The 57,671-nt window shown below is 49.2% G+C and carries 50 protein-coding genes and 2 pseudogenes (2 of these 52 running past the window's edge); 19 read left to right on the forward strand and 33 right to left on the reverse strand.

The window, feature by feature from the left end; all coding sequences use genetic code 11:
* Positions 1-778, forward strand: the 3' portion of a protein-coding gene (locus OCU49_RS23305) for an HvfC/BufC N-terminal domain-containing protein (protein ID WP_261842906.1). Its footprint begins 14 nt before the window's first position; only the last 778 of its 792 coding nucleotides appear in the window; its start codon lies beyond the left edge, outside the window; the stop codon is at positions 776-778.
* Positions 779-785: 7 nt separating this feature from the next.
* On the opposite strand, the gene OCU49_RS23310 is transcribed toward OCU49_RS23305, so the two are convergent.
* From OCU49_RS23310 to OCU49_RS23330, 5 genes are all read right to left on the reverse strand, one after another.
* Entirely contained in the window at positions 786-1,616 is an 831-nt protein-coding gene (locus OCU49_RS23310; RefSeq protein WP_261842907.1) for a nitrilase-related carbon-nitrogen hydrolase, read from the reverse strand.
* A gap of 81 nt (positions 1,617-1,697) precedes the next feature.
* Complete coding sequence (locus tag OCU49_RS23315; RefSeq protein WP_512699313.1) at positions 1,698-2,579, reverse strand: glycine betaine ABC transporter substrate-binding protein; 882 nt, start codon at positions 2,577-2,579, stop codon at positions 1,698-1,700.
* Positions 2,580-2,665: 86 nt separating this feature from the next.
* Complete coding sequence (locus OCU49_RS23320; protein WP_261842909.1) at positions 2,666-3,400, reverse strand: ABC transporter permease; 735 nt, start codon at positions 3,398-3,400, stop codon at positions 2,666-2,668.
* Positions 3,387-4,541, reverse strand: a complete 1,155-nt coding sequence (locus OCU49_RS23325; RefSeq protein ID WP_261842910.1) for an ABC transporter ATP-binding protein — start codon at positions 4,539-4,541, stop codon at positions 3,387-3,389. Before OCU49_RS23325 ends, OCU49_RS23320 begins: the two co-directional genes overlap by 14 nt.
* A 99-nt stretch (positions 4,542-4,640) precedes the next feature.
* On the reverse strand, positions 4,641-5,243 hold the full coding sequence (locus tag OCU49_RS23330) for an ABC transporter permease (RefSeq protein WP_336605394.1): 603 nt from the start codon (positions 5,241-5,243) through the stop codon (positions 4,641-4,643).
* A 463-nt stretch (positions 5,244-5,706) separates the two neighbouring features.
* Between OCU49_RS23330 and OCU49_RS23335 the strand changes: the two genes are divergently transcribed.
* The gene (locus OCU49_RS23335) at positions 5,707-6,621 is read left to right on the forward strand and encodes a LysR substrate-binding domain-containing protein (protein ID WP_261842912.1); all 915 of its coding nucleotides are present in this window, start codon (positions 5,707-5,709) and stop codon (positions 6,619-6,621) included.
* A gap of 107 nt (positions 6,622-6,728) precedes the next feature.
* On the opposite strand, the gene OCU49_RS23340 is transcribed toward OCU49_RS23335, so the two are convergent.
* The 3 genes from OCU49_RS23340 to OCU49_RS23350 form a co-directional block, all read right to left on the reverse strand.
* Positions 6,729-7,490 (reverse strand): amino acid ABC transporter ATP-binding protein, encoded by a 762-nt coding sequence (locus OCU49_RS23340; protein WP_272885304.1) that lies wholly within the window; start codon positions 7,488-7,490, stop codon positions 6,729-6,731.
* 3 nt (positions 7,491-7,493) lie between these two features.
* Complete coding sequence (locus tag OCU49_RS23345; RefSeq protein WP_261842913.1) at positions 7,494-8,456, reverse strand: amino acid ABC transporter permease; 963 nt, start codon at positions 8,454-8,456, stop codon at positions 7,494-7,496.
* 345 nt (positions 8,457-8,801) lie between these two features.
* The gene (locus OCU49_RS23350) at positions 8,802-9,629 is read right to left on the reverse strand and encodes a transporter substrate-binding domain-containing protein (RefSeq protein ID WP_261842914.1); all 828 of its coding nucleotides are present in this window, start codon (positions 9,627-9,629) and stop codon (positions 8,802-8,804) included.
* 305 nt (positions 9,630-9,934) lie between these two features.
* Between OCU49_RS23350 and OCU49_RS23355 the strand changes: the two genes are divergently transcribed.
* Together OCU49_RS23355 and OCU49_RS23360 are read left to right on the forward strand one after the other, a co-directional pair.
* Positions 9,935-10,930, forward strand: coding sequence for a GlxA family transcriptional regulator (locus OCU49_RS23355; protein ID WP_261842915.1), 996 nt, complete (start codon positions 9,935-9,937; stop codon positions 10,928-10,930).
* 194 nt (positions 10,931-11,124) lie between these two features.
* Entirely contained in the window at positions 11,125-12,492 is a 1,368-nt protein-coding gene (locus OCU49_RS23360; protein ID WP_261842916.1) for an MmgE/PrpD family protein, read from the forward strand.
* Here the strand turns inward: OCU49_RS23360 and OCU49_RS23365 are convergent.
* Positions 12,476-13,366: a LysR substrate-binding domain-containing protein gene (locus OCU49_RS23365; protein ID WP_261842917.1), complete on the reverse strand. Its 891-nt coding sequence runs from the start codon at positions 13,364-13,366 to the stop codon at positions 12,476-12,478. The genes OCU49_RS23360 and OCU49_RS23365 overlap by 17 nt on opposite strands.
* A 277-nt stretch (positions 13,367-13,643) precedes the next feature.
* Between OCU49_RS23365 and OCU49_RS23370 the strand changes: the two genes are divergently transcribed.
* Genes OCU49_RS23370 through OCU49_RS23380 form a run of 3 tightly spaced genes read left to right on the forward strand, consistent with a single transcriptional unit; the run spans position 13,644 to position 16,904 of the window.
* Complete coding sequence (locus OCU49_RS23370) at positions 13,644-14,339, forward strand: hypothetical protein (RefSeq protein WP_261842918.1); 696 nt, start codon at positions 13,644-13,646, stop codon at positions 14,337-14,339.
* A 14-nt stretch (positions 14,340-14,353) separates the two neighbouring features.
* Positions 14,354-15,430, forward strand: a complete 1,077-nt coding sequence (gene ltaE, locus OCU49_RS23375; protein WP_336605358.1) for a low-specificity L-threonine aldolase — start codon at positions 14,354-14,356, stop codon at positions 15,428-15,430.
* Positions 15,431-15,464: 34 nt separating this feature from the next.
* Positions 15,465-16,904: an aldehyde dehydrogenase family protein gene (locus OCU49_RS23380; protein WP_261842919.1), complete on the forward strand. Its 1,440-nt coding sequence runs from the start codon at positions 15,465-15,467 to the stop codon at positions 16,902-16,904.
* Positions 16,905-16,931: 27 nt separating this feature from the next.
* Here OCU49_RS23380 and OCU49_RS23385 read toward each other — a convergent pair whose 3' ends face one another.
* Positions 16,932-17,882, reverse strand: a complete 951-nt coding sequence (locus OCU49_RS23385) for a GlxA family transcriptional regulator (RefSeq protein ID WP_261842920.1) — start codon at positions 17,880-17,882, stop codon at positions 16,932-16,934.
* A 274-nt stretch (positions 17,883-18,156) separates the two neighbouring features.
* On the opposite strand from OCU49_RS23385, the gene OCU49_RS23390 reads away from it, so the two are divergent.
* Entirely contained in the window at positions 18,157-19,713 is a 1,557-nt protein-coding gene (locus OCU49_RS23390; protein WP_261842921.1) for a trimethylamine methyltransferase family protein, read from the forward strand.
* A gap of 135 nt (positions 19,714-19,848) precedes the next feature.
* Here the strand turns inward: OCU49_RS23390 and OCU49_RS23395 are convergent, their stop codons facing one another.
* From OCU49_RS23395 to OCU49_RS23405, 3 genes are all read right to left on the reverse strand, one after another.
* Complete coding sequence (locus tag OCU49_RS23395; RefSeq protein WP_261842922.1) at positions 19,849-21,921, reverse strand: oxidoreductase; 2,073 nt, start codon at positions 21,919-21,921, stop codon at positions 19,849-19,851.
* A gap of 223 nt (positions 21,922-22,144) precedes the next feature.
* Positions 22,145-23,527 carry an MmgE/PrpD family protein gene (locus OCU49_RS23400; protein WP_261842923.1) on the reverse strand — a complete coding sequence of 461 codons (1,383 nt, stop codon included), beginning with the start codon at positions 23,525-23,527 and terminating at the stop codon, positions 22,145-22,147.
* Between the two features lie 164 nt (positions 23,528-23,691).
* Positions 23,692-24,672 (reverse strand): LysR family transcriptional regulator, encoded by a 981-nt coding sequence (locus OCU49_RS23405; RefSeq protein WP_261842924.1) that lies wholly within the window; start codon positions 24,670-24,672, stop codon positions 23,692-23,694.
* Positions 24,673-24,779: 107 nt separating this feature from the next.
* Here OCU49_RS23405 and OCU49_RS23410 point away from each other — a divergent pair, with 107 nt between their 5' ends.
* Positions 24,780-25,274: a GNAT family N-acetyltransferase gene (locus OCU49_RS23410; RefSeq protein ID WP_261842925.1), complete on the forward strand. Its 495-nt coding sequence runs from the start codon at positions 24,780-24,782 to the stop codon at positions 25,272-25,274.
* Positions 25,275-25,375: 101 nt separating this feature from the next.
* The gene (locus OCU49_RS23415) at positions 25,376-26,293 is read left to right on the forward strand and encodes a YiiX/YebB-like N1pC/P60 family cysteine hydrolase (RefSeq protein WP_261842926.1); all 918 of its coding nucleotides are present in this window, start codon (positions 25,376-25,378) and stop codon (positions 26,291-26,293) included.
* Here the strand turns inward: OCU49_RS23415 and OCU49_RS23420 are convergent.
* Positions 26,290-27,216 carry a DMT family transporter gene (locus tag OCU49_RS23420; protein WP_261842927.1) on the reverse strand — a complete coding sequence of 309 codons (927 nt, stop codon included), beginning with the start codon at positions 27,214-27,216 and terminating at the stop codon, positions 26,290-26,292. The genes OCU49_RS23415 and OCU49_RS23420 overlap by 4 nt on opposite strands.
* A gap of 354 nt (positions 27,217-27,570) precedes the next feature.
* On the opposite strand from OCU49_RS23420, the gene OCU49_RS23425 reads away from it, so the two are divergent.
* From OCU49_RS23425 to OCU49_RS23435, 3 genes are all read left to right on the forward strand, one after another.
* The gene (locus tag OCU49_RS23425; protein WP_261842928.1) at positions 27,571-29,280 is read left to right on the forward strand and encodes a hypothetical protein; all 1,710 of its coding nucleotides are present in this window, start codon (positions 27,571-27,573) and stop codon (positions 29,278-29,280) included.
* 23 nt (positions 29,281-29,303) lie between these two features.
* Entirely contained in the window at positions 29,304-30,050 is a 747-nt protein-coding gene (locus tag OCU49_RS23430) for a DUF3726 domain-containing protein (protein ID WP_261842929.1), read from the forward strand.
* 255 nt (positions 30,051-30,305) lie between these two features.
* On the forward strand, positions 30,306-31,250 hold the full coding sequence (locus OCU49_RS23435) for a LysR family transcriptional regulator (protein WP_261842930.1): 945 nt from the start codon (positions 30,306-30,308) through the stop codon (positions 31,248-31,250).
* A 554-nt stretch (positions 31,251-31,804) separates the two neighbouring features.
* On the opposite strand, the gene OCU49_RS23440 is transcribed toward OCU49_RS23435, so the two are convergent.
* The 8 genes and pseudogenes from OCU49_RS23440 to OCU49_RS23475 form a co-directional block, all read right to left on the reverse strand.
* Positions 31,805-33,148, reverse strand: coding sequence for an NAD(P)/FAD-dependent oxidoreductase (locus OCU49_RS23440; RefSeq protein WP_261842931.1), 1,344 nt, complete (start codon positions 33,146-33,148; stop codon positions 31,805-31,807).
* Positions 33,149-33,279: 131 nt separating this feature from the next.
* Positions 33,280-33,993 (reverse strand): aminomethyltransferase family protein, encoded by a 714-nt coding sequence (locus OCU49_RS23445; protein WP_261842932.1) that lies wholly within the window; start codon positions 33,991-33,993, stop codon positions 33,280-33,282.
* Between the two features lie 21 nt (positions 33,994-34,014).
* Positions 34,015-35,733, reverse strand: a complete 1,719-nt coding sequence (locus tag OCU49_RS23450) for a glycine cleavage T C-terminal barrel domain-containing protein (RefSeq protein ID WP_376787899.1) — start codon at positions 35,731-35,733, stop codon at positions 34,015-34,017.
* Positions 35,734-35,745: 12 nt separating this feature from the next.
* Positions 35,746-36,408, reverse strand: a pseudogene (locus OCU49_RS23455) (NAD(P)/FAD-dependent oxidoreductase); the annotation flags it as partial.
* Between the two features lie 249 nt (positions 36,409-36,657).
* Positions 36,658-36,945 (reverse strand): annotated as a pseudogene (locus OCU49_RS23460) (2Fe-2S iron-sulfur cluster-binding protein); the annotation flags it as partial.
* 2 nt (positions 36,946-36,947) lie between these two features.
* A complete protein-coding gene (locus OCU49_RS23465; RefSeq protein WP_261842933.1) occupies positions 36,948-37,241 on the reverse strand; it encodes a sarcosine oxidase subunit delta in 294 nt (97 codons plus the stop codon).
* Between the two features lie 13 nt (positions 37,242-37,254).
* Positions 37,255-38,499, reverse strand: coding sequence for an FAD-dependent oxidoreductase (locus tag OCU49_RS23470; RefSeq protein ID WP_261842934.1), 1,245 nt, complete (start codon positions 38,497-38,499; stop codon positions 37,255-37,257).
* Between the two features lie 394 nt (positions 38,500-38,893).
* Entirely contained in the window at positions 38,894-40,153 is a 1,260-nt protein-coding gene (locus OCU49_RS23475; protein ID WP_261842935.1) for a DEAD/DEAH box helicase, read from the reverse strand.
* 251 nt (positions 40,154-40,404) lie between these two features.
* Here OCU49_RS23475 and OCU49_RS23480 point away from each other — a divergent pair, with 251 nt between their 5' ends.
* The 6 genes from OCU49_RS23480 to OCU49_RS23505 all read left to right on the forward strand — a co-directional run bounded on the left by OCU49_RS23480 (position 40,405) and on the right by OCU49_RS23505 (position 49,288).
* Positions 40,405-41,661 (forward strand): OmpP1/FadL family transporter, encoded by a 1,257-nt coding sequence (locus OCU49_RS23480; RefSeq protein WP_261842936.1) that lies wholly within the window; start codon positions 40,405-40,407, stop codon positions 41,659-41,661.
* A gap of 271 nt (positions 41,662-41,932) precedes the next feature.
* Positions 41,933-43,561: a long-chain-fatty-acid--CoA ligase gene (locus tag OCU49_RS23485; protein ID WP_261842937.1), complete on the forward strand. Its 1,629-nt coding sequence runs from the start codon at positions 41,933-41,935 to the stop codon at positions 43,559-43,561.
* A gap of 3 nt (positions 43,562-43,564) precedes the next feature.
* Positions 43,565-43,975 (forward strand): MerR family transcriptional regulator, encoded by a 411-nt coding sequence (locus OCU49_RS23490; RefSeq protein ID WP_261842938.1) that lies wholly within the window; start codon positions 43,565-43,567, stop codon positions 43,973-43,975.
* Positions 43,976-44,023: 48 nt separating this feature from the next.
* Positions 44,024-45,148 carry a thiolase family protein gene (locus OCU49_RS23495; protein ID WP_261842939.1) on the forward strand — a complete coding sequence of 375 codons (1,125 nt, stop codon included), beginning with the start codon at positions 44,024-44,026 and terminating at the stop codon, positions 45,146-45,148.
* Positions 45,148-47,496 carry a 3-hydroxyacyl-CoA dehydrogenase/enoyl-CoA hydratase family protein gene (locus tag OCU49_RS23500; protein ID WP_261842940.1) on the forward strand — a complete coding sequence of 783 codons (2,349 nt, stop codon included), beginning with the start codon at positions 45,148-45,150 and terminating at the stop codon, positions 47,494-47,496. Before OCU49_RS23495 ends, OCU49_RS23500 begins: the two co-directional genes overlap by 1 nt.
* A gap of 16 nt (positions 47,497-47,512) precedes the next feature.
* Complete coding sequence (locus OCU49_RS23505; protein ID WP_261842941.1) at positions 47,513-49,288, forward strand: acyl-CoA dehydrogenase C-terminal domain-containing protein; 1,776 nt, start codon at positions 47,513-47,515, stop codon at positions 49,286-49,288.
* Between the two features lie 6 nt (positions 49,289-49,294).
* On the opposite strand, the gene OCU49_RS23510 is transcribed toward OCU49_RS23505, so the two are convergent.
* The 11 genes from OCU49_RS23510 to atpB form a co-directional block, all read right to left on the reverse strand.
* Positions 49,295-49,825, reverse strand: coding sequence for a VF530 family protein (locus tag OCU49_RS23510; RefSeq protein WP_261842942.1), 531 nt, complete (start codon positions 49,823-49,825; stop codon positions 49,295-49,297).
* A 174-nt stretch (positions 49,826-49,999) separates the two neighbouring features.
* On the reverse strand, positions 50,000-51,052 hold the full coding sequence (locus tag OCU49_RS23515; RefSeq protein ID WP_261842943.1) for a methyltransferase domain-containing protein: 1,053 nt from the start codon (positions 51,050-51,052) through the stop codon (positions 50,000-50,002).
* A gap of 78 nt (positions 51,053-51,130) precedes the next feature.
* Positions 51,131-51,526 carry a hypothetical protein gene (locus OCU49_RS23520; RefSeq protein WP_261842944.1) on the reverse strand — a complete coding sequence of 132 codons (396 nt, stop codon included), beginning with the start codon at positions 51,524-51,526 and terminating at the stop codon, positions 51,131-51,133.
* A 330-nt stretch (positions 51,527-51,856) separates the two neighbouring features.
* Complete coding sequence (locus tag OCU49_RS23525; RefSeq protein WP_261842945.1) at positions 51,857-52,282, reverse strand: F0F1 ATP synthase subunit epsilon; 426 nt, start codon at positions 52,280-52,282, stop codon at positions 51,857-51,859.
* 57 nt (positions 52,283-52,339) lie between these two features.
* Entirely contained in the window at positions 52,340-53,716 is a 1,377-nt protein-coding gene (atpD, locus tag OCU49_RS23530; RefSeq protein WP_261842946.1) for a F0F1 ATP synthase subunit beta, read from the reverse strand.
* Positions 53,717-53,754: 38 nt separating this feature from the next.
* Positions 53,755-54,618: a F0F1 ATP synthase subunit gamma gene (atpG, locus tag OCU49_RS23535; protein ID WP_261842947.1), complete on the reverse strand. Its 864-nt coding sequence runs from the start codon at positions 54,616-54,618 to the stop codon at positions 53,755-53,757.
* A gap of 69 nt (positions 54,619-54,687) precedes the next feature.
* Positions 54,688-56,232, reverse strand: coding sequence for a F0F1 ATP synthase subunit alpha (gene atpA / locus OCU49_RS23540; protein ID WP_261842948.1), 1,545 nt, complete (start codon positions 56,230-56,232; stop codon positions 54,688-54,690).
* Between the two features lie 15 nt (positions 56,233-56,247).
* Positions 56,248-56,784: a F0F1 ATP synthase subunit delta gene (locus tag OCU49_RS23545; RefSeq protein ID WP_261845286.1), complete on the reverse strand. Its 537-nt coding sequence runs from the start codon at positions 56,782-56,784 to the stop codon at positions 56,248-56,250.
* Positions 56,785-56,796: 12 nt separating this feature from the next.
* Entirely contained in the window at positions 56,797-57,267 is a 471-nt protein-coding gene (locus OCU49_RS23550; protein ID WP_261842949.1) for a F0F1 ATP synthase subunit B, read from the reverse strand.
* A 63-nt stretch (positions 57,268-57,330) separates the two neighbouring features.
* Complete coding sequence (atpE, locus tag OCU49_RS23555; protein ID WP_261842950.1) at positions 57,331-57,567, reverse strand: F0F1 ATP synthase subunit C; 237 nt, start codon at positions 57,565-57,567, stop codon at positions 57,331-57,333.
* 81 nt (positions 57,568-57,648) lie between these two features.
* Positions 57,649-57,671, reverse strand: the final stretch of a protein-coding gene (gene atpB / locus OCU49_RS23560; RefSeq protein ID WP_261842951.1) for a F0F1 ATP synthase subunit A. Its footprint extends 799 nt past the window's final position; 23 of the gene's 822 nt are visible here — the last part of the coding sequence; its start codon lies beyond the right edge, outside the window; its stop codon occupies positions 57,649-57,651.

Raw genomic sequence — 57,671 nt, forward strand, 5'->3', positions numbered from 1 at the left:
TCAGCGCCAGCAACAGCTGCTCGACTACATTATGGGCAAGCCGTCTGACATTCAGGAACATATCCAGGACCGCGGTAAAGTCAGCGTAGACATTCAGCTGCATATTTATCGCAACGCCTATCAGGTCAGCTTCTGGGAAACGCTGAATACCGATCATGAGATCCTGGGTAAGTACCTGGGTGACGACATGTTTAACGCCATGGTACGGGACTACATTGCAGAATATCCGTCGACTTTCCGTTCTTTACGGGATTTTGGCGACCGTTTACCTACATTTCTTACCGAAAACAAAGCTTTCAGTCAGCATCCACAAATTGCTGAACTGGCCCGTTTCGAACGGGATCTACTGATCGCCTTTGATGCCATGGATGCCAATATGTGCAGCCGTGAAGATCTGACCCGTATTGCGCCTGAGCAATGGGCAGAACTGACAATTGAATTTCACCCCAGCGTACGCGCGTTTATCACCGGATATAATGTTGTCGATATCTGGCAGCATCTTAAGGCCGACCGCAGCCCACCGGACGCACTTGCCCGTAATGAATATTGGATTCTGTGGCGTAATCGTGACCGGCTGACTGAGTTTGCCAGTCTGGACGGCTTTGAACAGGCCATGTATGAAACCTTCAGCAAAGGTTACACCCTCGAACAGGCGGCGGAATTTCTCATTGAGATCAGTCACTCGGACCCAACCGAAAAACTCCTGACCACGCTGTTTACCTGGCTCGACAAAGGTTGGATTACCAAACTAAAAGCCGGACTTAACGCTGTCGATTAACAGCAGACTACTTTATATCTGCAATTAACTGGCTGATTAATTGTGGATTAGCATCCCGCAGTGTCGGTAAATCGAACCGCGCTGCGGATATAGATACCCGTTCAATATCAGCCACCAGTAACACTTCTTCACCACTGGCCTGGGCCAGCACTTCACCTCTTGCGCCTAAAATCTGGCTCCCTCCCCAGAAGGAGGCATCCAACTCAGTATCACAGCGATTCGCCATAACCACCGGCGTACCGTAGGTCATTGCCATATAGCTCAGATTAGTTTGCCAGTTTTGTGGATTTGAAAACTCATCACTGACCACACCTTCAGCAGAGTTTATCGGCGTAATCAGCACGTCCGGCTTTTGTAGCATCCCGGCAAACACCAATCCCGGATTCCACATATCAGCACAGATCAGCGACAATGCCGACCAATTTTCTTTGACGGCCTGAGTTCTTAGCTGTTTACCCGGCGTATATAACTTACCTTCTTCCAGGCTGCCATAAGTGGGCAGATTTAACTTCCTATGGACTGCCGTTACTGCACCGTCCTGTAACCAGGCTGCTGCATTGTAATATTCCCCCGGGCTGACCTCTTCAACGAAGCCGCACACCACCTGAATACCCTGACACTGCTCGGCCAGTGCCAGTAAACGGGGATCACTCACAGCCATAGCCAGGTCCGGTACTGTTCGCTCCAGCTGGTAGCCGGTCAGTGACAGCTCCGGAAACACTAGCACCTCAACGCCCTGTCCCCGGGCAGCGGCAATATACTCCTCATGCTTACACAGATTTGCAGCGAGATCTCCCAGTGTGATCGCCACCTGCGCAACACCTACCCGTAAACTCATACTTAACACCTCTACACTTACTTATAGCCGTAAACTAAAACGCCCGGCTAAGCCGGGCGTCAGGCTGATATTAAGTTAAGCTTAAATCAGACCCTGTTCCATCAGGAAGCCTTTAGCTACGTTTTCGATGGTTTCTTTGCTGACATCAACCTTGGCATTCAGCTCAGCCATATTGGTATCGTTCAGACGTGAAGACAAATCATTCATCATGCCTTCAAGAGCCGGATTAGCGGCCAGCGCTTCAGCACGAATAACTGGCGTCAAAGCGTATACCGGGAAGTAGTTCTTATCGTCTTTCAGTACGACAAAATCGAATGCCGGAATACGACCGTCAGTTGCAAATACCAGAGAGATATTTACCTGACCTTCTTTCAGTGCCAAGTACGTCAGACCAGTATCCATACGCTTCACTTGTGAACGGTCAAACTTAAAGCCATAAGCTTTCTGCAAAGGCTTCAAACCGTCAGCACGGGCAGCAAATTCAGCATTACAGGCAAACAGCAGCTCATCACCATTATTAACTGCTTTACTCAGTTCACTCAGGCTTGAAATGCCTTTTTCGGCCGCTTCAGTCCGACGCATTGCCAACGCATAAGTGTTGTTTACTTTTGAAGGCGTCAACCAGACCAGACCACGTTCAGCATCCAGCTCTTTAACTTTGTTATAGCCGTCTTCCATGCTCATCGGCTCTTTAATCTTGTTAAAGTTGATCAGCGCAGTACCGGTATATTCCCAGTACAGGTCGATCTGACCATTCACCTGTGCTTTACGCAGCACGGCCGTGCCCATACCCGCCCGGGTATCAACATCAATGTCCTTCGCCGCTAAGTACTGACTGGTGATAGACGTCAGTAATTGCTGTTCTGTAAAGTTCTTGCCGCCTACTACCAGTGCTTCAGCATTTGCCTGCACTGCGCCGGTCAGAAACATGCCTGCAGCCAGAGTTTTCAGGAGCTTTGTTATTTTCATTGCCTGGTCCTTTATCTTGTCGTGTTTATCGTTGTTTTTAGCTTTGTGTTTAAGTTTCCGACCGTTATCAGCCGATAAACTTATGTATTCATGCGCAGCGGATTAACCCCTTTAGGGACGATGAAAAATGCCAGTACACCCACGCTGATATCGACCATCACCGCCAGCAGCGATGTTGGGATTGCACCAGCTAACAGCATCGGCATTTCATCCAGATCTATGCCAGTGAAAATCAGCTCACCAAGGCCGCCGCCACCTATCAGAAATGCCAGCGGCACAGTGCCCACATTTATCGTCAATGCGGTACGGATACCTGCAAAAATCACATAAAGTGCATTCGGAATTTCAACTCGCAGTAAAATCTGGCCAGGCGTCATCCCCATACCATTTGCGGCTTCTTTTAGATGCTCAGGCACGGCTAACAAGCCCACATAAGTATTCCGTACAATTGGCAGTAAAGTAGCAATGCAAAGTGCGAACACCGCAGGGGTTGAACCAATGCCCAAAACACTCATGGAAAGCGCCAGAATCGCCAGAGTCGGCACAGTGGTACCAATATTCAGCACCTGCATTACAGGCTCAGCAATGCGCTGACAGGCTGGCCGGCTAAGCCATATACCCAGAGGGACAGCGAGTAAAATTGCCGCGCTGCCGGACATCGCAGACAACTGCATATGCTGAACACTGAGATAGGCTATGTCTTCCCAGTAATAGAAGAAGTCATCTATCAGTCCGCTGCTCTGGCTGACCACACCCAGAGAAAACATCCCCAGCATGGCCACCAGCCAAAACAGAACTCTTTTAGACTTCACCATGCTGAACACCCGTATTCAGAGCTTCACGGCTGCGGTACGTCGCCCCCAGATAATGAGTCACACCCCGCTGGGAAATCTCACCCCGGAAGATCCCCTCATCATCCACGCAAGGCATCCAGGTTGTGTCTTTGCTAAACATTGCAGAAGCTACACTGCGCAGATCATCATCCACCTTGGCAATGGCCCGTAAGCCATAGAAGTGATCACCACAACGACCACGCTTTGAGGTGGCTAAATCACGGTTAATACTGCCAATTGGCCGGCCCTTGGCATCCACCATTGTTACTGCGACATAATCATTGTTCTGCATGATTTCAAGCGCTTTCTGCAGGTCATCATCAGGATAAACTGGGGTTGGTGCCGGCGTCATAACATCCGCTACTTTCGCCAGACGTAAGCGCTTCAGTGTACGGTCTGTCCCCACAAAATTTTCAACAAACTTGTTGCAGGGATGCGCCAGCAAGGCATCCGGTGAATCAAACTGAATCAGTTTACCGGCATCAAAGATGGCGATCTTATCCGCCATTTTGACCGCTTCATCAATATCATGGCTAACAAACAAAATGGTTTTCTGCAGCTCTTCCTGCATCTTTAGAAATTCATCCTGAATAACCTCACGGTTAATCGGATCAATCGCACCGAAAGGCTCATCCATCAGCATTACCGGTGGATCTGCCGCCAGTGCACGAATCACCCCAACACGCTGTTGCTGACCACCGGAAAGCTCCCGGGGATAACGCTGCATGAAAGTCTTAGGCTCCAGCGCCACCATTGCCAGCAGCTCTTCAGCCCGGGCCTGATAACGTTTTTTATCCCAGCCCAATAGTTTAGGCACGACAGAAATGTTTTCGGCGATGGTCATATTCGGGAATAAACCAATCTGCTGAATTACATAACCAATGTTGCGGCGTAAGCTGATGGTATCCAGCGTACTGGTGTCTTCACCGTTAATCAGAACCCGGCCAGACGTTGGCGGAATAATCCGGTTAAGCATTTTCAGCGTGGTGGTTTTACCGCAACCTGATGGCCCAAGTAACACACAAATCTCGCCTTTCGGCACTGTCATGTTAATGTTGTCTGCAGCGGTAACAACGCCTTCCGGTGTCTCGAATAATTTGGTCAGGTTTTCTAATTGAATCACGGGACACTCTCTTAAAAGTTCTTAGCTTTATTATTCTTAGTTTTATTATTCTTAGTTTTATTGCTTTTCACTCTGTAATCACTACAGGCTGGACCAGCGCTATACGCCCTTTGGCGTTAATCGTCGCTGGCAGTAAAGCAGTGCGTAATCAGCAATGATGGCTAACAAGCTTACCGCCAATGCACCGGCTATCAGTTGTCGTGGATCAGTCTGTGTGATGCCACGGCTGATAAGCGTGCCCAAACCACCTGCACCGATATACGCAGCGATTGCCATAACACCAATATTCATCACTACGGCGGTACGGATACCCGCCATAATGACCGGTATAGCCAGGGGTACTTCGACCAGTTTCAAACGTTGTATCGGCGTCATCCCCAAACCACGTGCGGCCTCTCGCAGCGCCGGATCAACATTGTTAATCGCCGCATAGGTATTGCGAATAATCGGCAGTTGGGAATACAGCAGAACAGCTATCACCGCCGGCAGATAACCAATGCCCTGACCAAACAGCGACAGCACAGGAATCATCAGGCCAAACAGGGCAATAGACGGTATCGTGATAATGACAGATGCGGCATACAGCACCACCGCCGCAACCGACTCGTTCTGAGTGATCGCAATACCAATAGGCACGCCAGTCAGAATTGCCAGCCCGACAGCCACGCCAACCAGGGATATGTGCTCAAGAGTCAGGCTCATGATCAGCGACCAACTCTCGGCAATAAATGCCAGTGTTTCCAAATTCACACCTCTGTATTTATTCTTATTTGGGGGTAGCTTTGCAGTTACCTGGCAGAGAAAAACCACGATAATGATTAAAAACCGACCAATGGAATAATATTGCGACAAATTCTATATAAATCCCGACAATAAACGCTGACAGCTAGTTAAAAATACGTTTAACCAATCGAAATTTAAAATAAGCAGGCTATTAGCACTCAGTGCTTTTCCCCTACTTTTAGTGGGGATGTGTTTTTACATGAGTTATTGCAAAAAAACGATAAATTTATCGAATATTTGCCTTACTGCGACTTGTTACGGCGAGTTTCAATTAAAAAAGTAGCTCTATATCCGGTGCAAAGGCCCTGCTCTCTACTGGTCAGCAGCCCTTTCCGGCTGCTAGGATTGCAGCAACTCCACTGCTTTCCGGTATCAGCTGAATATGCGTCGTGACTTACCTCCATTTGCCGCTCTGCGAGCCTTTGAAACAGCAGCTCGCCATGAAAGCTTTCGGGCTGCGGCCAAAGAGGCCTGCCAAACACCGTCCGCGGTCAGCCACCAGATACGAACTTTGGAAGCATTCCTCCAGGTTAAACTCTTCGATCGCCACGGCGGAAAATCTGCTCTGACAGCCGCCGGTAATGAATATTTAAAAACCGTCGTGGATATTTTTGAGCAGCTCGAGCGGGCTGGCAATCGCCTGGCCCGTCATGACGATCCATATACCTTACGCATTAACTTATCTCATACTTTATCCGCCTGCTGGCTATTACCAATGCTGCCAAGGTTCCAGGCTCGTTATCCAGAAATAGACATTAAATTGATCAATTCCGATGAGCCACTCGATCTCGCCGTCTCCAACATTGATTTAGGCATTCGTTGCGGCAATGGTCAGTGGGCCGGTCTTAAGTCTGACTTTTTAATGCATGAAGAGTTATTTATCGTGTGCCGTCCAGACCAGTTAGATAGATTACCGCCTGTAGAACGCTTAAATGAGCTGGCGGATAGCTTTACGCTGATTCATTACAGCCTGAATGAAAACGAATGGCGCAACTGGATTCAGGAAGCAGGCTTTAATCCGCCAAAGATTAAACACCGAATTGATCTCGATAGCCGGCAACTGGTATTGCAGGCAGTAGTCAACGGTCTGGGACTAGGTATCGGACGAGCGTCCTACGCCGCTGAGTACATAAACAGCGGGCGCTTAGTTATCGCTTATCCAATGCGGAAAGCTACTGACAATGGTTATTATCTGGTTTCACCAAAGCAAAGCCAGCGCATAAGTAAAACAGAAAACTTTAAAGACTGGTTACTCACAGAAACGCATCATAGCAGTGTTCATCCAAACCAAAACTGAGACTTAGTAGCTATCAGGTGTAAGTACATAACAACGAACTGCAGGGAAAATAAGGCCAGGAAAGTTGCCTGGCCTTATGCGAAAACAGCGATCGCTAAACAAAGATTTTACAGAATCTGACTAAGAAACTGCTGGGTGCGTTCTTCTCTTGGATTATCAAAGAACTCTTTCGGCGTATTTTGCTCAACAATTTCGCCATCCGCCATAAAAATTACCCGGTCAGCCACTTCACGGGCAAAACCCATTTCGTGGGTAACACACAGCATCGTCATGCCTTCTTTCGCCAGATCAATCATAGTATCCAACACGCCAGAAACCATTTCCGGATCCAGTGCCGAAGTCGGCTCATCAAATAACATCAGCTTGGGCTTCATACACAAGCTACGGGCAATCGCCACCCGCTGTTGCTGACCACCGGATAACTGTCCTGGGTATTTATCTGCCTGCTCAGGAATACGTACCTGTTCCAGATACTTCATCGCCAGACGACGAGCTTCTTCCTTAGGTACACCCTGCACCCACATAGGCCCGGCCATACAGTTTTCAGCTATCGTCATATGTGGGAACAGATTAAAACTCTGGAACACCATACCCACTTCAGAGCGGACTTTATCGATATTTTGCATGTGCTCGTGAAGCACAACATTATCAACAACTATCTCGCCGGACTGATGCGCTTCTAAACGGTTAATACAGCGAATCATCGTCGACTTGCCTGAGCCAGAAGGTCCGCAGATAACAATCCGCTCACCGGGCGTTACTTCCAGATTAATATCTTTCAGACAATGAAAATCGTCGTACCATTTATTAACATCTTTCAGTTCAACGATAGGCTTAACAGCCACGTCAGGATTTTGAATTGAAGTCATGGCTTACCCCTTACGATAACGGCGTTCAATGTGGGACTGGGCAAATTCCAGCACCATCGACAATATCCAATACAGCATCGCAGCAGTAATCAGCATTTCCATATGTTTAAAGTCTTTCTGGCCTAAAGTACGGGCCAGGAACATCAGCTCCCAAACACCAATGACTGAAACCAGAGATGAATCTTTCAGCATGGCAATAAACTGGTTGCCTGTCGGCGGAATAATCAGCGGAATCGCCTGCGGCAGAATAATCCGGCGCATCGTCAGACCAAACTTAAAACCAATTGAACGGGCGGCTTCCCACTGACCTTTCGGGATACTCTCAATACCGGCACGGAAAATTTCCGTCATGTAAGCACCGTAACACAGCGACAAAGCCAGAATACCTGCCGGCACTGCATCAATCACGAAGCCAAGCTGCGGTAAACCTAAATAAATCAAATACACCTGCATCAGCAACGGCAGGCCACGGAAGAACGAGGTATAGAAACTCGCCAGACCATTGGCAAAACCATTCGACGACAGTTTCGCCACCGCTCCTATAATCGCCAGCACTGAAGCAATAGAGATAGAAATGACCGAGATATACAGGGTCGTCAAAATACCCTGTGACACCATGAACCAGATCTTACTCTGGATAAAATCAAAGCTCAGATCAAAGCTGGTAAAGAACAGCATGAACAAGCCAGCCATGATCAGCCAGACGGTAACACGCTGTGCATTAAACTTAAGTTTCCCAATCAGCCAAATACCGAGTGTGATAATTGCAGATAGCGTAATGCTGGTCACAAAGCGCGCATATACGCCGCCTTCGCTGTCACTGCCAATCGCCGGAGCCAACAGTTCGGCAAACCCCGAACCGGATAGATCAAAAAGAAAAAGTAAAACAAAAAAACATGCATACAAGGCCACCACGAATGGCGTTTTGCTCAGTAGTCTGGCCTCTTGTACGGTATCCTGATACATAATTTACACCGCTAAACAGATCACTTGAGATCTTTACATGAAAGCACTGGCAAAGGCCGGACAACGAAAGAATGAGCAAGAACTACAGTTAGAAATCAACTGACATTTTTGGTCTCATTTTACGCGGCCGGGCCAAATTCAGCTTTCGTGTAAAGATCACCACTTCTCAAAGGGACACAAGTGTCTTCGCAGACCAGACTTAACTGGCGGACGCCGACGCTCAAAGAGCCCGAAAGTATACGAATACGTGTTGCAGATTTCAGCTTAGCCCAGTTCGGCTATGACAAGAGAAATACTGTGGTACGCAAAAGATAAGGCCGTTTTACAACGGCCTCAGGGAGCAGCTTACTTAGTGCTGGTGTAATCGTAGCTATACCATTTCTGGGACAGCTCAGACAAAGTACCGTCGGCGCGCATTTCAGATACGATAGCGGCCAGTTTATCGTTAAATTCCTGATCACCTTTATCGATAGCCAATGCCAGTGGTTCAAAGAATACCGGCTCACCTAAAGGTTTGATTGGATAATTATTCTTCATCGCTTCATTAATAGTCGGTACGCTGGTTAAAGCACCATCCAGACGGGAACCGTTACCCAGACGCAGATCATCCAGGACAACATTAGAAGACTGATAAGACTTAATGAAATCAGTATCAACTTCATACTCAAAATTCGGTACACCTTCAGCGTCGATTGTCAGATCTTTCTGCAAATAACGCTCATGTACGCTGGCAGTTGTCACACCCACTTTCTTACCATTCAGATCAGATACCTGCTGAGCGTCAGAATCTTTATGCACCACGAAAGAAGCGGGAGTGTAGTAATACACGGCAGGGAACGTCAGCACTTTGGCACGTTCTGTCGTCGGCGTCATAGAACCAATAGACAGATCCCAACGACCGCTCCAGCGACCAGCAGTAATAATGTCCCAGGCTGGAGTTACAAATTCAATCTGTACACCCAGGCGTTTGGCTACTTCCTGCGCAACATTAACATCGAAGCCGTCCATTTCATTGTTGTCATTCAGAAACGACTGAGGGGCCCAGTTAGCATCGGTGGCTACCTTAAGCAATTTTTTATCCATTACCCGATCTAGAGCTTCACCGGCCATAACCGAGGCAAACGGCAAAGCACTCATGAGAGTTGTCGCAAGAATTTTAGTAATTATTTTCATTATTAACTCCTGGTTAGAAACTGTATTTAGCATCTCTAATTTAGGTTTACAGGCGAACTGCGAAGAAGGGTTATATAACGCTCTCACTGGCTTTCCTTAGTTCTAGCTAAGCAGCATAGAAAGCCTTCGCATACAGATATAAACGCATTAATGCTGGCTACAGTTTTAGAGAATGTATTACAAGCAGACAACTGAATATTTTTCGCCACTGTTGAATTTTTTTTGTCATCCAAAACGGCTGTCGAATTCCGTTTGTATTTGTAATTATGGCAACCTATTTGTTCGTCGTTTTATAAGGTGTGTTTATGTCCGAAAACACAACAACAGGCATCACCTCCGTTGGATTTCTGCTGCTCCCAGGTTTTTCAATGATGTCTTTATCGGCATTACTGGAACCTTTGCGTATGGCAAATAAAATTAGCCAGCAGCCACTTTATCGCTGGCAAATATTTAGTATTAACAACCAGTCTGTTAGCGCCAATAATGGCCTCTTGTTACCGCCCTCTGACGATATAGACTCTGACGGTGAATGGTTACAGTGTTTAGATGATCTGGTTCTGGTAGCTGGAGACAACATTCATCAGCATTATACCCCTTCTCTACGCAGTCTCTTACGCCGTTGCTATCAGCGCCGTATTCGACTGGGAGCAACATCAACGGCTAGCTTTCTACTCGCTTACGCCGACCTCATTGGCCAGCGCCCTTGCACCGTTCACTGGGAATATCTGGATGCATTCCGTGATGAGTTCCCGCAACTACAACTTACCCGTAGTCTGTTCGAAATAACGCCTATGATAATGACCTGCTCCGGTGGTCTTGCTGGTCTGGATATGTTCCTGGCAATTATTGCAGAACAACAAGGCGAAGCATTAAGTAACAGTATCGCCGATCAATATATGCACAGCCAGATCCGCCGTGGTGACTGCGCACAACGGAACACTTTAATTCAACGATATCAAATACATAATAAAAAAGTTCTTCTTGCGGTTACGGCTATGGAAGAACATCTCGAAGTACCTCTGAACTTATCAGACATTGTGCGCCTGGCGAATATTTCAGCGCGACAGTTACAACGTTTATTCCAGCAGCAATTCAGCTGTAGCGTGATGGATTTTTATTTGCAGCTGCGCTTACAGCGGGCCAGAAGTCTGTTACTGGAAACAGATATAAGCATAGCGAACATAGCCTTAATCTGCGGCTTTGGTACTTCAGCATATTTCACCCGACGCTATCGTGAGTTATTTACCCTCACTCCAAGAGACAGCCGTCGCTTAAGCCACTCCCGGTCGGGCGTCGTTTAATCAATCTGGGCTATGCGAAAAATGCAACAAGTGACCAATTTTTCAGAACACCTCTGAACCTAATTTCTGTCACTGTCCCTATTCGGACTGTATTTGTCCTTATCCTTATATTTTTGTCAGTGCCACCACGCCAATAATAGTTTTAAGCAGGCAACTCCTGCTCTCTCCCACTTAACATTATCCGGGCATATTCCATGGCGCTTATTTCTACAAACCCAGTCTATGAGTTTCTGCAACAACTTAGCTTTGAACAGATTCCTGATACAGTCATCCAGCAAGCCAAGGTATGCCTGGCAGATTTGCTTGCAACACTGGCAGCCGGGAGTCAGACACCATTAACCAGCATCATGCGGCAGCTTTGTGAACAACAATTCGCTGCCGGTGAAAATGCCCCACAAGCCCTGGCACTGAGCGGTGCCGGACGGCTGAGCCCTACCGGTGCAGCGTTACTCGACGGTATGGTTATTGATTCAATGGATGCACACGACGGTCACGCCCTGACAAAAGGCCATGTTGGCTGTGCTGTTCTCGCGGCAATCAACAGCTATATCAGTAGTACCAGACGACCAGTGAGTGGCCGGGATTTACTCAAATACCTTGTTGCCGGTTATGAAATTGGCACCCGAAGTGGCATTGTTTTACACGCCAGCTGTGATGACTATCACTCCTCGGGTGCCTGGAATGCAGTGACTTGTGCGGCCCTAAGCGCAGACTTACTGCAACTGAACCGCGAGCAGTTTGAACACGCATTAGGCATTGCCGAATATCACGGGCCACGCAGCCAGCTAATGCGTGACGTTGACCACCCTACAATGATCAAAGATGGCTCAGGCTGGGGTGCAATGACAGGTGTATCCGCCGCCTATATGGCACAGCTTAAATTTACCGGAGCACCTGCCATTACCGTATTAGCAGAATCAGTACAGAGTTACTGGCAAGACTTAGGTGAACGCTGGTATCAACTGGAGCAGTACATCAAGCCTTATCCGGTATGCCGCTGGGCACACCCGGCTATCGACGCGGTTATTGCTCTGCGCCAACAACATACATTTCATCCGGATGACGTTCTCAATGTACAAATCCATACCTTTCATAACGCTGCCCGGCTAGCTCAGAAAATTCCGCACAGTACTGACCAGGCACAATACGCTATTACTTTTCCGGTAGCCGTTGCGCTCTGTTATGCACAAGTATTACCTAAGCACATACTTGAAGCTGGCTTGCAAGATCAGGCAGTCAGGGAGATGTTCGGCCGCATAGATATTATTGAAGACCCGCACCTAAGTGCCCGTTTTCCGGCAGAGCGTTTAGCCCGGGTTAGCATTCAGCTTAAACAAGGTGAAAGTTATCATTCAGAACCATTTATAGCCCGTGGAGATCCACAGAACCCACTGACAACACAGCAAACTAAAGAGAAGTTCTATTCCCTAACCAGACCGGTATGGGGTCAGCAGACCGCTGCCGATATAGACCAGCTGATCGAACAACTCGACCAGCCCGACAGCGACGCTAAAACACTGCTCAGCATGGTTCGTCAGGCCAGCCTTAATGGAGCTCCTTAACTCGCTGTAAAAACCAGCTGCGGAAAGACTCAATCTTCGAAATACCCACCTTATGTAACGGGGTTAAAAGATAGTATGCCGAACGGGGGCAGGCAATGTGACTGTGTGCCGGTACCAGCTTGCCCTCTTTCAATTCACGCTGAATTAATACCTGCGGCATCAGACCAATACCGTGGCCAGCTACCATTGCCTCAATAATCAGTTCGTACTGTGAGTAACGCAGGCTACTACCCTCTTCCGGCAGAATAGCACCTAAATCATTGAACCAAATCTTCCAGGATTCTGGCCGGGTCGTATGATGCAGAATTCGCTGTGACATCAGCTGAGCCGGGTCATTCACAGGTTCCGGCAACAACTTAGGTGAAGCAACTGGAGCCAAATATTCAGGCATCAGATAATCGACCCGCATCCCAGGCCAGGGTGGATCACCCTGCACAATTCCCACATCGATTACCGCCGGATCAAACTGACTGTTATCCAGATAAGTGATGGTATTCAGATTTATATCCGACTGGACGTTCTGAAAATCCAACAGATACGGTAATAACCAGCGCGCACCGAATGTTGGGTAAGTCCCAACGTTGATACCGCCACTGATATCCTGAAACGACAACATTTTCAGCGTGGCTGCTTCCAGATCATCAATCATTGGTGTGATTGCAGCCAGATAAGATTGCCCTGCAGGGCTTAGCTTTACCCGTTGGCGGCTGCGCAGAAACAATGGCTGTCCTACAAGCTCTTCAAGCAGCTTAATTTGTCTGCTCAGAGCACTCTGAGTCATGTTCAGAGTGTTTGCCGCCTGAGTAAAGTTTTCCAGCCGCGCAGCCAGCTCAAAGCATTGCAGCGACATGGTACTGGGTAATTTACGTCTCATTGTTCATGTCCTGGAATGAAGCAATCAAAAATCAACACCTAGCCTCTAAATTTTCGTTCATCTCGTCGATATTATCGATCTCAATGCCAATAATACGTGAATTAAAATAATTATTAATCTAATTTATAGATCAACTCATCCGAAAAATCCGTTTCACAAAAACACCCTCCTGAGATTAATCTAGCCTGAAATAACAAACTCAGGTGCAACAGGGCCAAATAGGGCAAATATAGCCGGCCTTCATGTCACTGCTCTCAAGTAATGAGGAATTCTCACCATGACCAGCTCTGAAAAGTCTATTCAGCGTGATGCGGAACAAATGCAACAATGGTTGGCCGGCGATTTTGATACAACATCTGTCGCCTCATTCAAACCCGGCCCCGGCATCGCAAGGCTGGATCTGAAGTTTGATATTGATGAGCTGCGTAAATGCTATTTCGAACTGCAAAAGCACGTTGAAAACCTGGGTTCAGGCTTCCACGCATTGGCGCTGACCCGTCGCCCCGGAGTTGAAGTGCCTGAGCCTTATGACCTGGTAGGTCGCTTCTGGACCCGCACCGACGACACCTATGAAGAATATGCCCGTGACGAAATGGTCGATGAGTCGCTGTTCACTGAATTCAATCCGCTGTTCAAAAATACCTATTTTGAAGAAGTACATAAGCAGCTGATCTCCCGGTTCCCCATCGGCCGCATGCGAGTACTGAAAAAAGACATCTACAATTGCAACTCCTGGCACCGAGATCCGGAACCTCGCCTACACATTCCGATTGTCAGCAACCCGGGATCTCTATTTATCGTCAACCATCACTGCACCCACCTGCCAGCAGACGGATCTGTGTATTTCACAGACACCCGTGGTTACCACACCGCTCTGAATGGCGGCGAAGACCCACGGGTACATATCGTTGCGGCGCTGCCTTACGAAGGTGCTATGCTCACTGACGAACAAGTCGCCAGTCAGAAATTCTAAAAGGAATACGCCCCGTGACAACTAAACCCAGCGGTAGCTACACCGGCATGGCCGGTCGCCAAGGCATTGCCGAAAAAGACCTGATTGATTTTCGCAGTGATACCGTCACCCAGCCGACCTCAGGCATGCGTGAAGCAATGGCAAACGCCCAGGTTGGTGACGACGTCTACGGCGAAGATCCAAGCCTTAATCTGCTTGAAGAGCAGGTTGCCACACTGCTGGGCAAAGAAGCTGCACTGTTCTTTCCAACAGGCACCATGAGTAACCTGGCCGGCTTACTGAGCCACTGTCAGCGCGGTGAAGAAGCCATTGTCGGTGATCAGTACCATATCTACCGGGATGAAGCCTGTGGCGCATCGGTACTCGGCGGCATCGCCATGCAACCACTGCAAACCGATGCCCGTGGCAGTGTAACTGTGGAGCAGCTGGCCGCTGCTATCAAACCGGACGATCCACACTGTGCTGTAAGCCGCTTACTATGCTTAGAAAATACAGTTGGTGGAGTATTGCAGGATCAGGACAACATTGATGCTCTGACCGATTACGCGCATCAACAGGGATTACTGGTGCATATGGACGGTGCCCGGTTACTGCATGCGGCGGTTGCTCAGGAGCTGTCACCGGCCCGTCTGGTACAAAATATCGACTCCGTATCGCTGTGCCTGTCTAAAGGTATGGGGTTACCGCTCGGTTCTGTACTCAGCGGCACTAAAGCTTTTATCCAGCGTGCTAAAAGAATGCGAAAACTGCTCGGCGGCGGGATGCGTCAGGCAGGTATTATCGGCGCAGCTGGCCTGTATGCACTGGAGCATCATATTGAACGTTTGGCGGACGATCATCGCCGTGCCCGCACCCTGGCAGAAGGCTTGGCAGAAATAGAAGGCCTGACGCTGGACCTGAGTGCAATTGAAACCAACATAATGTTCATTACACCTGAACCGATAGACCACGCCGCCCTGCATTTATTCCTCGCAGACAATGGCGTACTGATCGGTGGCCAGTCGCCATCCTGCCGGATGGTGGTACACATGGATATCGATGATGCTGCCATTGCACGCACCCTCGACCTGTTCCGCCAGTATTACCAATAACTGATTAACAATCTTTCTGAAGAGTCGACATTTCATGAGCCAACTACCTGCCCTGTGGCGCAACTATATCAATGGCCAGTGGCACACCGGTCAGAGTGGTAATCTGAGTGTCGATAACCCGGCAAACCTCAGTAAAGTTGCCGATATTACGCTGGCCAGCCCAGAGGATGTTGATAGCGCAGTGGCTGCGGCACGGGCCTGCCATAACAGCGCGGTATTGCCTGCCATGCGCCCTGTTGAAAGAGGCCGTATGGTTCGCAAAATGGGCGACTACCTGCTGGAAAACTGTGACGAAATCGCCACTGTACTGACGCTGGAAACAGGTAAACCCCTGGATGAGGCCAAAGGTGAAATACAAGGTGCCGCCCGCTATTTTGAATATTACGCAAATCAGGCAGAAACCCTTGATGGCCGGGCGATTCCGCTGGGCAAGGATTACATTGATTACACGGTTTACGAACCTTTTGGCGTAACAGCACACATCGTACCCTGGAACTTCCCGATAGAAATGATCGCCCGTTCCGTTGCACCGGCACTGGTTACCGGCAACACCTGCGTGATTAAAACCCCGGAGCTAACGCCACTGGCCTGTACCTACATTGCCAAAGCCGCTGAATTTTCCGGCTTCCCGGCAGGTGCCGTTAACATCCTCTGCGGCTACGGCCATGAAGCGGGCGCTGCCCTGTCTAACCACCCGGATATCGATCAGATGGTGTTCACCGGATCAGTTCAGACCGGCACCTTGATTGCCGAAGCAGCGGCCCGCAACTTAGTACCCTGTGTACTGGAGTTGGGTGGAAAATCAGCGGCTATCATCTGCGAAGATGCCGATCTGGACAGCGTTGTTGAATCTGTCCGCTGGGGCATTTTCTACAACGCAGGGCAAGTTTGCTCTGCCTTGTCACGCATCATCGTCCATCAGGATATTCATGATGAGCTACTACAGCGCCTGACACATTTAGCCGAAAACCTCAGCGTTGGCAGTCATGACGAAAACCCGGATATGGGTTCACTGGTAAGTATGGATCAGCAACGTCGGGTAGCAGACTTCTGCCAGCAAGCTCAGCAGGCTGGTGCTATCGCGACAACCGGTGGCGCGCCACTGGATCGCCCGGGTGCGTTCTTCCAGCCGACTGTCTTCAGTCAAGTCACTGCCAATATGGCAATAGCTACTGAAGAAGTATTTGGCCCCGTTCTGACAGTCCAGTCTTTTGCCGACGACACCGCAGCCATTCAGCTGGCCAACAGCACTGAATATAGCCTGGCAGGCGGCGTATTCAGCAATGACTTACAGCGGATTATGCGGCTGTCTCAGCAGCTGAAAGCCGGTCAGGTATACGTCAATGAATGGTATGCCGGCGGTGTGGAAACGCCTTTTGGCGGCACCGGAAAGTCCGGCTATGGCCGTGAAAAAGGCCGCGAAGGCTTAATGAATTATGTGCACAGTAAAAACGTCGCTATCCGGCTGAAATAAATAGCCTTTAGACAATACATAGCATATTTATCGACGCCGCTCTTCCCGCGGTGTGCGGCCATATTTTTGTTTAAAGCAGCGGGCAAAATATGACGCTGACGTAAAGCCGCTGGCGGTAGCCACCTGTAATACAGATAAGGTGGACTGCTGCAGCAAATGCTGCGCTCGCTCTAACCGGATCGCCATGTAATGGCTGGCCGGGGTACATTGCAGATGCTCCTGAAACAGGCGCTCTAACTGGCGGCTGGACAGCCCTACTCTGGAACCAATTTCCTGACAGGTTAAATGTTCTTCAATGTGGTTACGCATCAGCTCAAGGGCTTTTACCAGCCGCGGATGATTCACCCGGTGACGCAGCTGAACAGCCATACGCTGCTGTTCATGGGCACTGCGGATATGTGGATGTATGCACTGTTCAGCTACATCGGTAGCCAGCGCCTCACCGTGTTTATAGGAAATCAGCTGCAACATCATATCCAGCCCGGCCAGACCACCGGAGCAGGTAATGTACTGATCGCTGATTTCAAACAATTCATCGGTCACATTCAGGGATGGAAAATCTTCCCTGAGGCTTTCGATGTTTTCCCAGTGAATGGTGCAGGCATGTTCTTTCAGCAAGCCAGCCCGGGCCAGTAACAGGCTGCCGGTGGAAGTCGCCCCGACAGCAATGCGTCGCCGGCTCAGGCCACGCAGCCAGGCATACAGCTCTGGATCATCCAACTGATGTGCATCAATACCGGCAACAACAAACAGCGTCGACAGGTCCGTGACATCCTGCATGTCCCGGCTCGGAGAAAAAGGTAAACCGTTACTACAACAGACCGGCTGATCGTCACTGCAGTAAAAATCCCACTCGTAGAGAGTGTCACCACGTAAGCGATTCGCCATACGTAACGGTTCCAGCGTTGCCGCCAGCGACAACATAGAAAAGTTTGCAGTCAGATAAAAACCTATACGTTCGGCTGCCGGAGATATCATTTAACTCACCTGAAAACATGTCGGATAGTAAACCTATAATGTCGTAAATATTTTATTTTATCTAGCCATCTTTCGCCATTATTAGTCTTATAGAAATTTGTACGAAGTAGAGAAAAAGGTGGGGCAAGACAAAAACCGGCAGCAAACCGACGTTTATAGATATAAATAAGGATTTGAAACCTGGTTTTAACCCTGCGTCACCGAGTGCAGTGATCTCATATAAAAACAACGTCCGCATGTCGGACACAACACTACAGATGAAGCAGTGAATACCATGACTCAGTTGAAACGCCGCTCCCGTCGTAAGCCTAAGGTAGCTCCTGGCCCGAAGATTAATCCAGCACCTGCAGGTACTGAAGGCGGCAGTTTCCAGCCACTCAGCCAGCAGGATATCCAGCGCATTGTCGATGCCGCTTATAAAGTTCTGGAACAGACCGGCATCGAAGTTGGCCCAAGCCCCTGCCGGGATCTTTTCGAAGCAGCTGGCTGTCGGATCGACGCCGAGAAAAATCGGGTCTTCATTCCTGCTCCTCTGATCGATAAAGCCCGTGAACTGGCCCGTCCGGAAGTATTACTGGCCGGCCGTGATCCGGAATATGACCTGCAGCTAGGTGGCCGTAAAGTTTACCTGGGCACCGGTGGTCAGGCGGTGAAGATTCTCGACATTGACGATAACGTTCGGGAAACCACGCTGGAAGATAACTATCACATCGGTCGTCTGGTCGACACGCTGGATCATATTCACTTCTACATGCGTCCTGTGGTGTGTCGTGATTTAAGCAACGACGATATCGATATTAACCAGCTGTATGCTTGCATGAGTGCTACCAAGAAGCACGTTATGAGTAACGCATACCTTCCGGAAAAAGTTGCTGACTTACGTAAGATGGGTGAAATGATTGTTGGCGGTAAAGAAGCATTTGATGCCCGCCCACCACTATCATTCACTGCTTGCTGGACTGTATCTCCGCTGCGTTATGCAATGGAAACAGTTGAAATCCTTGATGAGATTATCGACTACAACATTCCGGTTGTACTCTCGTCGGCACCGCAGGCTGGGGCAACCTCACCAGCGTCACTGGCAGGTACACTGGTGCAGTTAACCGCTGAACAGTTGTCAGGTTTCACCTATGTGAACCTGAAAAGTCCGGGCTATCCGGCCATTATGGGCTGTGTACCGGCACAGGCAGATTTACGTACCGGTTCCTTCACCGGCGGCTCTGCTGAATTTGCCCTGCTGAACGCTGCCTGCGCTCAGATAGCACAGTTCCTTAACTTGCCAATCTACAACTCATCCGGCATTGCAGACTCTAAAGTGGGCGACGCTCAGGCAGGCTTTGAAAAAGGCATTACAACCGCCACCGCCGCGCTGGCAGGTTCAAACTACGTGCACCATTCCGCCGGCTTCCTGGAAAGCCTGTTAACCGTCGCCTACGAGCAATATGTTATCGACAATGACGTTAACGGGGCGGTAATGCGCCTCACCCGGGGCATTGAAGTAACGGATGAGTCTCTGGCTGTAGACGTCATTCACGATGTCTGTAACGGTGATAATCATTATCTTGGGCATGCACATACCATTGGCCTGATGACCAGTGAATACCTGTATCCAAGCGTCTTTGACCGCCGTACCCGGGATGACTGGCAAGAAGCCGGCAGCCTGGATATTCGCCAGGTTGCCAAGCTGCGCGCAGCTGAAACACTGAGCAAACATTTCCCAGACATTATCAGTGAAGAAATTGATCAACAGTTACGTGCTGAATTCGATATCAAACTGCCGCGGGAAGTCATGAAGCCTGGTAGCTGGACAGCACCGGAAACCAATACCTGAATGGCTATCTGAATAAGTACCTGGCTGAAACCGCCTCATTCCAAAGCAAGCGAGGCATTCAGATCTGCGAAAAACCGGATCAGAGGTTTCAGCCGCGATTTATGCGCCCGTGTCAGTGTCCTGCACGGGCTTTTTTCATGTATTTAAACTAAACCGTAAACCGTCGTAAATCGCCGCATGCAGCCCCCGATGCGCCACTGCATCACCGATTCTCAATAACTGAAAGCTTCCCTGCGGATTAAGCTCCGGTAAGATCAACTGACCATCAATCAGGGCCTGCTGATCATATTGGCCAAGATTGCTGGAAGCCTCCTTCAGCTCAAAATACACCTCATCCAGCGGCATAGTAGCGTTTTCTATCACCACTGCATCCACCAGCACGTCATGTTCCGCACTCGTCAGCAGGTTGCGTAGCGTTACCCGTTTGCGGCCTGCCTCAAGCTGCACATTAACCGGCTCATGATCCGCCATAAAACGGACGTTTTTAGCGTATAAACTCCGCATTGCAACCGCATGAGTGGTAGGACCAAGCTCCCGTAGCGGGCTATGATCCGGGGTAACAAAACGCACCTCGCAGCCAGATATAGCCAGCACTTCAGCACTGCTGGCCGCAGCCTGTCCGCCCTGCTCATCAAACAGTAATACTTCACCGTTAAATCTGTCTCCACCAAGAACATCCCAGCCACAATGGCAATGTTGCTCACCACTGAAGCCAAGCTCCATTGGCAGCCCTCCTGTGGCGACAATCACCCAGTCAGGTTGCTCTGCTAACACCCGCTCAGCATCTGCATAGGTGTGGTAATGCACGGTCACACCTAACTCATCGACCTGTGTAATCAACCATTCGGCAACACTGGCCATCTGGGCACGGGTCTCACCCTTAGCGGCAAGATTTAACTGCCCGCCCAGACGGTCCCCTGCTTCCAGTAAAACGACCTCATGACCACGCAAACGCCAGACCCTCGCCGCTTCTAAGCCTGCCGGACCACCACCAACCACAACTACTTTTTGTGCCTGGAAAGCGCTATCAGGTAACTGACTACTGTCATTGTCACTGACAATAACGTGTGTCATTTGCTGTTCGCGCCCGGTGGCAGGGTTATGCCCACAGAGTGCATCTTTGCCCTGGTTTACCCGGTCTACGCAATACCCCATACCCACACAAGGACGTACAGAGTCTTCATCGCCAGCAGCCAACTTCTGTACCAGATAAGGATCGGCTATCTGCGCCCGGGTCATACCGACCATATCCAGCAAGCCACTGCTGATGGCATGCCGGGCGGTGGCGATATCGGCAATGCCACCCGCATGCAACACAGGTAAATCGACAGCCTGCTTCAGGCCTCCGACAATATTCAGATGTGCAGCTGAAGGCATTCCCATCGGTGGAATCCAGCCCGCTAGCCCAAGATCGTCATAAGGTGCGCCGGCCAGTAAGTTAAAGAAGTCCAGGTTATCGGTTGCAGCAATAGCCTGCGCAATCTGAATACATTCAGTGGCATCCATACCACCTTTAAGCAGTTCATCGGCAGTCAACCGCATACCCACAACAAACTCAGGACCAACCGCAGCCCGCACGGCCTCCAGCACTTCCATCACAAAGCGCAGCCGGTTCTGAGTATTACCGCCATAACCATCTTCACGGGTGTTAATCAGCGGTGACAAAAACTGCCCCAGCAAATGCGAGTGTGACAACAGCTCAATGCCATCAAAACCACCCTGCTGACAACGTAAAGCCGTGGCACAAAACTGCTCGATTACCCGGTCGATATCTTCCTGTTCCATCGCTTTCGGATAGCCCCGATGTGCACGCTCCCGCAGAACTGATGGGCCAATTGCCGGCAACCAGTGGCCAGCATCCGTGACTGTTCGGCGTCCCATATGGGTAATCTGGCACATAATGGCTGCACCATGCTGCTGAACACCGGAGGTTAACTGCTGAAACCAGGGAATGATCGAATCATCGCCCGCATATAGCTGGCCAAAGACCGACGGGCTGTCAGGGGCAATATTGGTGGAACCGCCGATCATCGTCAGCGCCACGCCACCTTTAGCTTTTTCTTCATGATAGAGCCGGTAACGGTCACGGGGATGCCCGGCTTCAACGTAGGAAGGCGCATGGGCTGAACTGAATATCCGGTTACGAAGGGTAAGATGCTTTAACTGAAAAGGCGTCAGTAAAGGATCCGTACGTTTTAGGTTTGCCATATAAAGCACTGCCAGTAAGTGTTTTTATACGAGATTCATACACAACTACAGCATTTAGCGATGATACGACTGCGTGCACAGACCTCTGATTATGACACCGAATATATGTACTCTTTTGAAAACCAACAAGCCCGCTGTTGCAGGCCTGTTTTGTAACGTCGCATCGCTTATAAAGCTGTCGTTTTTAGACTGATACTAATTCACCTTTAAGTGCAGCTCCTGATCAGTCTTTCAGTAATGCCAGATAAGCAGTCATTTCATCACTATTCAGCGCCTGCAGATTCATCGATAACTCGGCAATACTCTGCCGACGACTATCAGCCACATAAGGCCCCGCCAGGGTATGAAACTTACTGATAATTTCTTCCAGCGTCAGAGGGTTTTCAGGATTCCCCCGGGCAATACAGGGTTCAGACGTTAACTCTGTACCATCTTTCAGCAGAATACGCGCATGTGCCCAACGCTCTGCAGGAAACAGTGCATCGTACTCAGCCACTTCATGGGTGATTACTTTTCCGCTCAATGCCTGCCGCCGGGCGTCACCAAGGCCGGCATCATTTTCGGCTACAGCTTCCGCGGTAACTACGCCATCAATCAGTGCTGAGGCTACCGAAAACGGCAAACTGTACTGAGCCTGTTCCGTGGTATCCGGGTGCTTCACATGTAACCGCGCCCCCTGATGGAAAGTATGAATATGAATCTCGGCGATATCTTCCGGCTTCAGGCCACCTGACTGACTGCGGATCTGGCGAACAGCTTCCACCGCAGGCTGGGCCCAGCGACACACCGGATAGGCTTTGAAATACTGTTCAAGAATATACCAGCGCTCTCCCAAATCACCCCAGATATCTGCCACTTGCGCATCACTGATAGTGATAGCCGGAGCGCCGGTAAACCCATGCTCAGCCATTAAGGCACAGCTGACACCGGCAAGCGCTCCCCAGCCAGAGCCGTCTTTCACCATGGTCGGATAATCGATACAGCGCATCATCTGGCTACGTGGGCCATAGAACTCAGCACTGCCAAGCGCCTCCCAGGTTTTATCCGCATCCAGCCCGCGCATACGTGCCACTACGGCTGCGGCAGCCAGCCCGTTCCAGGCACCAGAGGTATGATAATCATCAGCGGTGGCGTGTAGTGCTATTCCTGCCCGGGTCGCAATTTCATATCCCATAACTAATGTTGTAAGTAATTCTTTGCCATCAACCGGATCAGCATATGCCTGGCTCAGCAGCGCCGGTAAAACCGTCACGCCTACATGGCCTTTAGTGAGCACCTGGCCATCATGGGCATCGACGCTGTCGATCAGCATGCCGCCATAAAGCGCAGACCCGCACGCACTTGCACTGGCGCCTTCAAACAACAAAGGAATATCACCCGGGTACTGACTCTGTACAAAGCCGGACATTATCCGGCTCAACCGGGTACTTTGCCCTGCTGCAGCCACACCTAACAAATCCAGCAAACAGACTTTTGCCTGCTGAATCACAGTTTCCGGTAGGTCTTCAAAGCGGAGATTATGAATAAAATCCAGACAACCATCATGTCTGGGAGTTACAGGAGTGTTTACTGGAGGAAGTATTTGAGCGGTCGTCTGAGAAGTCATAGTCATTATTCTTTTTGATCGTCAGTCGGGAAGCCGTTACAAACAGCAATGTCAGCATCGACCATACCCAATCAGAGGACCTAAAAAAGAACAATTAAACGACAAAAAAACGCTACTAACCGGCAAATAAATTCTGCCAGCCAGATCCGGACTAAGAGCCCGGATTAATACGGAGGGAAATCTTCCACGCTGTAAGCTTCGCTGGGTAACCAGTCAATTTCAGCCGGCAGTTGCGGGACCAGCTGATTATCATAAACATCCCGGCAGATGCGGGTAATCTCCAGCGGTAAAGTGCCCAACTCTTCACGCCGGGCCAGCAGGAAAATATAACGAGCGTGGCTGCCAGGTGTTATTGGTAAAGTCGTCACGCCTTTCAGTAACAGCGGGTTCTGCAACAAGCTCATGGTTGGCACGAATGCCCAACCCTGACCACTCTGCACAAACTGTAGTAATGTTGTGGTGCTGTCCAGTTCATAACGCACAGCCTGCTCAACGCCTATGCGGCGGGCAATCAGCTGGGTCAGGCTGCCGAGTCGCAATTCACGGTTGTAGCTGATACAAGGTAAGGCCTCCACCAGCGTACGAATGTCTCTGCCATAGGTTTTGATGTGCTCATCAGCCACTACCAGGACAAAGGGATCACGCAAAACCGGGTGAACTTCCAGCTCAGGATGCTGTTGCATCTGGTCACTGGTAATCAGGATATCAATATCCCTCTCCAGCAAAGCATCCTTTAAGGGTGCCATCATGCCGGTACGCAAAGACAACTTACGCGCCGAACTGGCCAGTTGTTCCATCACTTTCTGAGCCGCGACATCAGCGAAGGAATCAATCATACCCAGGCGCAGACGATCCAGACCTTCACTGGAGGCCAGTTGCACCGCGGCCATCATCTGCTGGCTTTCGCCCAGCAACTGACGGGCATAACGCAACAATACCTGACCGCTAAGCGTCAGCCGGGTCGGCCGGGCACGCCGCACCACCAGCGGCACTGCAAATAAAGTTTCCAACTGTTTCAGCGTCTGAGACACTGCTGACTGGGTAATTCCCAGCCGTTCCGCAGCCTGAGTAATCGTTTCCGACTCAGCTATGGCAATAAAGCTTTTCAGGGCACTCAGCTCAGCAAACTTTTCGTTCTTAAGCACGTAAAATTCTCATCTGTACAGATCCTGCAACTATCAACCAAAGTATCGTCGGCGACAAGTAAAAATGCAGTTTTACAGCTTTTCACTTCAGCTCTAAGATAAGCAGCATGCAAACCACCACGCTAACACAATTCAATCTGCGTCCTCTGGACAACACAGCCGAGCATCGGCAGTTTGCTGCGCGGCTCATCTGCAGCAATATGGGCGATTATTACCAAAAATATTCAATGCGCTGGAGTCAGCAGACTTTCGATCTGAACTGGCCGGACCGGAACAATTTCTGCGTCTGCAGTGAAGACACTCCCATCGGCATTCTCAGCCTGTCTATCTATAACCAGCATGCCTACATTCGTGAATTACAGATCATGTCTAACTGGCAGGGAAAAGGTGCCGGAAGCTGGGCACTTAAGGAAGCGGAACGCATGGCCCGACAACGCCGTTGCGAATATTTACGCCTCAAAGTTTTCATATGTAATCCTGCTCTTAAACTCTATGACCGCGCCGGTTTTCTGATCAAAATGCGCGACGGAAATGTTTTTGGCATGGAAAAAAACATCAATCTAAACACACCCGAAACACCCGCCAGGTATGGCTTTCGTTAAACACAATCAAACATAAAATTTCGCTAAAGCCCATTTTTTGCCCACCACATTGGGAGACGCCTGCTAAGCTTAGGGTAACCTGAGAAAAAGAGGCTATTACAGTGTTGCTGTTCAGTTATATTGGCCGCAAACTGGCACATTTCCTCGCTAAGCCCCACGATACCGAGGAGTTATTTCCCACCAGTAATCCGGCACTGTTACAAAGAACGTTACGTAAAGGCGACATATTACTGGTCGAGGGCACCAGTCACTTCAGTACCAGTATTAAGTATCTTTCGCAGTCCACCTGGTCACATGCCGCGCTTTATATCGGTGATCACCTTAGTAGCCAGGAAGATCTGGACGCCGGCATTGAGCCATTGTCGTTACTGGAAGCTGATATCGAATGTGGCGTCAGAGTTATTCCACTCAGCACCTATGCACCGCTGCACAGCCGTATTTGCCGGCCCATTGGTTTATCAGAAAATGAAATCAATCAGGTTATTCAGTTCGCGGTCTCCCGTATTGGCGACAATTACGACCTGAAAAATATATTCGATCTGGCCCGCTATCTGGTACCTACCCCGCCAATTCCATCAAAATGGCGTCGTAAAGCACTGACCTTAGGCAGCGGTGACCCTACCCGGGCGATCTGTTCGTCACTGATCGCCCAGGCTTTCCAGTCAATCAAGTATCCTATTCTGCCAGACATCATTTACGAGAACCCTGAAGATGCGGAGCGAATCAGCCATTATCAGCGGATGCACCGGCGTCGTGACCCCAGTCTCTTCACACCCCGGGACTTCGACGTTTCACCTTACTTTGAAGTTATCAAACCTATGGTGCAAAGCGGTTTCGACCACCATGCCATTAACTGGGTAGAACCTCACCCCGCCGAAGAAGCTATCAGCAATGAACCTGTTCCCGTTGCCGAACCGGTTGGCAACATGGCCAACACTGAAGCCAGCCTGCAGGAGCAGGCAGATATGGAAACATCAGCTATTAGGGTCGATATGTCAGCGGATAAAACCCCCGGCTAGCGCTTTATCGTCACCAGCAACCCTGCCGCAATAATCAGCAACATGCCACAAAGGGTCGTGATACTCGGCACGGTATTAAAAAACAGAAAATCCCATACCCCGACAAATACCAGATAACTGTAATCAAAGGTTGCAACCAACGGCGGTGGAGCAACCTGATACGCTCCTACCAACGTAATGCTGATGCCAATCGTCAGAAACGCCAGCACCAGAAACAGTAACCATTGAGACCAGCCTGTTTCACTCCATCCCCCCAGCAGAAACGGCAATTGCTCTGCAGCATCACCAGAGCCCTGCCAGAAATACAGGATCAGACTAAACACCGCCCCCAGCAACAGCAACATAACCGTTAAAGACAACGCCAGCGCTGCCATAGGCATGGTCTGGCATTTACTGCGGGTCGTTACATTTGTCAGCGCATACATCAGGCCGCCAAACACCGGAATCAGTGCCCAGGCGGTAAAAGCATCGCCTCCGGGTTGCAGAATCACCAGTACACCAATAAAACCGACAGCAATCGCCAGCCAGCCCCGTCGACTAACCGGTTCCCCTAATAAAAATGCGGATAACAAAGTGACGAAAATTGGCCCGGTATAAAACCCGGCTGCTATTACCGATAAACTGAGAAAGGGAATCGCCGCGTACAGAGAAATATACATCAGCACCATAAATACAGAGCGGATCAGCGCCCACTTTTGCATCGCACCACGCCAGATCCCTTGCTGCTGACGCATAAACATTGCTACCAGTAACAGCAAAGGAATCGCCAGTACACCTCGCAAGGTGAAGATCTGCCACAACGACAGATCGCCGCTGTAGTGCTTCACTAACGCGTCCTGAACCGACATCATGAACACCGCAATCACTATCAGGCTGGCACCCAGTAATTTTCGGTCTGCAACCGGCTGCATAGCTACTGTCATCCAACGCCCTCCTTGAATAAATATTCCTTATCCTGCCGCAAGACAAGATTCAGGTACAGATCAGTGTATGCATAGTCATTATGCAGGTGCTGCAACAACTCACCAGGTTTGAAAGCATAAAATCTGATAGATAACGAAGTATTAATAACCTGTACTTATTAATCCATATAACCTTTTAATTTGTGTGGCAATACACGAATGAACGACTATTCCTGTAGCACGGGATGATGATAAACCTGTTCTGCAACGCATTATCCGCAGGCGGGTTGCCACACATCATTTTGCTATCAGCCCTGTTTAACGGCTGCTTGTAAATATAAATGTGTAGAACAACAGCGATTGAGGATAAAAACAATGACAACGCCTGCAGCGATCCAAGCCTCTCAGAGAGGCAAAAATGCCCTGCCGCTTCGCCCGGCCAGCCAGGTAATGAACCTGGAACGTTTAGGCGCTTTGCACCAAAGTCGTTTGAGCTTTATGCGTACAACGGTACGTAGAATTATGCGCGAACGCTGGCAAATCGAACCAACCCGTTTTGAGCTGGACAATGACGGCTATGGCACTGTGGTCTATGAAGTTAACGCTCCTCACGGGCTATTCAGTTTTGTACTGTTTTCCGATCAGCTATCTGCGGAAGAACGTAATGACCGTGTTATTGCCACTAAGTGGGATCTGACTATGGCTCTGGTGGAAGGCAGTGTGGATGATGTTTATCTTCAGAAGCTTCGCCAGAATGTTCCTAAGCAGGAAGCCGGACGGGTAGACTCTCGCGTTTTTGTATTGTCCCGTGCTAACCGAAGTGCCCGTAACTTCGACTACGTTGTTGATCAACTGTCGAAAGGCAAGCAGCCTGATGCCGAGCGGATCTCTAAAGTTGGCTATCTCTACCGGACCACTGCAGTTTACGGCAGCGGAAAACTTGGCATGGCAGACTGGGAAAAAGTACGCACAAAGCATAAAGACTTTGCACGCCCTTTTGCCGGTGAAATGTTTGTCTGCCTGATGCTGCGTAATTTCAGCCTGTTGCAAGCTGAGCATATTGCCCGTCACAAATCACCGGAAACATTCCAACCGATGGCGCCTGAAATCAAGCGATTTTTCGGCATAGGCAACTCAACCGGTCTGGGCATGGCCCCTTACATGGTCAACCATCCATTGCTTCTGAATCAGTGGATAGAAATGCGTGAACTGGCACTGGCACGCGTTCGCGTACTGGGCACAATTAACGACAAAATTCGCCAGGAACTGAATGAACTGCTAGCCCGCTGTGAACAATATACCCGGGACACATTCACCGAAGATGCCTGGCAAAGTGCAAATAACATAGAACTGTTAAAAGACCTGGCTGAGCTGCAAGCGTATACGTCTACATCATTTGTGGGCTGGGATGAATTACTGAAATGGAGCGAAGCTAACTGTTCAATAGAATGCCAGGAGCTACTGGTTTCAATTCTGTTAGAACTGTACCCCGAGCTGGTCGACTCACTTGAAGATTACCAGAGCGCAGAAGAATTTCTCGACCTGGATCCAATTATGCCGCTTCAGCAGCTAAAAGAAGTAATCGAAACCCGCTATGACTGGGCATTGAATACTGACTTTAAAGCTGAAGGAGCACTTGAAACCTGCTGGTATCGCTCAGAAGAAAAAATGGAGCCCCGTCTTGGCAGCATTGCAGACAAAGAAGCCAGACAGAAACAGATGGCTCTGGGCATCGGTTACGCCGTGCACAAGTGCTATAACCAGCTCTGTGAGTACATTGCAGACCACCCGGAACACAACACAGCCCGTTTCATGGTAGCCCGCCCAAAAATGCGTGGCATAGTTCGCCGTATCCAAAGCATGAACCGCTGTATCTATGGTGATATCCAGGCCAACTTGCTAGACCGAAATGTTCTGCCAATGCACTTACTGCGCTGCAAACTGGCATTCTTCGGTGTCGGTAAATTCGATCCGCGTTCACGTCTGTGGGTACGTAACACAATGTTCCAGGGCGCTCCCCTGCTGGAAGACATCGGCAAGCCATTTAACGACGATTGGTTTATGCCAATAGCACCACAGCAATAAAGCACGCAGGTAAGGAGAAAACTATGCATATTTCTATGAACGAATTAAAAGCGGCTCTACGCCGATGCTTTGAAGCCTGTGGTTATTTTGTAGGCAACTATGAAGACGCTGCAAACATGATCTTGTGGCTGGAAAAACACGACCTCAATGGATTAGACGAGCTGGAGCGCGCATTACCGTACATCACTGAACGCAGTGAAAAGCCACTTAGCACCGTTATCTATGAAGACAGTACCTCAGCGATTATCGATAGCCATGATCGCAGTGCTTTGAACTGCATTGCAGCCTCGGTTGACCTGGCTCACGCCAAAGCACTGGAAAACGGTATTGCGACAGTGACAGTACATAATTGCCATAACCGCATGTTTATTCTCAAAGCACTGACCGACTGCGGCCGTCGCGGTATCAGTGTGGCGGCCTACTGGCAAAGTGGCAGCGACACGGTTACAGAGCATAGTGCTGCTATCCGGGCCGGTGAACGCTATCCAAGCTACAGTCGGGCAACCACCAGCTTGCCAGGCAATATAGATAACAAAGCACTGACAATTATCTGTAGCTCGAGAGTTGATCTGACTACATCCCTGCAGCAATCTAAGGGCAACCGTAATGCACGTCATATCAGCCCTACGCAAATAGCCGACAATAAAGACCATAGCGTCGAACAAGGTATCGATGTAAACGAAGCCTTATGGGAGCAGATAAACCATATAGGTATGGGAGTATTAGTCGAAAATAACAAACGCTCCCAGATGGAAGCCGGAGGCCAGTAGTCGTAAAACTTTATTACGACACTTTCCAGGCTTCACTTTCTGAACCGGCCAATGATCTGATTAAGGATCATTGGCCACATTCATCATGGTCACAGATGCCCTAAAAAAACCGCTTTTAACCGTCTGTATTTCAAACACCTCCCCCCTTTTACTGATGGTGATATTGCATATTCACGGCCGGACATCAGTGATACAGTCTGATGTATAAAACAACCTCAAAAAAGGCTATTTAAAAGCCTTTAAAGAAGAGTGTGTATGGCCAGTAATATCAGTCGGGCGTTAAACCTCAGACACCTGCGGGCATTTATCGAAGTCGCTCATACGGGAAACTTTACCCGGGCCGCAGATAAACTGGCGATATCTCAACCAGCTCTCACCAGCACCATCCACCAGCTGGAAGCATTAATTGACGTCGAACTGTTTCAACGCACAACCCGTAAAGTAACGCTCTCACCAGACGGCGAAGAATTTCTACCTACCGCAGAACGTCTGATCGACGATTTTGAACAAGCAATTTTAGCCGTTCATGCCAACGCTAAACGACGCAAAGGCCTGGTCGGCATCGCAGTACTTCCCTCAATCGCCATCCGGCTGCTCCCCCGGGTACTTGAGAACTTTCGCCAAAGCCACCCTTCCATCCGGGTCAACCTGCGCGATGACAATGCCCGAGGAGTACAGCGTCAGGTATTACGTAACGAAGTTGATTTTGGTATCAGTAATCTGTGGGAAGACCGTCCTGAACTGGAATATACCCCATTGTTTCGGGATCCTGTCGGGGCCGTACTCCTCGCTGACCACCCGCTGGCACAAGAGACATCCCCTCTGCCATGGAGTAAACTCAAAGGTTACTCGTTTGCGGCGATGTCTCACGATACCGGTGTGAATGCTTTGTTAAATACTACCGAAGGATTACCAGAGTCTGTGTACTCACCGGACTTCGAGGTACTGACACTCGTCGCACTAACAGGAATTATCGAAGCAGGGCTGGCCGTAACAGCCCTACCCAAACTAGCCATGCCCCGCTTCAGCGAACCCGGCCTGATATTCAAAGAACTGACCGACCCCTTCGTCGAGCGACAGGTCTTTATTATCACCCGAAAAAACGAGCCTTTATCAAAATCAGCCCAAATAGTACTGGAGTTGCTAAGCGCCGCCTTAGCTGAACCCGAACAGCTTTTAGCTAAACCTATTCAAAATTGAAGTCGTAATAGAAAGGTCCTGTCCTCAAAAAACCATTACTTTTACTCTGCACCTACTTTTATTTTTTAAGATTCACATAACCTTAACTTCCCAGAATAACTACGAAGTTACCAAACTCCCCTTCCGTGTAGCCGAGCATCGCAGCTGACAACAGATCAGCCGGATAAATTGTTTGAGAGCGCGTAGCGGTCGAGTTTTTAGGAGGCCTGTTGTCAATGAGACGCGCAGGGAATCCGGCGCAGCCGGACAAGCGGTGGGGCGGCGTTTGGATTCTTAAGGCCTTTGCGCCGTTACAAAGGTCTTGAGTCGCGTAAGCGAAAAGATCATCTAAACCAGCGAACCGGCAATATAATCAAGAAAACAACTGAGCTATCAGAAACAAAACCACAAAAAACAAACAAAAACGCCGGACTAAAGAGCCCGGCGTTTAAAGGTTGCGGTCAACAACCAAAAATTACTTTGGAGTGATTAGCTCCAAGAAAAAGGACTGTTTGACTCTTGTGATGGTGGTGCAATTTACCCTCTAACACCTTTCACCAATACAATCAGTCAGATCAGCTCCAAGGGAAAGGACTGTTCGAAGTCGGGTGCAATTTACCCTCTTCAAAGCGGGAGAAGCGGAATGGCTCCAACAAGCTAGGCTTCTCGCCTACTACCTGCTCAGCAACCAACTTACCTACACCCAGCATTTTGTAACCGTGGTTAGAATCGGCGATCACGAAACAGTTCTTACGGAAGGTGTCGAATACCGGGAAACTATCTGGTGTAAAGCAACCAATACCGCCGGAAGCCTCATCCTTGTATTTAGGAATCGTGCCTTCGAAACGCTTCTGACAGTGTGCCAGTGCGGATACCCACATGTGTGCAAAGTCAGGGCCTACAATGAACTCTGGAGATTCAGGTCCGTACGGGTCAACCTGAACAGCATCAGCAGGCTTATCAACGATGAATGGTGCTGCACCGCCCTGGATACCACCGAAGTGATAATCAGGCTTGTAGTAAATGCCCCACATGTCTTCAGTAATCAGGGAACCGTCTACATCTGAATACAGTGGCGCGTTGCTGTCGACGTGAATAACCGGTGGCATCTTGCCATCGTTAGTTACCTGCAGGCCAGGATCTACACCCAGAGTGCCTTCCTGCAGTGACCAGTAAACCCACATAGGTACATCTGTCGCAATCACGCCAGAGGTTGGGTTCTTAATATCAATCTGCTTAGGCAGATCCAGCATTTCCCAGAAAGACTTAACCCATGGGCCGGCACCAATAACTACGTAGTCAGTTTCGATATCGCCTTTATTGGTTTCTACCTTAGTGATGGCGCCATCAGTTGCCTGCTGGAAGCCGGTAACCGTTACACCAGTGATGATACGTACGCCTTCAGCTTCTGCTTTCGCAGCCAGGCCGTACATCGCTTTAGTGTTGTTTGCATAACCACCTGGCATTTCGTGCAGTACCGAGGTGATACCCTGCGCCTGCCAGTCATGGAAGATGGTCTTCATGTAATCGCTACAGTCTTTTTCACCTTCGATAAATTTAGACTCGTAGCCAATTGCCTGCTGCTGCTCATAAATAGAGGCAACGTCTTCATGCATGGATTCCGGGCTGATCTGCATATAGCCAACCGGGTGGTAGCTGTACGCTTCCGGATCGCTTTCCCACACTTTTACACTGTGTGCCATCAGCTCACGCATCGCTGGCTGGAAGTAGTTGTTACGGATAACACCGCAGGCAATACCGGTAGCACCGGCAGAAATGCCGGACTTATCCAGAATGATGATATCTTCGCCGCTGCCTTTACCGCGTTTTTTCAACTCCAGCGCCAGATGATACGCAGTACTCAAACCGTGAATACCGGCACCAACGATCACGTAAGGTGAACTCTTTGGAAATGCCATGTTGTTGTTCCTATAATTTTTTGCGGGACTTAAGCCCCGTCTATTTATTTCAATTTGTTGTTCGCAGTCATAACCGCCAGATAACGGTTTGACTGCTGTTTTTATTGAACCCGATCTTTGCCGGGTTCAGATCACGCCAGTAGTGCAGCCAGACCCGCTGGCTTACCACCAAATTCATCCATTGCGTCCTGCAGGCAATCCCACATGAACTCAACTGAACTCACATCACACAGCAGGTGGAAAGCCAGCACAGTGCTGCCATCCGCCAACTGCAAATCATCACGAATCAAAATACCGTTTAACCGGGCAATCGAGGTTTGCGCTACCTGATAGTTAGCAAACTCATCCGCGGCAAAATCAATGCCGCAAACCTTGGCCAGCATATCCCGCAAATGTTCGCCGGTTAGCAACAACCAGGAGTGGCTGTCGTTACGTGGCAATGAATAGCAGGCGTTATCTGCGTCCATCTGCCAGTTGTTTTCCAGCTGTTGCGGCAGTGCTGCAGTCACTTGCAGATCGCTCAGGATCAGGTGTTCCTGCATCGATAAACGCGCCACCAGCGAACCATCATTCTGACGTGTCGCCTGATTTGGCACGGCTGGGATTTCAACACCCTGCTGCGTCAGCCATTCAGGCGTCTGACGGCCTTTAAAGCCGCTGCGAGGCAGCATTGAAAGATCAACCATCGCCAGTGATTTCAGCTGTTGAGCATCATCCGCCGCAAACTGTTTAACCACTGTTGCGCCATTCAGGCTGGCAAATTCAGCACCGGCTTTCTGTTGGGCCCGGTACAGCTGGCTACGACGTAAACCGCTGTCTGGCGCTGCTGTTAAAAACTCATTCATATCTAATTCCTCGCAGCGCGATTACAGGTTCTGACGGGCAGTGTCAGGATCATAGAAAGGCAGAGCGACAACTTTAGCTGCAACCCGCACACCATCGACTTTGATAGTGATTTCACTACCTGGCTCAGTTTTACCTGGCGGTACGTAAGCCATACCTACAGGTTTGCCTAATGTCGGCGAGTAGTTGCAGGACGTAATCCGTCCGGTCATTTTCTCTCCGTCAAAAATCAGATGGCTTTCCTGAGGCAGTGGTGCATTCGGATCATCGACAACAAAGCCTACTAATGAGCGATATTGCGGCGCTTTATTCAGTTCACGAATGATTCGCTGTCCCACAAAGAATGGCTTCTTGTTTGAAACCGCCCAACCCATCTGAACTTCTTCAGGGGTCGACATCGCATCTGTATCCTGGCCAATAATGATGTGACCTTTTTCCAGACGCAGTACCCGCTGTGCTTCGATTCCAAAAGGCTTAATGCCCTGCTCTTCACCAGCGACCATAAGGGCATCCCAAAGGGCTTCACCGGCATGCTGTGGTACGTGAACTTCATAACCCAGTTCGCCAACGAAACCTACCCGAATTACCCGGGCCTGAATGCCAGCAACATGGCCTTCACGAACCCCCATGTATGGGAAAGCTTCACTGCTCAGGTCAATGTCATCACATAGCTTACTCAGTACGTCACGGGCTTTAGGGCCGGCAATGTTCACGCCACACCAGGCAGAGGTAACGTTGGCAATATCAACATCCAGACACCACTGAGCATTCCACTTCAGCATGCTCTGATAAACCCGGTCGACGCCGCCAGTAGTCGCCGTTACATAGAACAGCTGATCATGGAAGCGACAGCTCACACCGTCATCAATCACTACACCGGCTTCATTGGTCATCAATGCATAACGGGCGCGGCCTAATGGCTGCTTCACAAAACCGAAGGTATATACCCGGTTCATGAATTCACCGGCATCCGGACCACGCACTTCAATGCCGCCCAGAGTCGATACATCTACCAGGCCAACATTGTTACGGACGTTATTTACTTCAGCAGCAATGCAGTTATCGCGCTGATTAGTTGCACCATAGTAAGCCGGACGGAACCAGGCACCAGCCTGCAGCATCTGCGCGCCAGCTTCTAAGTGACGGTGGTGCATGTTGGTATAACGGGCCGGATAGAAACTACGGCCAGCCAGATGTCCCAAACGTTCCGGCGCAAATGGAGGACGAGCAGTCGTTACACCCGTTTGGGCAACACTCTTACCTGTAGCATTCGCCACGATACGAGCAGTTGCCAGTGCCGAGTGACGCCCCTGTGAAGGCCCCATACCGCAGGTTGAATAACGCTTCACCAGCTGAACATGCTCGTAACCGTCGCGGGTCGCATTGACGATATCTTTAATCTGCAGATCTTCATCGAAATCGACGAATTCTTTACCTTTCGGATGAGGGAAGATCGGCCAGCTGTAGTTCGGGCTGTTGGCACTGTCATCGGCAATCGGTGCCGGTTCAGCCATTGCACTCACACCCGCTACATTCTCCGCCAGGCGGTTAACAGCCAGCGCTGCTGCCCGCTGAGCATCACCGCATACCGCTTCAGTCGACCAGTTAGCATTCACGGAACCGGCAATCTGGAAAGCTTTAGGCAGCTTACTCAGTGTGAACATTGCGGTGTCGTCGTTGTAGCTTAACTGACCACCTGCCTGACAAATCAGCTGATAAGTTGGGGTATAACCAACGGCCATACACAGCAGATCACAGGTGAAAGTTTCACCGCTATTAGCACATGTACCTTTGCTGATCTGCTGGCGAATTTCGACACTGGCCAGATGTTTCTTATCTGAACGGGAAGTCGCTGCGTAAACCGCATGATTACTTAAAATGCGAACGCCACGCTGGCTGACAGCCTGCATCAGTTCACTTTCCGGTGCGCTATCACGCAACTCAGCAACCGCCGCAACTTCGATGCCGGCATCCAGCATATCCAGTACGCAGGCGTAACCTTCATCATTACCGGTTACTACAACGGCTTTCTGACCTGGCTTAACGCCGTATAGTTTGATCAGACGTTGTACTGCACTGGACATCATCACGCCCGGCAGATCGTTATTATGGAAAACCGCCTGCTGCTCCAGCGAACCCACACACATGATGGCTTCTTTGGTCCGTACTTTGTACAGACGCTTACCCTGAATCACCGGGAACCAGTTATCACCGAAATAGCCGTTACACACAGCATTCAGCTTCACTTCGATATTGGCATGACTTTCGATATCGGCAATCATTGCCTGACGCAGCGCTTCTGCCTGCGTGCCTTCAGCATCCAGCCGGCTGTAGGCCAGGCTGCCACCAAGAATAGGGTTTTCATCTACCAGCAGAACTTTAGCGCCCTGTTCAGCCGCCTGAATCGCTGCAGTCATACCTGCAGGTCCCGCACCCACGACAACCAGATCGTAGAAGCGATACTGCTTATCGTAATATTCAGGTTTAAAAGTATCGTCTACAACACCCAGACCTGCTGCCTTACGGATCACTGGCGCCCATTTTTCCCAGGCACCTGCTGGCTTATAAAACGCCTTGTAATAAAAGCCGACTGGCATGAACTTGCTGAACATACCCAGATGACGGCTGGCATCTTTTTCCAGGCTACCGCTGAAGTTCTGACCGGATACATTCAGACCATTACGGATAACTTCCCGGTCCGCCAGTACGTTGGGGTCAGACGGTAACTGAACCAGCGTGTTAGCGTCCTGGCCCGCCATGGTTAAGGCACCACGGGGACGGTGATATTTGAATGAGCGGCTAATCAGCCACTGGCCGTTAGCGGCCAGAGCGCTGGCAATCGTATCGCCGGCAAAACCTTTAAATTCGCGACCATCAAAAGAGAAACTGACGGTTTCGCTGCGATCTACCAGCAAACCACCTTTGGCCAGTCGGTTATCGTTATAAACAGGCACTTTTATTCTCCTTCCACAGCGTTAAATTCAACCCGCTGATTAAATACTTCACTGGCTGGAAATGTTCTGATGATCTCATCAGTAATGGTGTTTCGTTCTGCCAAAAACCAGTAAGAAGTCGCGCTATGACACCACCATTCACGTACGATACCCGCCGCATTTTCGTGGAAATACACATGTTCAACCCACTCGCGGCTGTCGCAGCGATTCGGATCAGGCATGGCATGCAACTCACCGCCATAGACAAATTCTGAGATATTCCGTGGCCCGTTCAGCGGACAGTTTAATATTTTCATAATGCTCTCCCGCTTAGTGGCTGGCCGCAGTGGCGCCGGCTTCATTGATTTGCTGATGACGGTAAAAGCGTTCCAGCTCGAATGGCTTGATCAGCTCAGGTGGCTTGCCGGTCGCAACCAGTTCTGCCATGGTCTTGCCGCAAATCGGCGTCGCCTTGAAGCCCCAGGTACCCCAACCGGCATCCAGGTAATAGTTCTCTACCGGGCTCAGTCCCATAATCGGGCTGTAATCAGGCGTCATGTCGGTAATACCCGCCCACTGACGCATCAATCGTGCCTGAGACAGGAATGGGAATAATTCAAGAGCGGCAGCCGCCAGCGATTCCTTCATATCCAGGGTAGAACGAGTGTTATACAGCGGGTATGGATCTGAACCACCGCCAATAACAAATTCACCACGGGAGGTCTGATGCACATAAACGTGAACATGTGGCGAGCTAACATGAGGCGTTAGCAGTGGCTTATAAGGCTGGGTAACCATCGCCTGTAGTGGGAAGCTGTGAACCGGCAGCTTAATGCCCGCCATTTCAGCGACAATAGAGCTGGTACCGGCAACTGCCTGAACAACTGAACCACAGCTAATGGTGCCGCGATTCGTTTTAACACCATTTACCTTGCCGTTAGTGATCAGTACGTCTTCAACTTCTGTCAGCTGATGCAGTTCCACACCACGCTCACAGGCACCTTTCATGTAACCCCAGGCCACTGCATCGTGACGTGCAGTTGCGCCATCGGCATGCCACAGACCTGCCATAATTGGATAACGGCCATCTTCCGGCATATTCAGATTTGGCACCATTTCGCGAATGGTTTTACGGTCAACCAGCTCAGAGCGCACGCCCATATGCTGGTTAACTTCAGCACGCCAGCGGAAGCTGCGAACGGCAGCATCACTGTGCGCCAGTGTCAGCTGACCGCGATTTTCCATCATGATGTTGTAACCGAACTCGTTACTCAGGTTCTGATACAGTTCAACAGAATCGCGGTAAAAACCCACACCTTCTTCGGTCAGATAATTGGAACGGATAACCGCAGTGTTTCGGGCAGTATTACCGCCGCCAAGATAACCTTTATCCAGCACCGCGATGTTCGTCACACCATGATATTTAGAGAGGTAATATGCACAGGCCGCACCATGGCCACCGGCGCCAATAATGACGACGTCGTAATGTTTCTTCAGTTCGGTGCTGCTGGGTGTGAAATGATGCTGAGCCGGATAATCCTTGCTCAGACCATATTTTAATAAGCCAAAAGGCATTATTGCCTCCCTACCGCGGGTGTTTTGTTAGGACCGGACGCGTCGAAACGCCCCTTGATCTATCAAATATCGGCAATATAACCAGTAGGTGCAACGCTTTGCGGGAATTAGTAGTAATACTAATAATGGTAACAAGGAGGACTTATTGAGAACGGAAAAATCTACTGAAAAACTTCGCTTTTTTACTATAAGTAGAAAAAAATCTATCGAAATGATCACTTATTGAAACGCATACCAGAGATATAAGTTTCACTAATAATCTGATCAGTTCTATTCACTACACAATACCAGCCTTCCACAAGCACATATCTTTTCCGGTATGAAGAGACTCTGGCGAAAACAAAATATTACATACTGAGCTGGCATTCCAACATACCAGCTCAGCAAACATGGCTTACTTCCGTTTGGAAGGTTTCTTTTTGCCGGCAGCAGCAGACTTAACAATTTTAGTACGGGTTTCTTTGTTACTGCGTGGCGCTTTACGGGCCTTTTTCAGATATTTTTTCAGGCCTTCCCGCTTACTGACTTCAAAACCTGGCATATGTACCCGCTTGATGCGGCTGCCAATCAAATGCTCGATATCATTCAGCGTCCGCTCTTCTTCGCGGCTTACAAACGAAATAGCTTTACCCGGCATTCCTGCGCGGCCAGTACGGCCCACACGGTGAACATAATCTTCTGCCAGGTATGGCAGATTGAAGTTCACTACATGCTCCAGGCCCTGAATATCCAGCCCCCGGGCCGCAACTTCAGTAGCAATCAATACCTGTACTTTGCCAGATTTGAAGTCTGCCAGTGCCCGGCGACGGGCGCCCTGACTGATATCACCATGGCAAATAACACCTTTAATACCGTCTACTTTCAGGTCGACTGCCAGGCTGTCTGCCTGCGCTTTAGTGCTGGTAAACACTAATACCTGAAACCAGTTTTGTTCTTTGATCAGTTTAGAAAACAGATCAGCTTTACGTTGCTCATCAATTTCGTAAACCACGTGATCGATGGTATCAGCAACCACATTCTGCTTCGCTACCCGAATCACTTCCGGACGCTTTAACAGCTGCCTGGAAAGCGTATTCACGTCAGGCGAAAGCGTCGCCGAAAACAATAAACTCTGCCGCTTCTCAGGTGTTTGCTGCAGGATCTTACTAACATCCGGTAAGAAGCCCATATCCAGCATTCGGTCGGCTTCATCCATTACCAGAAACTCAACCTGAGATAACTGCAGATTACATTCCACCAAATGCTCAAGCAGACGTCCCGGAGTAGCAATCAGGACATCAATACCTTTTGCTAACTTGTTAGCCTGCTTAGCAACCGTAGTACCGCCATACAGAGCTAATACACTGAACGACGAGTTCTGCGCGTAACGGCCAATTGTTTCTCCCAACTGCTCCGCCAGTTCCCGGGTCGGTGTCAGGATCAACGTCCGGACATAACCCGGCTGTACCGTTTTCGGACGCTCAATCATCTGTTGCAGGATCGGCAATGAAAACGCCGCAGTTTTACCCGTTCCAGTCTGAGCATTCGCGAGAATATCCTTGCCACGGCGCGCCGGCACAATTGCCTGCTGTTGTATCGGCGTCATTTCGGCATAACCGCAGGCATCCAGTGCGCTTAACAGATCAGCGGATAAATCGAGAGATGAGAACTTCATGGTAAAACCTTTTCCGGCGGCCACTCTAAATGACCAGAGAATAAAAATTGCGCCTATTGTAGAGGATTTAGCGGCTGTTAGAGACACTTCAGCGCAAATTAACCGGTATATCTGGTACAGAACTTTTACTGCCATTAAGATTCTGTAAAGTTGCAAAGCATTTAATTGAAAATACTCAAGCTTTGCAGCGAATTATAAGAAAAAACGACACCTTAAAACCAATCCATGGTTGCAGTGTCTGCGGAGAATCTATGCAGTTACCCCGTTCTATGCTTCTTCACTTCATCAGTGCCTGCACTTTCATATGTAGCCTGGGCTTATCCACTGTCCTTCAGGCAGCCGGATTCCAACTAAAAGGACACAGTGCTGAAGGCCAGGGAAACTCATTTGCAGGTCAAACAGCGAAAGCATATGACCCAAACACTGTATTTTATAACCCAGCCGGTATGACCCGTCTCAAAGGCAATCAGTTTGAAGCGAACCTTACCTATATAAGTCCCAGTTCCGAATATCAGCATGGAAGCAATTCAACCGCGGGGACACCTTTTACTAACACTCAGCAAAACGGTGCTGTCGATGCGGTTGTACCTGCCTTCTTCAGCGTTTGGAGTATGGATGAACGGCTTAAAGTTGGTCTGGCGATAACCTCGCCTTTTGCATTGTCCTCTGAATACGACAAAAACTGGGTAGGCGCTAATGCCAACGTTAAAAGTGAAATTAAAACGATCAACATCGCCCCTGCTCTGGCTTATCGTTTCACTGACAACCTGTCACTGGGAGCAAGCCTGCAATTAGAAAAAGTAGAAGGAACGTTAACACGGCAAATAACCACTGGGCTGAATACTGCAACCACCTCAGTTATTGAAGCAGACGATATTGACTGGGGCTATGGTCTGGGTCTGCTCTATGAATACAGTAATGATGGGCGGATCGGTATCAATTACCGGTCACAGATTAAGCATCAGATACAAGGCACCGTTAAAGTAATTGGCATCAGCACCCAGAATGCTGAAACCCATGTCACTCTACCGGCAGTCGCTTCTGTTGGCTGGTATCAGAAAGTCAGCGATAAGTGGTCATTGCTGGCAGACTTCGCCTGGACTGACTGGTCAAAGCTGGATCAGCTGGTTATTAATAACAGCACCACCGGCGCGAATATCTCTACCATTGATTACTTCTGGCAAGACACTCTGTTTGCAGCTATTGGGGCAAACTATCAATACAGCGACAAACTGCAATTAAAGTTGGGCTTTGCATATGATGAGGGCGCCGCAATTGATGAGTATCGCTCTGCCGGCACTCCGGATTCAGACTGCCAGTGGCTATCTGTCGGAGCGGCATATCAGATAACACCTGAAACCCGATTCAACATTGGTTACTCACATATATTCACTGAGCAGGCTTCCGTCTCTGACAGCCGAACCAGTGTGGCGGTGCCTACCAGTTATTCCGGCAGCTTTGACTCTAAAATAGATATTCTCAGCTTAGGTCTGGTGATGACGTTCTAGACTGCCTCATTATTCTGAGCAGTACCTTCGGGCTGACGCGCCCAGCCACTTAAACAGCCCTGTATCTGAGGGCTAATTGACGAGCCCAGGTTACATAACTCACGTGCCACAATTGCAAGTGACCTATAGGGAACTACACTTACTTATAGCGCCTGACGCTTTCAGTAACTCTGTTAAATAAGTTAAGTAAGCTTATTAAGCAAACTCAGTTGTTTCACAAATATGCTGCTGTCATGCGCTTCCCAATCAAAACAAATCCGGGAGCTGTGACATGAATACTACCGTTGTCAGTTACTTTGATCAGGCTGTTAGCCGGTTCTCTGAGCATCCCTGTGTCGACTTTCTGGATAAAAAATACAACTATGCTGAAATCTCCGATCTGGTTAACCGCGCAGCGAAAGGATTTCAGCAGATGGGCGTCGGAAAAGGCAGTAAAGTAGGCTTATGCCTGCCAAACACCCCTTATCATCTGGTTTGTTATTACGCGATACTCAAAGTTGGTGGCACAGTCGTCAATTTCAATCCGTTATATTCCCGTTCCGAGATTGCTTATCAAATAGAGGATTCCGGTACCGAAATAATGGTCACTCTGAACCTCAGACAGATCTATCCTAAGGTGCATGCCTGTCTCGAAACCACCTGCCTGCAGCGAATTATTGTCTGCGCTATGTCAGATATTCTGCCACCGGTAAAAAGTGTCCTGTTTCAGGTGCTGAAGCGTTCAGAAATTGCTAATTTTCCAAAAGATCCGGCCCATCTTTCATTCACTCGCTTAAGTAATACTGACGGCCATTTCCACCCTGTTACTCTGGATCCTGAAGACCTGGCTGTACTGCAATACACCGGCGGCACCACCGGCCAGCCCAAAGGCGCAATGCTCAGCCATGCAAATATTGCCGCCAACACCCTGCAAATTCGTCAGTGCATCCCCAGCGTAATAGAAGGCGAGGAAAAGATGCTCGGTGTACTGCCTTTTTTCCATGTATTTGCCATGACAGTGGTAATGAACTTCGGTATATCCATCGGCGCAGAGCTAATAATGCTGCCACGTTTCGAGCTACATCAGTTACTTAAAACTCTGCAAACAAAAGGTGCGACGCTGTTTCCCGGCGTACCAACCATTTATACCGCCATCAATAATGCGCCTAATCTGAGTAAGCTAAACCTTTCCAGCCTGAACTATTGCATCTCCGGTGGAGCACCTTTACCTGTACAAACCAAAGCCTGTTTTGAGGAAGCTACCGGCTGCAAGCTGGTAGAAGGTTACGGCCTCACTGAATGCGGTCCGGTCGCAACAGTGAATCCGTTTGAAGGCAAAATTAAAGCCGGCTCTATCGGCCTACCATTAGAAAGTACGCTGATCAGTATTCAGGACCCGGCAGAACCGGGGAAGGAATTGCCACAAGGAGAAAAAGGCGAAATCGTCATTAGTGGCCCACAGGTAATGATGGGCTACTGGCAACGCCCTGAAGCAACAAAAAGCACGATTATTAACGGCGGACTCCACAGTGGCGATATTGGTTACGCTGATGAGGAAGGTTACATCTTCCTGGTGGACCGTATAAAAGATCTGATTATCTGTTCCGGTTATAACGTCTATCCCCGGCATATTGAAGATGCCCTGTATTGTCACCCGGGAATTGCTGAAGCCATTGTCATAGGCATCGATGACGAATATCGGGGACAGGCGCCAAAGGCATTCGTTAAACTGGCAACCGGTTATGAAGATCTGGAAGGCGACAGTATTAAAACCTTCCTGGAAGACCGTTTATCACGCATAGAAATGCCTAAAGACATTGAAATCCGTGACGAGTTACCTAAAACCATGGTCGGTAAACTGTCGAAAAAAGAACTGGTCGAAGAACAGCAGACCAAGATTGGCGCGGCCGTGCGGATCTGATGTATGAGCAAACAGGCATTTTACACCGTACCGGAACTGGCCCGTGAATTAGGCATTACACCGCGCACTATCCGTTTTTATGAGAGTAAACATTTACTTTCTCCGGAACGCGCGGGCAATACCAGAATTTATACAGGTAAAGACAAAGCCCGACTGAAGCTGATTCTGCGAGGTAAACGCTTAGGCTTCTCACTGGCAGATATCAGTGATTTTCTGGACCTGTATGCCACCGATATAAAACAAACCGGGCAGCTAACACTGCTCTATAAAAAAGTATGCGCACGCATTGAAGACCTGGAAATTCAGCAGGATGCTTTATTACAGGTACTTGAAGAACTTAAAGATATTCGCAATCAGTGTCTGGGAGCACTAAACGATGAAGACTCTCAGGTAAGTGGACGCACTGATCACTAACGGCAGCTCTTAAGGCTCTGATACAGACGCTACAGGCAGGAATGCATTATGGAACAAGCAGTAATCGCCGGCTATTGCCGCTCTCCCTTCGATTTCGCCCATAAAGGCGCCCTTGCCGGAGTTCGCCCGGATACTCTGGCAGCAAAAGTGATCCGCGGCCTGGTCCGAAACAGCGGAATTAATCCCACTCAAATCGAAGATTTACTCTGTGGTTGCGCCTTCCCGGAAGGTGAACAGGGTCTCAATATGGCCCGGATGCTGGTATTCCTGAGCCGTTTGCCTGACTGCATCCCGGGGGCTACCGTTAATCGCTGGTGTGGCTCGTCCATGCAGAGCATACATATGGCTGCAGGGAGTATAGCGATGGGTGCCGGGGATGCGTTCATCTGTGCCGGTGTAGAAAGTATGAGCCGTATCCCCATGATGGGCTATAACCCGTTGCCAAACCAAAAGCTCTATAAAGAAAATGCCAGGATTTATATGAGCATGGGAGAAACGGCAGAAGTGGTTGCTGAACATTACAACATCAGCCGTGAAGCACAGGAAACCTTTGCCATCAGTTCTCAGCAAAAAGCGCTGCAGGCGCAGCAACAGGGACTACTGACGGAAGAAATCATTCCGTTAGAAGAGCTACAGCAGGATGGCTGTATTCGTGGCGAAAGTAGTGCAGAAGGCTTAGCAACATTAAATCCGGCCTTTGTCAGCGATGGTAGTGTCACCGCCGGCACCAGCTCGCCACTGACCGATGGCGCGGCCGCTGTTCTGGTTTGCTCAGAAAGCTATGCGCGTCGGCATAATCTGCCAATGCTGGCGCATATTAAAACTGTCGCCGTTGCAGGCTGTGCCCCTGAAGTAATGGGTATGGGCCCGGTAGCGGCCAGCAAAAAAGCTCTGCAACGGGCGGGTCTTAACAGCAGCGAACTGGATGTTATCGAACTTAATGAGGCTTTCGCCAGTCAGGCACTGGCCTGCATTCGTGAGCTTGAGCTGGATCCTGAAAAAGTAAACCAGCATGGTGGTGCAATTGCATTGGGTCATCCTCTGGGCGCCAGTGGCGCACGGATTGTTGGTAAAGCCGCCAGCCTGCTTCACCAGAGTGGCGGTAAACACGCACTGGCAACTCAATGTATCGGTGGTGGTCAGGGGATAGCTACACTGCTGGAGGCCATCTGATGAGTAACATCAAACAGATTGCAGTAATAGGTGCGGGTGCCATGGGTGCTGGTATTGCAGCAGTAATTGCCAATGCCGGTGTACCGGTTCTGCTGCTTGACCGGGTTGACGAACATTCTCAGGAAAAGCAGCCTGAACGCAGTAACATTGCCCGCAATGCGGTCAACCGCTTACTGAAATCCAATCCCGAAGCCCTGACTCATAAGCGCAACATCAAACTCATTACCCCGCTGAACATTGATGACCATCTGCACTTAATCAGCGAATGTGACTGGATTATAGAAGCCGTCAGCGAAAACCTGGCACTTAAACAAAACCTTTATAAACAGATAGATGCTGTACGTAAGCCAGGCAGTATCGTGTCTTCCAATACATCTACCTTGCCGCTTCACTGTTTAGTACAGGGGCTGCCGGAAAGTTTTGCTGCTGACTTCTGTATCAGCCATTTCTTTAATCCACCCCGGTATATGCGTCTGCTGGAAATCGTCGCAGAAAAGGCCAATCCGGAAGCGATACAGCAGCTGGAAAACTTCGCTGACCTGCAGCTGGGTAAAACAGTCATTCATTGTAAGGACAGCCCGGGATTTATTGCTAACCGGTTAGGGATTTTCTGGATCTACTGTGCGCTGGTTGAAGCCATTGATATGGGCCTTAGTATCGAAGAGGCCGATGCCCTGTTAAGCAAGCCCTGTGGCATACCGAAAACCGGTGTCTTTGGATTAATGGACCTGGTCGGTATTGATCTGATGCCGGCGATTGTTGGTGCCATGTGTCAGGCATTACCAGAACACGACCCTTTTGTTCAGCTACAACGCCATATACCACTGATAGACAAAATGATCAGCCAGGGTTATACCGGTCGTAAAAGCAAAGGGGGCTTTTACCGGCTGGACCGGAGTCAGACTCCGCCAGCAAAGGAAGCCATTTGCCTGAATAACGGAGACTACACACCAGCATTGCGCCCTAAAGTACCCGGTGCAGATACCCGGGTTCACAAACTCCGTCACCTGCTTTCCCGGGAAGATAAGTATGGTCAGTATACCTGGCGGGTTATGGCGCAAACGCTCTGTTACGCTGCAAACCTGGTGGGCGAAGTTGCTGAAGATATTACCTCCATAGATGCGGCGATGCGGCTGGGTTATAACTGGAAGTATGGTCCCTTTGAACTCATGGACATACTGGGAACTGGCTGGCTGGCGGAACACCTTCAAACCGATGGCTTTAGTCTGCCTCCCATACTGGCAACCACTGCCCGGAGACCATTGTATAGCCTTCAGGCCTATAAGGAGCACTCCGAACAGCTGCATTTCATGGACGTTTACGGACGTTATCAGCCATTAATCCGCCCTGATGGCGTATTGCTGCTGGCGGATATTAAACGTCATCAGCAGCCCCTGCTGAAGAACTCGTCAGCATCACTGTGGAACATTGGTGACGGTGTTCTCTGCTTTGAGTTTACATCCAAAATGAACTCCTTGGACCCGGATATAATGGCGCTTCTACAGCAAAGCATCGCAGTAGTAAAAAGAAATCATAAAGCCCTGGTTATCTATAACGAAGGGGAAAACTTCTCTGTTGGCGCCAATCTCGGTCTGGCCATGTTCACCGCTAATATCGCCGCCTGGCAAGACATTGAAGCCATGGTAATGGCGGGTCAGCAAACCTTTAAAGCGCTTAAGTACGCACCTTTTCCAGTGGTCAGTGCACCCAGCGGGCTGGCGTTGGGCGGCGGTTGTGAAGTATTGCTGCACAGTGATGCAATTCAGGCGCATATAGAAACCTACACCGGCCTAGTTGAAGTAGGTGTCGGCTTGGTGCCCGCCTGGGGTGGCTGTAAAGAAATGCTGGCACGCTGGCAGCAGAAACCGAATTATCCGCAAGGTCCAATGCCAGCTCCCGCTAAAGTCTTTGAACTGATATCTACAGCAGCAGTGGCCAAATCAGCCGAGCAAGCCCGCAGCAATCAGGTTCTGCGACAATATGATCAGATCACCATGAACCGTGACCGACTGCTGGCAGACGCCAAAGCCACCGCCCTGCAATTGGCTAAAAATTATCAGCCACCTAAGTCTGCTGACTTTAATTTGCCCGGCAGCAGCGGCAAACTGGCATTTGAAATGGCCGTTAATGGCTTTGTACGCAATGGTAAAGCCACCCAACATGACAAAACAGTTTCGCTGCATGTAGCAGATATCATTTCCGGCGGTGATACCGATGTTAGCAAACCACTTAGTGAGGATGACTTACTGAGCCTTGAACGGCAAAACTTCATGAGCATCATCCGACACCCTGACACCCTGGCGCGCATTGAACACATGTTGCTAACCGGTAAACCCCTGCGCAACTGACATTAGAGGAAAGGTTATGCTGACTTACACGCCCCCGATCCGCGACATGCAGTTTGTGCTCTACGAACTTTTAGATGCACTGCAGTTAAACCAGTTGCCCGGTTACGAAGATGTTAATCAGGAGCTGATTGACAGCATTCTGGAAGAAGCCGGTAAACTCACCAGTGAAGTCCTCCAGCCACTGAATCACAGCGGCGATGAACAGGGCTGCCTGTTCAGCAATGGGAAAGTAAGCACGCCTGAAGGTTTCAAAGCCGCATACAAACAATTTTGTGATGGCGGCTGGGCTGCACTGGCCTGCGATCCAGAGTACGGTGGCAGTGGTTTACCTAAAACCATTAATACTTTACTGGAAGAAATGATCTGTTCGGCTAACCTGTCGTTCGGCATTTATCCGGGGCTAAGCTTTGGTGCTTACTCGGCCATCAGCCGTTATGCCAACGAATCGCTTAAACAAACTTACCTGCCTAAACTCGCCGATGGCAACTGGTCTGGCACTATGTGTCTGACTGAACCGCACTGCGGTACTGACCTGGGTCTGTGCCGTACTAAAGCCGAAGTTCAGGCAGACGGAAGCTACAAGTTAACAGGCAGCAAAATTTTTATCTCTGCCGGCGAACATGATCTGACCGAAAACATCATCCACCTGGTATTGGCCCGTACTCCGGATGCACCAGAGGGCATTAAAGGTATCAGTCTATTTCTGGTACCGAAAAAATACCCTGATGATGATGCACTGATAGATAACCGGGTCAGCTGTGGCGGTATCGAACATAAAATGGGTATCAAGGCGTCATCAACCTGCCAGATCAACTTTGATGAGGCTAGTGGCTGGCTAATCGGCGATTTACACAAAGGCATGCGCGCCATGTTCACTATGATGAACCAGGCCCGTCTGGCGGTTGGTGTACAGGGACTGGGACTGGCTGAAGCCGCTTATCAGGGTTCAGTCAGCTATGCCCGGGAACGTTTACAGGGACGCTCTCTTTCTGGAGTAAAACATCCGGAAAAAGCGGCAGATCCAATCATTGTCCATCCTGATGTTCGCCGTATGCTTCTCACTCAAAAAGCTTACGTTGAAGGCTGTCGGGCTTTCGGGCTTTGGGTTGCTATACAGCTGGACACTTCCCGTAAGCACAGTGATAAAACCGTCAGACAGGACGCTGATGAATTTGTGCAGCTAACAACCCCTGTAGTAAAAGCGTTTTTCACCGACCTTGGCTTTGAATGCACAAACTTAGGCATGCAGGTTTTAGGCGGTCACGGCTTTATCCGTGAAAACGGTATGGAACAACTGGTAAGAGATGCCCGAATTGCACAAATATATGAAGGCACCAACGGCATTCAGGCACTGGATCTGATCGGTCGGAAAATGCCACAAAAAGCGGGCCGTTACCTGCGTCACTTCTTCCATCCGATACAGAATTATCTTGAAAACCAGCAGGCTAATACTGAATTATCTGAATTTACAGGCCCACTCAGTAAAGCCTTTGGCCGACTACAGAAAGCCAGCCAGCAAATAGCCCTTACCGGCCTGAAAAATCCGGAAGCGGCTGCCGCAGTCGCCAGTGACTATCTGCGGTTATTCGGTTTGGTTGCGCTGGGATACATGTGGTGCAAAATGGCTGAAATTGCTTTGCTGCAGCCTGATGAGGAAAGTGGTTTTTACAAAGGAAAGCTGCATACCGCCCGCTTCTTTATGCAAAAACTGCTGCCACAAAGCAGCAGTTTATTCGCCAGTATTATGGCTGGCGAAAGCAGCATAATGCATCTGGAAGAGAGCAGTTTTTAACTCGCCCTAACGCCATTTAGCCCAGGGATCATCATCTGTTGCGCCATTAGCGTCGGATGAACCACGGGAGTCTGATGAGTCACGTTTCTTGTACGGACTGTCAGAATCATGATTTCGGCTTCTGGACGGCTTAGGACGTGAATGTGGAGATCTTTTAGACTTACCAAATTCAGCGGCTTTTTTAGCACTCTTTTCACGCTGTATTTCAGCATCTTCCAAACTCAGTTCGGCAGGCTCACCAGGCTTTTGGTTAGTCGGTACAACTCTGTCACGGGGTGACAAAGCAAACTGCTCAGACGATACCCGGGGTAAATTTTTGTATTTATACAAATAAAATATTTCTACTTTTTCCCGCGCCCATTCAGTCTTCTTTAAAAACTTCTCGCTCGACTTAATGCTTGGGTTGGTCTTAAAACAATTGATGTTTAAGTACGCATACAAAATTTCAAAACCGTAGTGCTCGACTAATTCAGTCAATACCTGGTTCAAACCGACCCCGTGCAGAGGGTTGTTTTTATAATCGACTTCATTACTCATAATCACTTCCAGGGAATAGTTACTTCAAACAGACAAAACTTAACGCACCATCATATCGGGCAAGATACAGAAAACCTATCAATAAGCGGGATCTATATCATTTAAAGCTTAGTCTGATTCTGGCTACCTTAAAAACGGCCCGACTACGAAGCCGGGCAGGCATCATAAATCAGATTAACAACAACCACCGGCAGACGTTGCCGAACTGCTGCTCACCACATCATAAGGCAGGTTACTGCCACAACCTTCAAAAATACCGTAATGATTATCCCAATTACCGATAAACTCAAAATGCTGCTGTAAACGTGACTCGTTGAGCATCCGGTAAGTGTTACCGCACACAGGAAATACCTTACCCGCTGCTATCAGATGATGCTTATCCAGCAGATAATTAGTTTCCTGATCAGCAATAGTGCCTTTATAAACCACAGCCTGACCATAATCTTCACAGGCAGGTTCCAGACCAGCAATTTTAAACAAGCGGTAAGTCGCTGAGTAAAAACCAATATGACCGATACGTTTTTCAACGGCCTGGTTATCAATGCCCAACGGGCGGTCTTCCACCAGTCTTGGATCTGCAAACCCACATTGCTTAGCTAAATTCTGGAAATCGTTCCAATACAAAGCACCGCTGAGGCACTCGCCGTAAAGTACCGGATCATTTACCAGTTCCTGAGGTACGCGACGATCAGCATACACATCAGAGAAATACATCTCACCGCCTGGCTTTAATAACCGATACGCTTGCTTGAGCACTGCTTCTTTGTCCGGCGACAGGTTAATTACGCAGTTAGATACAATCAGATCAAAACTGTTTTCTTCCAGCCCCAGTTCATCCAGCTTTTCAATATAGCCTTTCTTAAATTCCACATTAGACGTTTTATAGCCAAATGCTTCAGCATGGTAATCCAGATGACGGTTAGCAATATTCAGCTGTTCATCCGTCATATCTACACCGACAACCAATCCGGTTTCTCCTACCAGTGCCGCTAAGGTATAAGCATCACGACCAGAGCCGCTTCCCAGGTCTAAAATACGCAAACCTTTAAGTTGCTCCGGAGCCACCAAACCACAACCGTAGTAATGGCTGCTGACTTCATCATGGATCTTCTTAAGAATATCTTTAATTGGCTGTGGTGGTGCCTGTAAAGTACAGCAGGCATCTGTTTTCAGATCAGCAGATCCCTGGAGGGTCTTACCGTAATAATCCTGAACTTGTTCATGCATAGGAGGCTACTTCAATTTTGGTAAATAATAGGATGTGATACGTATCACTGCTGCTAATAAGCACATAATTTACCATGTCTAAATCCGATTATGGGAATCAAAGGATTTACAGGTCATCAGTTTTTTCATGGTAATAAGCACTCTTAATGAAAGAGGCATTCGAAACGGACCGCCAAACAGCGGAAATATCATAAATAAGAGACTGGCGAGAAACACATAACTTTGCAGGACTAACAGTCCTATGGTTAAGAACTCATCACTGTTGATGTACGTGGTAAAAAGTGCAGAGCTGTGATCAACCATTCCCGCTGTAAAAACAGCAACAGCTAATGCCAGTTTAAAAAGGAGCGCTGTTATCAAAGCATCCAGATACCGCAGGGTATGATCTGCAACAAAGCTTCTGCCTGCCGCCGTAAAAAGCCAATACAGCAATATAGGGACCAGCACCGCAAAATAAGATGCTAATAACCACATAATATAAGTGACCAGTGGCAACAGTGCAGCCAGTATTCGATCAGACCATGACGCCATAATGTTCTACCTATCTGAAGTTGCACTCAGTTTTACATAAATAGCAGGCACAAAAAAAGCGCCGCTCTTAAATTGAGGGGCGCTTTTTTAAAGTACAGACCGTAACGGTTAGGCTATTTACCTAACTTAGTACGAACCTGTTGAACCTGTATTTGCAGAAGAGTCAGTTGCGCCAACACTTCTAACGGCTATATCCACAAAATACAGGCACAAAAAAAGCGCCGCTCTTAAATTGAGGGGCGCTTTTTTAAAGTACAGACCGTAACGGTTAGATTATTTACCTAACTTAGTACGAACCTGTTGAACGGTACGCAGTTGCGCGACAGCTTCAGCCAGTTGAGCAGTTGCGCGGGAGTAATCCAGCTCGCTGCTCTGATCTGCCATAGCTTGTTCGGCATGCTTTTTCGCTTCTTCTGCAGCAGCTTCATTCAAATCGCCGGCACGCAGTGCTGTGTCCGCAAGGACAGAGACTTTGTGTGGCTGAATTTCAATGAATCCACCAGAAACGTAAAAGATCTCCTGCTCACCACCCTGCTTTTTAAGCTCTACAGGACCTGGTTTCAGTTCCGACAGAAGCGGAGCGTGACCCGGATAAATACCCAGGTCACCCAGGCTACCTGTCACTGATACGAATTCAATAAGACCAGAGAAGATTTCTTCTTCAGCACTTACGATATCGCAATGAACAGTCATAGCCATGTTTCTTTCCTCTAAGGTTTCAGCTCAGGACCAGATTAACTCCGGCCCTGTGAACAATTACATGCTCTTAGCTTTAGCAACCACTTCGTCGATGCCGCCTACCATGTAGAAGGCTTGTTCAGGCAGATCGTCGTAATCACCGTTCAGGATACCCTGGAAGCCGCTGATAGTATCTTTCAGAGAAACATACTTACCAGGCGCGCCGGTGAATACTTCAGCTACGAAGAACGGCTGAGACAGGTAACGCTGAATCTTACGAGCGCGGTTTACTGTCTGCTTATCTTCTTCAGACAGCTCGTCCATACCCAGGATGGCGATGATGTCTTTCAGCTCTTTATAACGCTGCAATACGCCCTGAACATTACGCGCTACGTCGTAGTGTTCCTGACCGATTACCAACGGATCCAGCTGACGGGAAGTAGAATCCAGTGGATCAACCGCAGGGTAGATACCCAGCTCGGCGATCTGACGGGACAGTACTACAGTCGCATCAAGGTGGGAGAAGGTAGTTGCCGGAGATGGATCGGTCAAATCATCCGCCGGTACGTATACCGCCTGGATAGATGTGATAGAACCAGTCTTCGTGGAGGTAATACGCTCCTGCAGAACACCCATCTCTTCCGCCAGTGTAGGCTGGTAACCTACTGCAGAAGGCATACGACCCAGCAGTGCTGATACTTCAGTACCTGCCAGTGTGTAACGGTAGATGTTGTCTACGAACAACAGTACGTCACGGCCTTCGTCACGGAATTTCTCAGCCATTGTCAGGCCAGTCAGCGCTACACGCAGACGGTTACCCGGTGGCTCATTCATCTGACCATAAACCAGAGATACTTTATCCAGTACGTTGGATTCTTTCATCTCGTAGTAGAAGTCGTTACCTTCACGGGTACGCTCACCAACACCAGCGAATACTGAGAAACCGGAGTGCTCAATCGCGATGTTACGGATCAGTTCCATCATGTTTACGGTTTTACCTACACCGGCACCACCAAACAGACCAACTTTACCACCTTTGGCGAACGGACAAACCAGATCGATTACCTTGATGCCTGTTTCCAGCAGCTCGTTAGAAGCAGCCTGTTCAGCATAGCTAGGTGCGGCACGGTGAATAGGCATACGCTCTTCTTCACCAATGTCACCACATTCATCGATTGGGTTACCCAATACATCCATGATACGACCCAGAGTCGCTGTACCAACAGGTACAGAAACTGGCGCACCAGTATTTGCTACTTCCAGACCGCGGCTTACGCCTTCAGTCTGACCCATAGCGATAGCACGTACGACACCGTCACCCAGCTGCTGCTGTACTTCCAGTGTCAGACCTTTGCTATCAACAGTCAGTGCATCATAGATCTTCGGTACGCTGTCACGTGGGAATTCCACGTCGACTACCGCGCCGATGATCTGAACAATACGTCCGCTACTCATGTTCGGATCCTCTTAACGTTTTAACCTGTTCACTTAGCTTATACAGCTGCAGCACCACTCACGATCTCAGATATTTCCTGAGTAATCGCGGCCTGACGAGCTTTGTTATAAATCATCTGAAGCTCATCAATTAAGTCACCGGCGTTGTCAGTTGCGTTCTTCATCGCCAGCATTCGTGCTGCCTGTTCACAGGCATTGTTCTCAACCACCGCCTGGTACACCAAAGATTCTATGTAACGAACCAGTAAGCCATTTAGCAAATCTTTTGCTTCTGGCTCGTAGATGTAATCCCAGTGATGGTTAAGACGGTCATCATCATCTTCCGCTTTCAGCGGCAGAAGCTGCTCAACTTGTGGTTGCTGTGTCATAGTATTAACGAATTCGTTAGATACCACGAACAGCTGGTCCAGCGTGCCTTCATCATAGGCATCCAGCATCACTTTAACTGCACCGATCAGATCGCCCATTTCAGGCTGATCGCCCAGGCCGCTCTTAGCTGCAGTTACGTTTCCGCCGAATGACTTGAAAAAGCTTACCGCCTTGGAACCCAGTGCACATACATCAACCTGGATGTTCTGCTCACTGAACTCTTTCATTTTGGCGATCGCTGCTTTAAACGCGTTAACGTTCAAGCCACCACAAAGGCCGCGGTCGGTTGCCACAATAATGAAACCGACACGCTTCACTTCGCGCTGTTGCAGATACAGATGCTTGTATTCAGGATTGGACTTCGCCAGGTGCTGAATTACGCCACGAATACTACGGGCGTAAGGACGGCTTTCCTGCATGCGATCCTGAGCCTTACGCATTTTAGATGCAGCAACCATTTCCATGGCGCTGGTAATCTTACGTGTGCTCTGAATACTGCCTATCTGCGTCTTTATCTCTTTTCCGACTGCCATAGTTCCACCTCTTAAACCTTACTTAGTAAAGGCCTGTATAATTCGCGATACAGGCCTCTCATTGAGTACTTACCAAGTTTGGGTAGATTTGAACTTATCAATGCCAGCCTTGAACTGAGCTGCGATCTCATCGTTGTAATCGCCGCTGTCGTTGATCTTAGCCATCATGTCAGCGTATTCGCTGTTGAAGTAAGAGATCAATGCAGCTTCGAAGTCGAGGACCTTGTTCAGCGCAATATCGTTCAGGAAGCCTTCGTTAGCAGCGTACAGACTCAGACCCATGTCAGCTACTGACATTGGAGAGTATTGCTTCTGCTTCATCAGCTCGGTTACACGCTGACCATGCTCTAACTGAGCACGGGTTGCTTCGTCCAGGTCAGATGCGAACTGAGCGAATGCCGCCAATTCACGGTACTGAGCCAGTGCCAGACGTACACCACCACCCAGCTTCTTAACGATCTTAGTCTGAGCAGCACCACCTACACGGGATACAGACAGACCAGCGTTAATCGCAGGACGGATACCGGCGTTGTACAGATCTGTCTCAAGGAAGATCTGACCATCGGTAATGGAGATTACGTTGGTTGGTACGAATGCAGATACGTCACCACCCTGAGTTTCAATGATTGGCAGTGCAGTCAGGGAACCAGTCTGGCCCTTAACTTCGCCATCAGTGAACTTCTCAACGTAGTCAGCGTTAACGCGGGATGCACGTTCCAGCAAACGGGAGTGAAGATAGAATACGTCACCTGGGTATGCTTCACGACCTGGCGGACGGCGCAACAACAGGGAAATCTGACGGTAAGCCCAAGCTTGTTTAGTCAGATCATCGTATACGATCAGAGCGTCCTGACCGCGGTCACGGTAGTATTCGCCCATTGCACAACCAGCATATGGTGCCAGGAATTGCATCGCTGCAGGATCTGATGCACCGGCTGCTACTACGATGGTGTGATCCATCGCGCCGTGCTCTTCCAGCTTACGCACAACGTTAGCAATCGTAGACTGCTTCTGACCTACGGCAACGTAGATACATTTAACGCCTGTGCCTTTCTGGTTAATGATTGCATCGATAGCAATGGCAGTTTTACCAATCTGACGGTCACCGATGATCAGCTCACGCTGACCGCGACCGATTGGCACCATAGCATCGATAGATTTCAGACCAGTCTGTACAGGCTGATCTACTGATTGACGATCGATTACACCAGGTGCAACTTTTTCGACTGCGTCAGTCAGTGAAGTTTCAATAGGGCCTTTACCGTCGATCGGGTTACCCAGGGCGTCTACAACACGACCCTGCAGTTCCGGACCAACAGGTACTTCCAGAATACGGCCAGTACAACGCGCGGTCATACCTTCAACCAGGTCCTGGTAGTTACCCAGTACTACAGCACCTACAGAATCACGCTCAAGGTTAAGCGCCATACCGTAGACACCGCCAGGGAATTCAATCATTTCCCCGTACATTACGTCAGCAAGACCGTGAATCAGGATGATACCGTCAGAAACGCTGACGATAGTACCTTCATTACGTGCTTCAGAAGAGACATCAAGTTTCTCGATGCGGCCCTTCAGAATCTCGCTGATCTCAGATGGATTCAGTTGCTGCATGTTTAATCCTCACACTCAGGCGGACAGGGCTTCGGCTAGCTTTGCCAGTCGAGCACGAATAGAGCCGTCGATAACCAAATCATCGGTCCGAACGATTACACCACCGATAATAGACTTATCTACTTCGGAAGTAAGACTCACTTCGCAGCCCAGCTTAGTGCTGAGCGCCTGAGTTAATTTTTGTTGCTGCTGCTCGCCCAGATCAAAGGCAGTCGTCACATTAATATCAACAGATTTCTGCTGACTAGCTTTCAACTGCTCAAACTGCGCTGAGATCTCTGGTAACAAAGCTAAGCGCTGATTTTCTGCTAACAAAGAAATGAAATTCTTTGTTTCTGCAGTCATTTGCTCCTGGCAAACGTCAATCATTACTTCGGCTTTCTGCTCGCTGGTTTGTGCTGGATTACCCAGCACCTGACGCATGGTTGGGTCTTGTGCAACTACCGAAGTAGTTGCCAGCATTTCAGACCACTGATCCAGCGTATTCTTTGCCAGCGCATGCTCGAAAGCAGCTTTGGTATAAGGTCGAGCGACTGTATTTGATTCAGCCATCATAAACCTCGCTTAAAGCTCAGCAGCCAGTTTTTCAACAAGCTGTGCGTGCGCGCTTTCGTCAACAGATGCTTCAAGAATCTTTTCTGCACCAGCTACAGCAAGAACTGCAACCTGGGCACGAAGAGTTTCTTTAGCACGGTTAGCTTCTTGTTCAATTTCAGCCTGAGCAGCCGTTACAAGGCGCTCGGCCTCTTCACGTGCTTTCTCTTTAGCTTCATCAACAATCTGGCTAGCTCGCTTATTAGCCTGTTCAATGATGGCGGCTGCTTCTTCCTTGCTCTGACGCATATCGGACATAGCTTTTTCTTGAGCCAGTTCCAAGTCGCGTTGTGCACGGTCAGCAGCGTCCAGACCTTCTGCAATTTTCTTCTTACGTTCTGCCAGCGCACCGGTAATCGGTGGCCAAACGTATTTCATACAAAATACAACGAAGAAGGCAAACGCAATGATCTGACCAATGATGGTTAGATTGATATTCACGCCATTACCTCTCGTAGTTGTCTAAAAAAGTAGTTACCCATAGGGGAAAAAATCTAAATCTACTTATGCAACCGCGAACAGTACGTACAGACCCAGACCAACACCGATCATAGGTACGGCATCAACCAGACCCATTACGATGAAGAACTGTGTACGCAGCATTGGGATCAGTTCAGGCTGACGCGCAGCACCTTCCAAGAACTTACCACCCAGGATGCCGATACCTACAGCAGCACCTACGGCGCCCAGACCCATCATCAGCGCACCAGCGATGTATAAAACAGCACTTGCCATTTCCATCAGTTTTCTCCGATTTTTAATTGCTAAAGTTTAAGTTTAAAAAGAAACCGTTAAATTATTTATTCAGTGATCACGCAGCACTTAGTGCTCTTCATGCGCCATGG

The sequence above is a fragment of the Aliamphritea ceti genome (assembly GCF_024347215.1).
In the GTDB taxonomy this organism is placed as follows: domain Bacteria; phylum Pseudomonadota; class Gammaproteobacteria; order Pseudomonadales; family Balneatricaceae; genus Amphritea; species Amphritea ceti.

What these genes read in the sequence shown, in the direction of transcription:
- OCU49_RS23310 (WP_261842907.1), bottom strand. Translation starts at nt 1,616, where the DNA reads ATGAGTTTACGGGTAGGTGTTGCGCAGGTGGCGATCACACTGGGAGAT.
- OCU49_RS23320 (WP_261842909.1), bottom strand. Translation starts at nt 3,400, where the DNA reads ATGGTGAAGTCTAAAAGAGTTCTGTTTTGGCTGGTGGCCATGCTGGGG.
- OCU49_RS23330 (WP_336605394.1), bottom strand. Translation starts at nt 5,243, where the DNA reads ATGAGCCTGACTCTTGAGCACATATCCCTGGTTGGCGTGGCTGTCGGG.
- OCU49_RS23335 (WP_261842912.1), top strand. Translation starts at nt 5,707, where the DNA reads ATGCGTCGTGACTTACCTCCATTTGCCGCTCTGCGAGCCTTTGAAACA.
- OCU49_RS23340 (WP_272885304.1), bottom strand. Translation starts at nt 7,490, where the DNA reads ATGACTTCAATTCAAAATCCTGACGTGGCTGTTAAGCCTATCGTTGAA.
- OCU49_RS23345 (WP_261842913.1), bottom strand. Translation starts at nt 8,456, where the DNA reads ATGTATCAGGATACCGTACAAGAGGCCAGACTACTGAGCAAAACGCCA.
- OCU49_RS23350 (WP_261842914.1), bottom strand. Translation starts at nt 9,629, where the DNA reads ATGAAAATAATTACTAAAATTCTTGCGACAACTCTCATGAGTGCTTTG.
- OCU49_RS23355 (WP_261842915.1), top strand. Translation starts at nt 9,935, where the DNA reads ATGTCCGAAAACACAACAACAGGCATCACCTCCGTTGGATTTCTGCTG.
- OCU49_RS23360 (WP_261842916.1), top strand. Translation starts at nt 11,125, where the DNA reads ATGGCGCTTATTTCTACAAACCCAGTCTATGAGTTTCTGCAACAACTT.
- OCU49_RS23365 (WP_261842917.1), bottom strand. Translation starts at nt 13,366, where the DNA reads ATGAGACGTAAATTACCCAGTACCATGTCGCTGCAATGCTTTGAGCTG.
- OCU49_RS23370 (WP_261842918.1), top strand. Translation starts at nt 13,644, where the DNA reads ATGACCAGCTCTGAAAAGTCTATTCAGCGTGATGCGGAACAAATGCAA.
- OCU49_RS23380 (WP_261842919.1), top strand. Translation starts at nt 15,465, where the DNA reads ATGAGCCAACTACCTGCCCTGTGGCGCAACTATATCAATGGCCAGTGG.
- OCU49_RS23385 (WP_261842920.1), bottom strand. Translation starts at nt 17,882, where the DNA reads ATGATATCTCCGGCAGCCGAACGTATAGGTTTTTATCTGACTGCAAAC.
- OCU49_RS23390 (WP_261842921.1), top strand. Translation starts at nt 18,157, where the DNA reads ATGACTCAGTTGAAACGCCGCTCCCGTCGTAAGCCTAAGGTAGCTCCT.
- OCU49_RS23395 (WP_261842922.1), bottom strand. Translation starts at nt 21,921, where the DNA reads ATGGCAAACCTAAAACGTACGGATCCTTTACTGACGCCTTTTCAGTTA.
- OCU49_RS23400 (WP_261842923.1), bottom strand. Translation starts at nt 23,527, where the DNA reads ATGACTTCTCAGACGACCGCTCAAATACTTCCTCCAGTAAACACTCCT.
- OCU49_RS23410 (WP_261842925.1), top strand. Translation starts at nt 24,780, where the DNA reads ATGCAAACCACCACGCTAACACAATTCAATCTGCGTCCTCTGGACAAC.
- OCU49_RS23420 (WP_261842927.1), bottom strand. Translation starts at nt 27,216, where the DNA reads ATGACAGTAGCTATGCAGCCGGTTGCAGACCGAAAATTACTGGGTGCC.
- OCU49_RS23425 (WP_261842928.1), top strand. Translation starts at nt 27,571, where the DNA reads ATGACAACGCCTGCAGCGATCCAAGCCTCTCAGAGAGGCAAAAATGCC.
- OCU49_RS23430 (WP_261842929.1), top strand. Translation starts at nt 29,304, where the DNA reads ATGCATATTTCTATGAACGAATTAAAAGCGGCTCTACGCCGATGCTTT.
- OCU49_RS23435 (WP_261842930.1), top strand. Translation starts at nt 30,306, where the DNA reads ATGGCCAGTAATATCAGTCGGGCGTTAAACCTCAGACACCTGCGGGCA.
- OCU49_RS23440 (WP_261842931.1), bottom strand. Translation starts at nt 33,148, where the DNA reads ATGGCATTTCCAAAGAGTTCACCTTACGTGATCGTTGGTGCCGGTATT.
- OCU49_RS23445 (WP_261842932.1), bottom strand. Translation starts at nt 33,993, where the DNA reads ATGAATGAGTTTTTAACAGCAGCGCCAGACAGCGGTTTACGTCGTAGC.
- OCU49_RS23450 (WP_376787899.1), bottom strand. Translation starts at nt 35,733, where the DNA reads ATGGCCGTTGGTTATACCCCAACTTATCAGCTGATTTGTCAGGCAGGT.
- OCU49_RS23465 (WP_261842933.1), bottom strand. Translation starts at nt 37,241, where the DNA reads ATGAAAATATTAAACTGTCCGCTGAACGGGCCACGGAATATCTCAGAA.
- OCU49_RS23470 (WP_261842934.1), bottom strand. Translation starts at nt 38,499, where the DNA reads ATGCCTTTTGGCTTATTAAAATATGGTCTGAGCAAGGATTATCCGGCT.
- OCU49_RS23475 (WP_261842935.1), bottom strand. Translation starts at nt 40,153, where the DNA reads ATGAAGTTCTCATCTCTCGATTTATCCGCTGATCTGTTAAGCGCACTG.
- OCU49_RS23480 (WP_261842936.1), top strand. Translation starts at nt 40,405, where the DNA reads ATGCAGTTACCCCGTTCTATGCTTCTTCACTTCATCAGTGCCTGCACT.
- OCU49_RS23485 (WP_261842937.1), top strand. Translation starts at nt 41,933, where the DNA reads ATGAATACTACCGTTGTCAGTTACTTTGATCAGGCTGTTAGCCGGTTC.
- OCU49_RS23490 (WP_261842938.1), top strand. Translation starts at nt 43,565, where the DNA reads ATGAGCAAACAGGCATTTTACACCGTACCGGAACTGGCCCGTGAATTA.
- OCU49_RS23495 (WP_261842939.1), top strand. Translation starts at nt 44,024, where the DNA reads ATGGAACAAGCAGTAATCGCCGGCTATTGCCGCTCTCCCTTCGATTTC.
- OCU49_RS23500 (WP_261842940.1), top strand. Translation starts at nt 45,148, where the DNA reads ATGAGTAACATCAAACAGATTGCAGTAATAGGTGCGGGTGCCATGGGT.
- OCU49_RS23505 (WP_261842941.1), top strand. Translation starts at nt 47,513, where the DNA reads ATGCTGACTTACACGCCCCCGATCCGCGACATGCAGTTTGTGCTCTAC.
- OCU49_RS23510 (WP_261842942.1), bottom strand. Translation starts at nt 49,825, where the DNA reads ATGAGTAATGAAGTCGATTATAAAAACAACCCTCTGCACGGGGTCGGT.
- OCU49_RS23515 (WP_261842943.1), bottom strand. Translation starts at nt 51,052, where the DNA reads ATGCATGAACAAGTTCAGGATTATTACGGTAAGACCCTCCAGGGATCT.
- OCU49_RS23520 (WP_261842944.1), bottom strand. Translation starts at nt 51,526, where the DNA reads ATGTGGTTATTAGCATCTTATTTTGCGGTGCTGGTCCCTATATTGCTG.
- OCU49_RS23525 (WP_261842945.1), bottom strand. Translation starts at nt 52,282, where the DNA reads ATGGCTATGACTGTTCATTGCGATATCGTAAGTGCTGAAGAAGAAATC.
- atpD (WP_261842946.1), bottom strand. Translation starts at nt 53,716, where the DNA reads ATGAGTAGCGGACGTATTGTTCAGATCATCGGCGCGGTAGTCGACGTG.
- atpG (WP_261842947.1), bottom strand. Translation starts at nt 54,618, where the DNA reads ATGGCAGTCGGAAAAGAGATAAAGACGCAGATAGGCAGTATTCAGAGC.
- atpA (WP_261842948.1), bottom strand. Translation starts at nt 56,232, where the DNA reads ATGCAGCAACTGAATCCATCTGAGATCAGCGAGATTCTGAAGGGCCGC.
- OCU49_RS23545 (WP_261845286.1), bottom strand. Translation starts at nt 56,784, where the DNA reads ATGGCTGAATCAAATACAGTCGCTCGACCTTATACCAAAGCTGCTTTC.
- atpE (WP_261842950.1), bottom strand. Translation starts at nt 57,567, where the DNA reads ATGGAAATGGCAAGTGCTGTTTTATACATCGCTGGTGCGCTGATGATG.